Genomic DNA, 43987 nt, shown 5'->3' with positions numbered 1-43987 from the left:
GAGCCACCCTGGCACGTTCACGGGTTCTGTCGCGACAGAAAAGCAAGGAACATAAGGTGAACGGAATGACCATCAGAGCCGCATTTTCCCCCTCACCCTAACCCTCTCCCCAAAGAGGAGAGGGGACCGATCGTGCTCGCATTTTTGTGGGGATTCCTCAGCCCACAGGGAGAGGGGACTATTTAGTGCGGCCTGAACGTTTTGTAGCCTGGCTCAGACGCTTGCGCCGCCATCCGTGGCCGCGGGGATTGTAAAGGGGAACGCGGTCCTTTACCCGGTCACGTGTTTGGAGATTCCATTTCGCCATGAACGTAAAGTGAACGGAACCCTCCTCCATAGCCGCCTGGCCTCCTCACCCTGCGATGATCTCGCTTTTTGCGACTGACTTATAAACCATAGGCGCTGAGATCCGGCCCCTGCGGAACAATCCCATTTGGATTGAGCGCCTTGATGGAATAGTAGCCCTGCTTGATGTGATCAATATTCACCGTTTCCCGGATGCCCGGAACCGCCAGCATTGTCCGCAGATAGCGGTCCAGATGCGGGTATTCCGCAAGCTTACGCCGATTACATTTGAACACCCCATGGTAGGCGGCATCAAAGCGCACCAGGGTCACAAACAGACGGATATCAGCTTCGGTTAGCTGTCCACCGCAGAGAAATTCCCGCGTTGCAAGACGCGTTTCCAGCGTATCGAGCATGGAGAACACATCACTGACTGCCTCTTCATAACTGACCTGGGTGGTGGCAAAACCGGCGCGGTACACACCGTTATTCAGCGTTGGATAAATCGCGGCGTTGAGCTGATCAATCTCTTCGCGCAGGGCGGCGGGGTAGAGATCAATACTGCCACGCGCCAGTTCGCCAAAGCCGCTGTTGAGCATCCGCACGATATCAGCGGACTCGTTATTCACGATGGTATGGGTTTTCTTATCCCACAGCACCGGGACCGTCGCGCGACCGGTAAACGTTGGATCGGCTTTGGTATAAAGCTGATGCAGCCACTCGACGTTATTGATCGTGTCGCGGTCGGTGCCAGGGTAATCGCCGAAATGCCAGCCTTCCTCCAGCAGCCAGGGTTCAACCACCGAGACACTGATAACCTCTTCCAGCCCTTTCAGCTTCCGGGCAATCAGCGTACGCGAGGCCCACGGGCAAATCAGCGCGACATAGAGATGGTAGCGTCCCGGTTCGGCGATAAAACCGCCTTCGCCCGTGATACCGGGCGCCCCGTCAGGCGTCACCCAGTGGCGAAAACTGGAAGTCTGGCGCACAAACCCGCCTTTTTCATCGGTGGCCTGCACCGGGTGCCAGTCCGCCGTCCATTTTCCGTCAATCAGCATGTGTACTCCTTTAGCCTTTAAAAGGGGTCGGTTTGAGCGCGTATTTTCCATCACCGGTCAGCGCCAGAGCAAGCAGACCCACTATCCAGAATGCCGGGAATTCCCAGCCGCCGTTCGGGTTAGTGAAGAAAAAGCCAGCCGGGCCGTGAACGGTGAAGATAGCGCCCAACAGAATCGGAATCAGCACGATGGCAACGATACGGCTATAGATACCGAGGATCAGCGCAATCGCCCCCACCAGTTCAACCGCCATGGTGAGATAGGCCAGCCCGCCAGGCAGACCGAGGGAGGCAAAAAACTTCGCGGTACCCGCCGGGGTAAAAACAAAGAATTTCAGGCTAAAGTGCGCCAGAAACAGAATACCCAGCGCCAGGCGCAACAGCAGAGATGCATAGGGAGCAGTACGTGAATCAGTCATGGTTGTGTCCTCTCGAATAGGTTGATGAAAGGACTATAGGGTGTTTCCAGCCTAATGATTATTGGGTCAAAAAGAGGATATTTATTTCCATAATGGAAACAATCATGGCTACGACAGCGAGGCGTATGTTGCCGCCAGAAAATCGATTAACACGCGGGCTTTCTGCGCCAGATAGCGGGCCGGGGGATAGACCGCATAGAGCGCCAGCGGCGGCGCCTCAAAAGGAGCCAGAATGGGCACCACACGCTGCGCATTCAATGCTTTTTCAGCGATAAACATCGGCACTCTGGCAATCCCCAACCCGGCGCAGGCGGCCTCCATACAGGCTTCCGCATTGGAGAATTTGATTCGCCCGCGAACCGGCTGCAAATGCATTTGCTGTTGGGTATCGCGAAACGGCCAGTGCCAGGGATCGCGAAAATTGGTATCAACAATCAGGGCGTGCTGTTCCAGCTCTGACCAGTGTACCGGTTCGCCGTGGCGTTCAAGGTAGCTTTGGGCGGCGACGACCACACTGCGAATCGGGCATAAACGGCGGGCAATCAGGCTGCTGTCACTCAGGCTGCCGATACGCAGGGCCAGATCAAAGCCTTCATCCACCACGTTGACGAGCCTGTCGGAAAAACTGACATCCAGTTCGATATCCGGGTAGCGGCGGGCGAATTCCACCAGATGTGGCGCCAGTTGTGAGACGCCAAACGTGACAGGGGCCGAAATGCGCAGCAGCCCGGAAGGAGCGTTGGCGCTATTGCGAACGGCATCATTAAGCGCGTCGTAATCGACCAGAAGCTGACGGATTCGTTCGTAGTAGGCCAGGCCCACCTCGGTGGGGGTCAGTGAGCGGGTGCTGCGGCGCAGCAGGTTAACGCCCAGTTCGCTCTCCAGCCGGGAGATCAATTTCGATGCCTGACCATGGCTGGTACCACACCGTTGCGCCGCCGCCGTAAAACTGCCTGTTTCCATCACCGCGACAAACATACGGTCGCAATCCAGCCGCTCCATTCGTTCTACTCGCTTCTCATCAGCAAAAAAATACCATAGCAAAACCCAGGGGGGACCGCTTACGTTTTCACCTGGTCACAGCGCGTGTTTCTTGTCTTTTCGTTACAACGTCACGTCATCAAAAGCCTTGATAAGCCACTGTTTGAACTGTTGCACATCGCGGCGGCTGGCTTTATCCGCGCTGGTGACAAAATAGTAATTGCCGCCGGGAAGCGCCCCCGGCAGGGCAATATGCAGTAGCCCTTGTGCCAGCGGGTACTGGATTAGCAGTTCGCTTGCCAGTAACACGCCCTGTCCGGCAATCGCCGCCTGAATGGCGTGTGTCTCATCATCAAAACGGATCCCCGTCTGCACGGCTAAATCCGCCGGGCCAAAAGTCTCTTTCCAGTGGTGCCAGTCCGGTTCCGGCGTTGGCACATGGCGGTTTTCGATGTGAAACAGCGTAAGTCCGGCCAGATCCTGCGGGCTTTGCAGCTTTATAGCTGGGCTTGCGACCAGCACAAAACGATCCCGCCAGAGTAGCGTGCTTTCCAGCGACGCGTCCGCCTGCATGCTGTAGCGAATGGCGCAGTCGGCCATCGCGCCGCGCACATCCACCAGGCTGGTGCTGCTGTGAAAGCGCAGCTCCAGATCCGGGAGCTGGCGGTGCAAAAGCGGCAGGCGCGGCACCAGCCAGTTGGTCAGGAAATTCGAGGTGGTGCTGAGTGTCAGCGCATCGGGCGGGGCACCGGCCTCGATAAGCGTGACGGCCTCGCGCAGGGTGGTGAACATATTCTCCGAGGCGCGAAAAAGGATCTCGCCGCTGGCGGTGAGCGTTACCGCACGGGCGGAACGGGTAAACAAGCGTTGGCCGAGGGTCTCTTCCAGTTGACGAATCTGGTGACTGATAGCCGTGGAGGTGACGCCAATTTCCTCGGCGGCCAGTTTAAAACTGGCGTGGCGGGCAACGGCATCAAAAGCGCGGATCGCGCCAAGCGGTGGCAGACGACGTAATTTCATGGATGAATTTAACTCATCTTTTGCTGAAAACTATGACTTTGATTACGTCAATTAATAAGGCGTAGCCTGTATGAAGAGCAAGTAATCCATGAGGATTATTCATTATTATTCAATGAACAGGAAGCCTGATGACGCACATTAATCTGACGACAACACCGCAAACATCGCGTTCTCTTCCTTTGCTGGTACCGGGCATTGCCCAGGCGCTGATTGCGCTGGATTACGCCATTGTTTACGTGGCGCTGCCCACGCTGGCGCAGGATTTAGCGCTCACGGCTGGCGAAATGCAATGGGTTGTTTCCCTCTACGGGCTCATTTTTGCCGGGCTGCTGCTGCTGGGGGGAAGCCTCTGCGATCGTCTGGGGGCCCGGCGGATATTTACCATCGGGATGGGGCTGTTTTTATTCGCGTCCGTCATCGGTGGGCTGGCGCAGAGCGCCGCGCTGCTGTTAACCGCTCGTGCGGGTCAGGGCGTTGCGGCGGCACTCCTGCAACCGGCGGTACTGGCGCTGATGGCGCAGCGTTTTCAGGGCGAAGCCCATCGCCGGGCGCTGGCTATCTGGAGTGCGATTGGCGCGCTCGGGCTGGTGGCAGGCGTAATGCTGGGTGGGCTGCTGGCCGAGTTAAACTGGCGGGCTATCTTCTTTATCAATCTGCCACCAGGGCTGCTGGCGCTCTGGCGGGTTAGCCGGGACTTCCCGCTGTTGAGAACCGAAGGAGAGAAACAGCCCGGAGGGTTTGGGGCGCTGGCAGGCTGTGCCACCGCCGGGGCGGTCGTCTGGGCGCTGATGCGCTACGCCGAAACCGGGCAGCCTGATTTTCTGGCAAACCGTCTGGCGCTGGGTATGCTGGTGCTGTTTATCGTACATGAGCGCTTTGCCGCCAGGCCGCTGTTGTCGGAACGGCTTCGCACGTTACCGGGGCTGCAAAGCGGCTGGCTCAGTAGCGCCTGCTATATGGCAAGCGTCGGTAGTCAGTTCTATGCCATGACGCTGCTCTGGCAGCAGACACTGGCGCTGGGGGCGGTGGTGACCGGGCTGTTGTTTACCCCGCTGGCAGTGTTGATTGTGGCTGGCAACGGTCTCTATACCCGCCTGAGCGTACGCTTTTCCAGCGCGGGGGTGTTAACCGTTGGGTTTGCCGCTGCGGGGCTGGGGCTGTGGCTGCTGTCGACGACACTCACTGTGCCGTTTTCGCTTGCCTTTATGCTCGGTATTGCGCTGAGTGGCCTGGGTCACGGGCTGATTTATCCGGCGATGTTTGCCATCGGGCTGACGGCCACGCCTGTGGCGCTACAGGGGCGGGCCAGTGCGCTGATGGTCACCAGTCAGTACACCGCCGGGGCGATGATGCTGGCAATTATTACCGTGCTGTTGGGGGCGCATCCGTCACTGGAGGCGTGGCGTCTGGTGTTCCAGTGGCTGAGTGGGGCCGCGCTGGTGGGAATGTGTGTGGCATTTTGCGCTCGTCGGTCGGCGTAACCGGTGACTAACCTGTTCTTCGCCTGTCACACAAGGCAGGCGAAAATTCGCTAACCCATTAAACCCAATATTCTCGCCCGGTTCACCGCCTGAATACGTCCGCTCACCGCCAGCTTTTCATACAACTGTTTAAGGTGCCACTTGACGGTCTCAACCGAGATGCCAAGCGTGCGGGCGATGCCTTTGTTGGAGTGTCCTTCGGCGATGAGCCGTAAGGTCTGCTGCTCGCGTTCGGTCAACCGTAGCCCCTGCGTCGCGGCTTCGTGTGTCGCCAGGGGGGGAATCCCCCCGGACATCAGCATCGCCCCGGCGCTGGCGATGACGGCGGTCAATGCCGTATCGAGCTGGAACTGTTCACGCAACCGGCTGAGCAGGGCCAGTAACGCCGATCCGCCATCAAGCAGCGTGCGCTGCATGTTTTGCGCGACGGCGCGCGGGAGTGCCGGAACGCACGCCGCCATAGCCTGTTTTTCGTCACCGGCTTGCCAGAACGCCACGGCCTGCTGGATGCGCAAGCGCGTTGCCGCCAGCCATTCACCACAGCGCTCCTGCTCATTTATCACGGGAGTCAGCATCGCCGCCGCCGTCAGCGCATCGCCTTCGGCCAGTAACAGGCGGCTTTCGCAGATCTCCCGGTGCCAGCCGACAACCCTATTTTCCACCGCCCTCGGCTCGCTCGCCAGTTGCTGGAGTAGGGCGAACTGCCTGCGGGCGTTATCTTTCTTGCCGGTATTCAGGTGGAGGGTGATTTCTTCGGCAAGTAGTGCAATGCGCGCACGCCACCAGCCGCGATCTCTACACAGTTGCCCGGCATGGCGTAAGAGTGTCATGGCCTCATCAGGTTGCGCATTCAACTGCGCCTGACGCGCAAGCACCACGTAGCACAGGCTAAGACCATCCGACGGGCAAAAATCATCAATCATGCCCAGACGCAGGTTCAGCAAACTGTTGACCCGTTCGCTGTCGCCGCGCTCCCAGGCGATTTCGGCCAGCAGCGGGGCCAGCGTGGCGCCACTACTGGAATTTTGTCCGGTATGGTGCTCCGCATGGTGCAACGCCTGGATGGCCTGGCGTTCGGCTTCCTGCAGATCCCCCTGACGCAACTGACCGAGTGCCAGCACAAAGACCCGGTAGACCTCAACAAACAGGTTGCGGTTGGTGGCCTGGTTGCCGGAAACGTGCTGCTGCACCTCCAGCGCTCGCTGCGGGTGGGCAAGGGCGAGATGGCAATAACTGAGGATATTGCAGACCAGCCCATCCACCCAGATATCCCCACAGGGAACCTCATTCAGCAACGGTTCAACCAGCGGCAGACTGCCGGAAATATTATCGGCGAAGGCCTCACAAATGGCGCGCACCACGCGCTGCTTTACCCACGTTGACCGTGGAAGATGCTCTGCGCGTGTCATCACCATCGCCTCAATGGCATCAAGCAACTGGCGGGCGTCGGTAAAGCGGCAATGGTGCGCCAGCGCCCAGGCCAGATTAAGCTGTAGTTCAATACGCGAAGGATCGGGCGTGGCAGGCAGATGGTGGATCCAGCGCACCATCGTGTCGATATCGCCTTCTTCCGCCAGTGATTGTGCCCCGGCTTCTGCGTGTCGGGCGAGCGACTTCCCGGCCGCCAGCGCATGGCGTATCGCTTCTGCCCAGAGCTGCTGGGCGGCGAACCAGTTACCCGCGCGCTCGTGAAGCTGGCGGATGTCGATGGTGGCATCCTGTTGCAGGCGATGGGAGAGGGCATCGCGCATCAGCGGGTGGTAGCGAAACCAGAATCCCGCCTCATCCAGGGCGCTAAGAAACAGATTGTGTTGCTCAATCCAGGTGAGCATCTCTTTGCCGTTATTTAACCCCGTCACCGCATCACACAACGCCGGATGCAGACGATTCAGCAGCGAGGTCAGCATCAGGAAGTGGAGCACGCTGGCAGGCAGCGGTGCGAAAATGACCTCTTCAAGATAGCGACTGATTGAGCGCGAACCACCACTGAGTACCCCCCCAATGCCGGGCATTGCGTCATGCCTGCGCGGAGAGAGGGCGGCAATTTTCATCCCTGCGACCCAGCCTTCTGTCAGTGTCATCAGTTGCGGGATATCGCGCGTTTTAACCGGTGGCGTTACTGACCGGGCGAAGTAGGCCTGGGCTTCGGCATCGTTAAAGCGCAATTCACTGTCTTCGATTTCCGTGTACTGCTCCCAAAGCCGCAGGCGGCTGAGCACCAGAGGCAGGCGGTTGCGACTGCCGATAACCAGATGTAACGACGCCGGGGCATGGTGGAGCAGCCAGGTTAGCCCATCATGGATTTCGCGGCTTCGGATGCTCTGGTAATCATCGAGAATCAGATAAAGCGGGTGCGAACAGCGATGAAGCTGATTGACCAGTTCTGCCAGAAACAGTGAAAAATCGCCAGGATGCGCCCCTTCCGGGTATCGCTGGAAGGTATCGCTCCAGCCCGGATAGAGCGGGCTCAGCGCTGCCAGCAGGTAGCGCATAAAGAGTAATGGCGTGCTGTCTTCTTCTTCCAGACTGAGCCAGGCCAGCGCATCGCCCTGTGCCTGACGGTGTTGGTACCACTGGGAAAGCAGCGTGGTTTTGCCAAACCCGGCAGCCGCGCAGACCAGCGTCAGGCTACCGGAGGCGGCGTTGTCCAGTCGCGTTAGAAGACGGTCGCGTTGCAGCACGACGCCAGGGGTACGCGGCGGCGTGAGTTTTGTGAGGATCAGCGGGAGGTTGCGTGTAAATCGGAAAGGTTCTTCGTCAACGTTCTCTATGGGCAGGTGACCTGTGGGGGACAAAAATGCCATACAACCGCAACCTCGTTCTGTTCTCTTTCCCCCGAGTGTACTCAAGGAGGCAGGGCGGAACCAGCGTCACACCCGGGCGACTCGTCACTTCGCGTGCTCACCCCCCCATCAGAGGGGGTAGGCCACGCCTCGGGCGGGCGGTAGTGTAAGCCCAGTCTGCTGCCGTGGCTAAGGCAGTGTTTTTTGTCAGGATGAGGTGAAGAAAGTATGGCTATCGAAAATAAAGTCGCGCTGGTAACCGGTGCCGGTCAAGGGATTGGGCGAGGCATTGCGTTGCGTCTGGCTAAAGACGGCGCAGCAATCATGCTGGTGGATATGAAGGCAGAAGCGCTGGAAGCCGTCGCCGCTGAGGTCAGAGCCTTAGGGCGCAAAGCCGCGACGTTCGTGGCCGATATCTCCGATCGTGAACAGGTCTATGCGGCTATCGCCCAGACGGAACGCGAACTGGGTGGTTTTGACATCATCGTTAACAACGCCGGTATCGCGCAGGTACAACCGCTCTCCGATGTCACCCCGGAAGAGGTGGATCGCATTATGCGGATTAACGTGCAGGGTACCCTGTGGGGGATTCAGGCCGCGGCGAAAAAATTCGAAGAACGTAAGCAGAAAGGCAAAATTATTAACGCCTGTTCTATTGCCGGCCATGACGGTTTTGCGATGTTAGGCATTTACTCGGCGACCAAATTCGCCGTCCGTGCGCTGACGCAGGCGGCGGCAAAAGAGTATGCCAGCCGTGGTATTACGGTGAACGCTTACTGTCCGGGGATTGTGGGCACCGGGATGTGGACTGAAATCGACCAGCGTTTCGCGGCGATCACAGGCGCACCGGTGGGTGAAACGTATAAGAAATATGTCGAAGGGATTGCGCTGGGACGCGCGGAAACCCCGGATGATGTGGCAAGCCTGGTCTCTTACCTGGCAGGCCCGGATTCTGACTATGTCACCGGCCAGTCGATTCTGATTGATGGCGGTATTGTTTACCGTTAAGCCTGTTTTGATATGTAAAAAGGGCAGCAGGCTGCCCTTTTTTATGCGTGCGCCAAATCAGTTAAAGCGCGCGGTAATCGCCGCAACTCGTTCGCCAAATTTAGTCGCTGCGGCAAGGTCGCCAGACGGGATTTTATCCGCGCCCGCATCGGACGGAGACTGCACCAGCAGGCCCACAGAACCGCCCAGGTTGTTCAGATCTTCACGCGACGCGGCCAGCGTATTCGCCGGCGGCAAGCCAAGGCTCACCCACACACCGCCGTGCTGAGACGCCAGGGTTTGCAGGTACTGCAACGTCACCTGTTTGTCACCGTTCAGGCTGGCGCTGTTACTGAAACCCGCAAAAATTTTATCCTGCCAGCTACGGGTAAACCACGCTTTAGAGGTGGCATCAGCGAACTTTTTAAATTGCCACGGTACGCCGCCCATGTACGTCGGCGCGCCAAAAATAATCGCCTTCGCGTCGTTTAACTTTTGCCAGTCGCTTTCTGTGATTTCGCCATTTTCATTAATAGCAATCAGCTCAGCACTGGCACCGGCAGCAACATTTTCCGCAACCAGGGAGGTGTGGCCGTAGCCAGAAAAATAGACAACAACGATACTCATAGGTAGTCCCTCAATGGTGAATGATTATTCTTTATTACCAGACAGACTGTATTTCCCGGCGCCAAGAAACATAATGCACAGGCCGCCGAGGAAATAGAGTGCTTCACTTTCAAGTCCCCATGCCCCGACTTTGGTCAGGGTAAAGAATTTATCTGTACCCACCAGCAATGTTGCCACCACAATGTTAAAGGCATAAATAAAAGCGGCAGGGCGGGTTAACCAGCCAATAATGATCAGCACGGGCGCAACAATTTCGCCGATATAAACACCCTGGGCGATAAATCCGGGTAACCCCTTTGCTTCAAGCATCGCGGAAATCCAGTCTACGCCGTGGTTCACTTTGGCAACGCCATGAAAAAGCATTAAAATGCCGAACGTTAACCGAAGCAGTAATCGGCCAAAATCAGGATGCCTGGTGTACCGGGTAAACGCTTCATCAAATTTATTCAACACGATGTCATCTCTTATTTTATTGCACCACGGATTGCCGCGTTATTGCGCGAAAGGTGGTCAAATATTCGCAGGTTTATTTTTTCGACACAGCGGGTGAGCAAGGTATGTATAAATACTTTGTCATTCAGAGTGCCTTAGTATCCAATAGATACCTGAAGCGATTTATACACATTATCCTGGGGTCATGAAAGAAGGCACCTGAAGGCCACTAAGTTTCCCTGAGGAAACCTTGTAAGAGAAACTATCGTTATGAATAAACTGCAATTACCTTACGATGTTTACGACGATCGCTGCCCGACGCGTGATGTGCTCTCAAGGCTGGCCGATAAATGGGCGTTGCTGGTTCTGGGCTGTCTGGAAAAAGAGCCGCAGCATTTTAACAGTTTGCGACGACATATTCGCGGGATTACGCAGAAAATGTTGACGCAGACGCTGCGAAAGCTGGAGCGTGACGGGCTCGTCTCGCGGAAAATTTTCCCCACGGTGCCTGTCACGGTGGAATACAGTTTGTCGCCGTTAGGCAAAACGCTGACGCACACCATGTCGTTTCTGACACTGTGGGTAGAAGACAATATGGACGCCATGCTGGCGGCCCAGGCGGCCTTTGATAAGGCCAATCCCGCCAGCTAGCAGGACATCCACAGCCTGGACGTATTGCGTGAATAATGTGACACAGTGAACACACCTGTCAGACAGGCGTTAAAAAACGACACTCCCGCCTGAGGAGTGTCGTCAGTTTATTGGGGCCGGGCAGTGTCGAGGGTAAGGACGTCACCGCTGCGCACTTTAGCCAGTGCGCTGACTTGCTGATACAGCACGGGGATCCCGGCTTCCCTGGCGATAATCGCGCTATGAGAGTGCGGGCTACCCTGCAGCAGGGCAATCCCGGCGATGTTTTTCTTTTCCAGTTGCAGCATGACGGACGGGTAGAGATCGCTTGCAATAAGAATACTCGGGCGCAGCGGCGTCGGGATGTTTTCCAGCGCCTGTGCCAGATGAAGATGTGTGCGATGCAGTAAATCTTCTATATCGATATAGCGTGCCTGCAAATAGGCATCATCCAGATGGCGATACTGGCTGCTAAGTTCCATCAGCATCTTGTGCCACGCCCATTCCGCCGTGCATTTTCGCTGGCGTAGCATCTCCCAGGCGCTATCCATCAGTTCCTGATCGTCAAGCAGGGTCTGGTGACCGGCAAAAATGGCGGCGATCTCGGGGGAAAACTTCTCTTCCGCCAGGCGAATCAGGTCGCTCAGATCGTCCAGCGTGTCCTTAACGGCACTGTGCAGACGAGCCATTTCCTCTTCCGGTGTTCGCACGGTGGCCTGGGCCAGCGGCAGCTCGACAGGGGTATAGCGCAACGCCTGGCCTTTAATCTGGACTGGAATATCTGGCGTTACCGCAGGTTGCTGCGCCGTGAGCGTTTCCCCGAAATTTTCCTGTGCCAGCCGTTCAAAGGCCGCCAGCGCCAGCGCTGCCTGCGGGCCACGGGCAATCAGGCGCAGGGTGTCGTGGCAGCGTACCTGCAGGAGGGCGATTTGATTGATGCTGTCCGGCCTGACGCATTTTCCCTCTTTTTCCAGCAACAGCCGGGCGTCAAAACCGGCCAGCGCAGCCACCAGGCGAGATGCCGGGCGAACGTGCAGGCCGTTAGGGTTGTTCACGGTCACTGCGACGGTGAGCGCCTCTTCGTGTGTCTCATCGTCTGTTTGTGGTTGTGGGGGCGCTTTCTGCCGGGCGTCGAGACCAAGCTGAACGCGTTTTGCCTCAAGAGCGTTTTGCGCATCGGCAATCACCTTGTCAATGTCAGACCCCGTGGCGGCGCTAACCGTGGCGGCCAGGGTACCTTCCACCAGAGGCGCGGCGCACAGACGCACTTTTGCGGCAATGTCCGGGTCAAGCAGTTCCAGGGCGGTTTCCGCGCTTAACAGGGCGCTACCGATATCCATCATCACCAGCACATGATCGGTGTCGGCCACCGACTCAATGGCCTCCATGACTTTAATCGGATCGGTGCCGATCGGATTATCAGGATCGTCAATTCCAGCGGCGATGGCTAACTTGCAGCCATCTCCCGTTAACATCTGCCGGGCCAGTTCCCCGACACCCTGGCCCAGTTGGGCACTATGAGAAACAATCACCAGGTTAACCATCGCCGTTTCCTTCTTTTACGCTTTCGCGGCTGCCGCCAGCATCTGAACCATAAACATCACCGAGGTTGCGCCTGGGTCCTGATGACCAATACTGCGTTCGCCCAGATAGCTGGCGCGGCCTTTACGGGCCTGCATGGTGATGGTCGACTGAACTGCCTTTTCAGCCACCTGGCTTGCGGCATCCAGAGCCGCGGGAATGGACAGGTTTTGCGCGATGGCCTGCTCCAGCGATTCCGCGACGGGCAGCCAGACGTCACACATGGTTTTGTCGCCGGGCTCTGCTTTACCACGGCTGATTACCCCTTCGGCGCCTTCACGGATCATCTGATGCAGCTCAACAAGCGTCAGGCTTTGATGGGCCTGGGTCGCCTGCGCGGCGCGCAGAAAAAAGGTGCCAAACAATGGACCGCTGGCCCCGCCGACGTTAGAGAGCAGCACCATACCGGTGTTTTTGAGAATAAAGCCGATGTCTTTGTCTGCAATGGCGGGCAGTTTTTCCACCACTTTGCTAAAGCCGCGATGCATGTTCAGGCCGTGGTCCGCATCACCTATGGCCCTGTCCAGGCCGGTGAGAAAATCACTCTCTTTGGTGAAGACCTCGCCGCAGCGGTAGAGCCAGTCAACAATTTGGTTTCTGTTCAGCGACATAAAAAATTCCTTAGTTACCCCAGGTCATGGCCGGTGTGTGAACTGGTGCATCCCACAAAGCGAGGATTTCGTCGTCGGCTTTCAGCAAGGTAATGGAGAAGCCGCCCATGTCCAGTGATGTACACCAGCTACCGACCAGATTACGTTCGATGACAATACCGGCTTCCTGGCAGCGAGTTTCCAGCCGGTTGTAAACGCCGTACAGCTCAGACAGCGGCGTTGCGCCCAGGTTGTTGACCATCGCAATAACGCGATCGCCGCGCTGTAGGGCCTGTTTGCTCTGTTTGACTTCCTGCCAGCTTCCGCTGGTGTGATCCCATTCGCGCAGGGTGCGGCTGTAGTTGCCATTTTCCAGTAGCACGTTAAACATCTCGTCGACGGTGGCATCAAGCGAGCTAAACGGGCGGCGGTCGATCCCCGGTTCGCCGTGGATACCCACGCCAAATTCCATCTCGTTGTCCGCAAGCGTAAACGAAGGCTGACCGGCCGCAGGAACCGTACAGGCGCTTAAGGCGATACCAATGGAGTGCCCCTGATTGTTGAGCTTACGGCCCAACTGCGCGCAGGCATCCAGTGAATCTCCGCGCTCGGCGGCGGCGCCGACCAGTTTTTCAATCAAGACGGTATTTGCCACCCCACGGCGTCCGGCGGTATAGAGACTGTCTTTCACCGCCACGTCGTCATCCACCACCACGGTTGTGACCTTCACGCCGCTGTCGTGCAGCAGCTCAGCGGCGGTTTCGAAATTGAGGATATCGCCCGTGTAGTTTTTGATGATTAACAGCACGCCTTCGCCACCATCAATGTTCATGGCGCATTCGAACATTTTATCCGGCGTGGGGGAGGTGAAAATCTCCCCAGGGCAGGCACCGCTTAACATACCTTTGCCGATATAGCCGCAGTGCATCGGCTCATGACCGCTGCCGCCGCCGGATAACAGCGCCACTTTCCCGGCGACCGGGGCATCGGCGCGGGTCATATACACCGGGTCCTGGTGCAGCGTCAGCTCAGGGTGCGCTTTTGCCAGGCCAGCTAATTGTTCGCTTAATACATCTTCCACACGGTTAATCAGTTTTTTCATTATTCATACTCCGCAGGAGGTGAGCCAGGCCATCCGCAGCGCGCAGGCCTGATGTTGTAGGGCATCAGCGGCGGATACCCGTCGTGCGGGTTTCCCTGGCCGATGTGCTGATTCTCCTCTGGCGAGCGAAAAAGAAAACGCCAAAAAAATGGGTTTCATAGTGAAACGCCCTTGCCAGGAAATGTTTCATAACGGAACGCTTTTGCCGGAGAAAGGGGGAAAATGCGAGCAATGCCCGCCTTTTTTACCCCGGTTCCAATGCAGAATATATTTTGTGTAAAAAATCAGCGAACCAGGACAGCGAACATTGCCAGCCACTCAGTGCCGCAGCCAACGCGAGGCGGATCGCATCGTGGGTCAGCGTTATTGACGCAGGTTCCATAATGGAACGTTTACGTTGATTTCTTTTTTCGGCTGTAGCGACAATAACGCTCGTTACCCGACTCAGACGGAACCGCGCATGCCACAGCATCAAACGACAGAACAGGATGTCGCCTCCTTCATCGCCCACTCCTGGCAGCGCTGCGAAAAGATCATGCAGCGTGACACCTGGGGCACGCCGCACCAGGCACAGGGGCTGACGTTTGAGACGATCAGCCGCCGTAAAACCGGGCTGCTGACGATTGGTCAGGCGGCGCTGGAGGATGCTCTGGAATATATGGAAGGGCGGCCCTGCGCGCTGTTTATCCTTGATGAGTCTGCCTGTATTTTGAGTCGCTGTGGCCATCCCGACACGCTTAACGCGCTGTCCCGGCTCGGCTTCCTGCCGGGCAGCTACTGTGCGGAAAGTATTATTGGCAGTTGTGCGCTGTCGCTGGCGGCGATAATGGGCCAGCCGGTAAAGACGCTGGGCAACCAGCATTTCAAACAGGCGCTGTTCCCGTGGGCCTTTTGCTCAACGCCGGTATTTGACAACCATGGTCGTCTGTCCGGGTCTATTGCGCTGTGCTGCCGGGCGGAACATGCCTCCCCGGCGGATCTGTCGCTGACGCTGGCAACGGCCAGAGAAATTGGCAACTCGCTTCTGACGGACAATTTGCTGGCGGAATCTAACCGCCATCTGAATCAGATGTACGGCCTGCTGGAGAGTATGGATGACGGGGTGATGGCCTGGAATGAGCAGGGGGTGCTGCAATTTCTCAACGTGCAGGCGGCGCGCATGCTGTATCTCGACGTACAGGTCAGCCAGGGGAAAAACATTAGCGATCTGGTGACATTGCCCGCGCTGCTTCGCCGGGCGATTAAACATGCCCAGGCGGTTAATCACGCAGAGGTGACGTTCGAAAGCCAGCACCAGTTTATTGATGCGGTGGTGACCCTCAAACCCATCGTCGAAGAGCAGGGGAATAGCTTTATTTTGCTGCTACACCCGGTCGAGCAGATGCGGCAGTTAATGACCAGCCAGTTGGGTAAAGTCAGCCATACCTTCGAGCAGATGCCCGCCGACGATCCGCAAACCCGCCGACTGATCCAGGCCGGTCGTCAGGCGGCGCGCGGGGCGTTTCCTGTTCTGCTGTACGGGGAAGAGGGGGTGGGTAAGGAGCTGATGTCGCAGGCCATTCACAACGAGAGCGAACGCGCCGGGGGGCCGTATATCGCCGTTAACTGCCAGTTGTATGCCGACAGTGCGCTGGGGCTGGATTTTATGGGCAGCGCGGCGACGGAAAATGAGAAAGGGCGCCTCAGCCGCCTGGAACTGGCCAATGGCGGTACGCTGTTTCTGGAAAAAATCGAGTATCTGGCCCCCGAGCTGCAATCAACGCTATTGCAGGTGATCAAGCAGGGGGTGCTTACCCGGCTTGAGGCCCGACGTCTGGTACCGGTGGATATCAAAGTCATTGCTGCTACCACGGTCGATTTGGGGAATCTGGTGGAGCAAAACCGCTTTAGCCGTCAGCTTTATTATGCTTTGCGCGCCTTTGAGGTCGTCATCCCGCCCCTGCGGGAACGTCGCGACAGTATTCCTGCCCTGGTACAAAGCCGTCTGCGCGGGCTGGAGCGACGATTTTCCTCGCGGCTTAGGGTAGATGACGATGCGCTGGCCCGGCTGGTGGCCTACTCCTGGCCGGGGAATGATTTCGAGCTCAACAGCATTATTGAAAATATCGCGATCAGCAGCGAACAGGGCCATATTCGCCTGAGCCATCTGCCGGAGTGGTTGTTTAACGAAGGGAGTGCACCGCAGGAACCGGGCGCCAGACTATCCGCAAACCTGACGTTTTCCGCCGTTGAAAAAGAGGCGATTATCCAGGCCGCCAGAGTGACCAACGGGCGAATACAGGAGATGTCGCAATTGCTCAATATTGGTCGTACCACCCTGTGGCGCAAGATGAAGCAGTACGACATTGATGCCAGCCAGTTTAAGCGCACGCACCTGCGCTAAGGACTATTCGTGCGCTGTGCAGAACGCGGCCAGCGCGGCGGCAAGGGCGGGTGGGTTCTCCCACGACATATTGTGCCCGCAGTCGGCCAGTTCCACAGTGGCGATGCCCATGGCGCTCAGTTGCGTAAAATCATCATCCGGCAGGGATTCTGCGCCAAACAGCAGGCAGATGGGCTTATTGAGTTCAACAAACATTTCAAACCACTGATTGCCGGTAATCAGGCTGGATGCGCCACGCCAGACAGCCCAGGGGGCGGCGGCCGATAAACTTCCGGTCCAGGGGTTTTTATAGTTGTTCATCATGAGCGCATAGACATGAGTGATATAGGTCTCTTCATCGACCCGACAAATCTGGCGGCTAAAAAATCCCCCATCGGGGCGGAAGTTGGGCTCCGAGACTATCAGGCCACGTAAACCGCTAAGTTGGGTTGCGGCTTCAATGGCAATACTGCCCCCCATGCTATGTCCATACAGGAAGTAATCATCAAGCTGTAAATGGGCAATCAGTTCGCAGACAACAGCGGCTTGTTCGCTGATGGAGTAGCGAAATTCTTTTGGTTTCTCACTATAACCGTAACCTGGCAGGTCAATCAGGATGGCGCGTCGGCCCTGGAAGTTTTTATCGCAGACCACGCGGGGGTACTCGTAAGAGGAGGCGCAGCCAAGGCCGTGCACAAAGACCAGCGGCACACCGTCGCCGGGGAGATCTAACCAGCGGACAACGCAACCGGCCTGGGTAGAGAAAAATGCGTTCATCGGTTTTTCCTTGTGATGACGTTTTTTGCGCGCGCCGACAGCATCCACGCAATAGCATAAAACCGCTATCATTCCCCCCCATTTAGGTTATGTCAAAAATTATAAAACCCGCCATGTTTACTCACGGTCTACGGCCTGAAAGCAGGGGAGATCCTTTCCCCTGTCTGCGCGGGTTTAGAACGATGCGCGTTTATAGGGAGCGTATTGCGCTTGCCAGAAGGTTTTCTCGATTGCCGCATGCAGTTCGTCGTCGCTGGCCTGCGGGGCAACGCCATCCTGCTGAGCCGCACGCGCAGTGGCCAACGCAATGGCGCGCGAAATCTCACCAATATCTTCCACTGCCGGTAACAGGCCGCCGCGCTCCAGGGTGGCCTGCGGTGAATGGGCGGCCAGCGCCTGGCTTGCGGCCATTAACATGTTTTCCGTTACCCGCTTTGCGTTACCGGCGAGGATCCCAAGCCCCAGCCCTGGGAAAATGTAGGCGTTGTTGCACTGAGCAATCTCGTAGACCGCGCCATCGTAATGCACCGGTGCAAACGGGCTGCCGGTGGCAATCAGCGCCGCGCCCTGGGTCCATTCAATCAGGTCACGCGGCTGCGCTTCCGCCCGGGAGGTCGGGTTGGAGAGCGGCATAATGATCGGGCGCGGACAGTGGCTGTACATCTCTTTGACGATCTCTTCGCTGAACAGGCCCGGCTGACCGGAAACGCCGATCATGACCGTCGGGTGGGCGTTACGCACCACATCCAGCAGAGAGATATTGTTCTGCTCCACATCCCAGTGGGCGATAGCCTCGCGCGGGGTCACCAGTTTTTGCTGGAAATCGAGCAGGTTCGGCATGTCGTCCGTCAGCAGGCCAAAGCGGTCGACCATAAAGACGCGGCCGCGCGCCTGGGCTTCGCTTAAGCCTGTTGAGACCATATAAGCAATGATTTTTTCCGCAATGCCGCAGCCTGCGGAGCCACCGCCTAAAAAGACGATCCGCTGATCCTGTAAATTGACGCCTGCGGTACGTGAGGCGGCGATCAGGGTGCCCAGCGTAACGGCGGCGGTGCCCTGAATGTCATCATTGAAGCAGCACAGTTTATCCCGGTAGCGGTTGAGCAATTTCGTCGCGTTCTTCTGGGCGAAATCTTCGAACTGTAAGAGGACATCCGGCCAGCGGGCTTTGACCGCATCGATGAACATGTCCATAAATTCCATGTACTGATCATCGGTAATACGCGGGTGCCGCCAGCCCATATAGAGCGGGTCGTCCAGGCGTTGGGCATTGTTGGTGCCGACGTCAAGCATGATAGGCAGGGTAGTGGCCGGGTTGATGCCGCCGCAGGCGGTATAGAGGGAGAGTTTGCCAATGGGAATCCCCATTCCGCCCACGCCCTGGTCTCCGAGGCCCAGAATGCGCTCACCGTCTGTCACCACAATGACGCGGATATCGTTACGTGAAAATTGTTGCAGCATTTCATCAATCTGGTGGCGGTTCGGCCAGGAGATAAACAGGCCACGGGCCCGGCGATAGATGTCGGAGAAATGCTCGCAGGCTTCGCCCACTGTCGGGGTATAAATGATCGGCAGCATTTCGCTTAAATGCGTGCGCACCAGGTTATAAAATAATGTCTCGTTGGTGTCCTGAATATTGCGCAAATAAATATGTTTTGAAATATCACGTTTGAAATCGCAAAACTGCGCCCATGCCCGGTCGGTTTGTTCTTTAATAGTTTCTACCGTGTCAGGGAGCAATCCATTTAAATTGAGTGCCTGGCGCTCTTCCTGGGTAAACGCCAGGCCTTTATTTAATAATGGGGTTTCCAGCAATACTGCGCCAGTATAAGGCGTGTACAGCATCTCTTTTTTTAACATGTTACGACTCCTGAATAAACACATACCTTGCCTGCAAAAACGGCAACGTATTGCCGCTATTAATGAGGTCGCCTGGTGTTGATGAAGTTACGCCATGCCATTCTAATCGCACATGGCGCTGACTTTGGGTTTGTTTAATTTATTAAAGCTTTAATTAGTTAAATAACATCTGTTGATACTTGATTTATGAAACCAAATATATCATGAACCCTTCGGTTATAACGCCCAGCGCCGTCCCTAATAATATGGACGATGACGCCGATTCGACATAAGTATCACTGCGCAGGGCAAACATCCCGGCGGCAATAGCCGAAGGGGTGGCACCAATAATCACGACTTGCTGCATCAGCGTATGATTCAGGCCGAACGCTAAGCCGGCAACGGCCATCATGATCGGCTGAATTAAATTTTTAATACCAATATTGGTACAGGTCTGAATGTTGAAAGAAGGGCGCTCGCCGTAAAACAGCAGACCGAGTGCGAAGAGCGATAAGCCACCGGCGATTTTGCCTACCATCTCAATCGGCGAGCTGAGCAGATGCGGCAACTTCACGCCCGCCAGGCTCAGCAGAATACCGGTTACCGGGATCCAGACGATAGGGTTACGCGCCGCTTTCCACAGATTTTGCAACACCATTTTCACCGGGTTCAGATCTTCGGTGTGGTTTTTATCGCCCATACGGATAAGGACAATGGTCAGCGGGATCATAAATACGCTGGTCACCACGTTGCCAATCAGCACGCCTAAAAAGCCTTCCGGGCCGATTAATACCGCCAGTACCGGTGCGCCAAAATAGGCCATATCCGGGAAGGCGCAGACCAGTGATTGTATGGCACTGGTCTTAATATCGTGACGAAACACAAAACGGGACACAAGCAGGGTAAATAAATAAGACCCCATCAAACCAATAACCAGCACTGCCATAAATGACAGATTCTGTATTTTCTCCGGGTCAGTATTTAATGCGCCAATAAAAAGATGAAAAGGCAGAGCGAAACGGATAACCACAGATGCCATAACATTGGCATCTTCACGCTTGGTATAGCCTAATTTTCCGCTCAACCAACCTAATACCATGATGAAAACTAAAGGGAACAAAGATTGAAGTAAAATTGATTGCATAAATTATCCTGTGCCAATGTTTTATTATAAGGGTACTGACAGTGGATAATTTAGCGGTCTCTTCTGTAATAGTGAGTGACGGTAGTCACACTCACTCCGCTTTAAATAATTACAGAATGCTTACTTTAGTTTAATTAGTGAGGGGAGAGGATGTGTTAATAATATTGCTTTGGCGGAAAATCGCAAGCCGGAAAATACCGGCCTGCGTAAGATAATTATTTCATTGCACAGTTAGCGCATTGTTTATTCTGGATCTGCTGGAAAAAGTCATTGCCTTTATCATCAACCAGAATGAAGGCCGGGAAGTCTTCCACCTCGATTTTCCAGATAGCCTCCATTCCCAGCTCCGGGTAGGCCACACACTCAAGGCTTTTAATACTCTGCTGCGCCAGTACCGCCGCCGGGCCGCCAATGCTGCCGAGGTAAAAGCCGCCGTGTTTATGGCAGGCATCGGTCACCTGCTGGCTGCGGTTGCCTTTTGCCAGCATCACCATGCTTGCACCCTGCGCCTGCAACTGATCGACATAAGAGTCCATACGTCCGGCAGTGGTCGGGCCGAGGGAGCCGGAGGCATAGCCTTCCGGTGTTTTCGCCGGGCCTGCGTAATAAATCGGATGATCTTTCACATACTGCGGCAGTTCTTCGCCACGGTCGATAATCTCCTGTAATTTCGCATGGGCGATGTCGCGGGCGACGATGATCGTGCCGGAGAGGGACAGGCGGGTGGAGACCGGGTGCTGTGACAGTTGTTTAAGAATGTCAGCCATCGGTTGATTGAGGTCGACTTTTACCGCATCGCCTTCGCCCGCTTCGCGCAGTGCCTGCGGAATGAATCTGCCCGGATTCGACTCCAGTTTTTCAATCCAGATACCGTCGCGGTTAATTTTGGCTTTGATATTGCGATCTGCTGAACAGGAGACGCCCATGCCCACCGGGCAGGAGGCGCCGTGGCGTGGCAGGCGAATCACCCGGATATCATGAGCGAAGTATTTCCCGCCGAACTGCGCGCCAAGGCCAAGATTTTGCGCCTCGATCATCAACTCTGCTTCCAGTTGCGTATCGCGGAACGCCTGACCATGTTCATTGCCTTCGGTCGGCAGTTCGTCATAGTAATGGGTGGAGGCGAGCTTGACCGTTTTCAGGGTGGATTCCGCAGACGTTCCGCCAATCACGAAGGCGATATGGTACGGCGGGCAGGCGGCAGTACCGAGGGTACGCATTTTTTCCACCAGATATTTTTTCAGCTTCGCCGGGGTGATCAGCGCTTTGGTTTCCTGGTAAAGGTAGGTTTTGTTCGCCGAACCACCGCCTTTCGCCATACACAGGAACTTGTACTCGTCGCCATCGACGCTGTAGAGATCAATCTGTGCGGGCAGATTGGTGCCGGTATTCACCTCTTTGTACATATCCAGCGCCGCGTTTTGCGAGTAGCGCAGGTTATCTTCGGTATAGGTGTTATAGACGCCGCGCGTCAGCGCCGCTTCATCACCACCGCCGGTCCACACGCGCTGGCCTTTTTTACCCATAATGATCGCCGTGCCGGTATCCTGGCAGGTCGGCAACACGCCTTTGGCGGCAATCTCAGAGTTACGCAGGAATTGCAGCGCCACGTACTTGTCGTTTTCGCTGGCATCCGGGTCGGTCAGAATAGTGGCTACCTGCTGCTGGTGCGCCTGACGCAGCATAAAGGCGGCGTCGTGGAAGGCCTGTTGCGCCAGCACGGTGAGTGCCTGCGGCTCAACTTTCAGTATCTGCTGCCCCTCAAACTCGGTAACAGAAACATGCTCGCGGCTGAGGAGATAATATTCCGTATCGTCATGCGCCAGCGGAAAGGGATCCTGATAGTAAAACGGTTTCGTCGACATAGCTCTCTCGCTTTTTGTAAGGTTAGAGCCGCATACATCCATGCGGCAGCGACAAAAAAACGCCGCCGGAGCGTGTCCGGCGGCGAGGAATCAGAACATCATGGAAATCCACGGATAACCAATCAGCAGCAGGGCGGCCAGGAAGATGGCACCGAAAATGGTCCCCAGACGCCAGTAGTCTTTGGTGGGCAGGTAGCCGCTACCGTAGTAAATCGGGCTCGGGCCGGTACCGTAAGGGGTGATGATCCCCATCACACCCAGCGAGGTGACCATCACCAGCACGAACACTTGCATGTTCATCCCCGGAATGGTTGACGCGATGGTCAACATGGCCGGCAGCAGAGCGGTGGTGTGCGCCGTGGTACTGGCGAACAGGTAGTGCAGCAGATAAAACGCCAGCAGCAGAACAATGGTCGCCACGCCCGGTGAGACATTGCCCATCAGCGAACCGCCTTCTTTACCCAGCCATGCGATAAACCCGGTGGAGGAGAGGCCATCTGCCAGCGCCACCAGAGTGGCAAACCAGACGAAGGTGTTCCATGCGGCTTTGTTGCTGGTGATGTCGTTCCACTCCAGCACGCCGGTCCATAACATCAGCACGATAATAAGCAGTGCGGCGAGGGCCGGTTCCAGCCAGTTGGCGGCAAAGATCCACATCCCCAACGCGGAGCAGACAAACACCAGCAGCAGGATTTCGTTGCGCGACAGTTTGCCCAGTTTTTCCAGCTCACGACTGGCCCACAGCGGCACTTCATCGTTCACTTTTACTTCCGGCGGGTAGAACCAGTAGGCCAGCAGCGGCATGGTCAAAATCAGCAGAATACCCAGCGGCAGGAAGGCCAGGAACCAGGTCCCCCAGGAGATGTCGAGCCCGGTAATGCTTTTCACCAGTGCCAGTGAAAGCAGGTTTGGCGCCAGCGCGGACAGGAACATGGAGCTGGTAATACAGGCGGCGGTGATCGCCACCCACATCAGATAGGAGCCAATTTTACGTGCGCTCGGATCGTTGGGTTTTGAGCCGTACAGCGGCGGCAGGTTGGCGATAATCGGGAAAATGGTGCCGCCACTGCGCGCGGTATTCGACGGTGTGAACGGTGCCAGCAACAGATCGGCGAAGGTAATGGCGTAGCCGAGTGTCAGGCTGCGACGGCCCAGATATTTCACCAGAATCAGCGCCAGGCGGCGGCCAAAGCGGGTCTTATCGTAACCGGCGGCAAACATAAAGGCGCCGAAGATAAGCCACACGGTGGAGTTACTAAAACCGCTGACCGCCCACTTAAAGGACTGTGCGGCGAGTTTGAATTTTGGATCCACCAGTTGTTCCGGGCTGAACAGCAGCCACTGGCTGCACAGCGCAATCACGACAACACCGGTCATACCGATAACCGCGCCCGGCAGGGGCTCAAAGATAAGCCCGACGATCACACCCACGAAGATGGCGAAATAGTGCCATGCGAACGGCGGCAGACCTTGCGGAACAGGTACGAACAGCAGGAGTACTGCGACAATAACCGGTAGCGCCAGCATCAATAGCTTGCTCTGGTTACCACTCTTTTTACTACTCACCTGCGACGGTGCTAAAGCGGATGATTTCTCGTTCATAATAGCGTTCTAAGGTTGATAAGGATTCTGTTTTCACGCCAGACAATGGGAATTTAATGACTTTAGTTACAAAACTTTTTTTACTTATTAAATTCAACTCTGGCACGTTAAATAAATGGGTGTTTCCCGCAATAAGCTTTGCGAGGAATTAAAAATTGGGTCTGTTTCTATAATGCTTCTTTCGCTTTTTCGACAATTGATCGCGATCAAGAAAATTATCTAATGGTGTTATTGTATGCCGCCAATATAAAAAATAGCGGCATTTTGTGGTTTTTGCTGAATCGATACACTTTTTGTCAAATTTTGTGGATATTAATTAAGATTTTTACCCGCATATTTTTTTTAAGATATTGATTTAATTGTATTTAATTTCTTTTATTTCAGCCTGTAGTACTTACTTGTTAGTAACTTGTAAGTTATATTTGTTAGCGCAAATGTTAATTCTATTTTATTTAAATAATAACACCTTTGAGTTAGCGATGTTATTGAGTGTATTAAATAGTTTTTTAACTAAAGTAAGCAATTAAGAAACTAAAGAAATTATTATATTAAAGACATGTATTCGGCAAAAACGACAACGAAAATAATGTCCGATAAGAATTCTCAAATTTCACTTTTAAAGTTTGGAGTTTATTTATGAGCCATTACTCGCAAATTCTCACCCCCTTTACACTACCGAATGGTACCGAGCTTAAAAATCGTCTGCTGATGGCACCTATGACCACCTGCACAGGCTATTTTGACGGTACGGTCAGCAGCGAGCTTATCGAGTACTACCGTGAGCGTGCCGGGGCTATCGGGGCGGTGATTGTTGAATGCTGCTTTGTTGACAGCCTGGGCCTCGCATTCCCTGGCGCCATCGGGATTGATAACGATGCAAAAGTGGCGGGGCTGGCGAAAATTGCTGACGCCATTAAATCCAAAGGATCGAAAGCTATCCTGCAGATTTACCACGGCGGCCGCATGGTCGACCCGAAACTGATCGGTGGTCGCACGCCGGTTGGCCCAAGCGCGCTGGCTGCACCGCGTGACGGCGCGGCTACCCCGGTCGCCCTGACGACTCAGGAAGTGGAAGAGATGGTCGCGAAGTTCGGTGACGCCGTACGCCGCGCCATTCTCGCGGGTTTTGATGGCGTCGAGTTACACGGCGCGAACACCTATCTCATTCAGCAGTTCTATTCGCCAAACTCCAACCAGCGTGATGACGAGTGGGGCGGTAGCCGCGACAACCGCGCGAAATTCCCGCTGGCGGTGCTGGAGATCACTCACAAAATGGTCCGCCAGTATGCGGATGACGCCTTTATCATCGGTTACCGCTTCTCGCCGGAAGAGATGGAAGTGCCAGGTATCCGCTTTGATGACACCATGTACCTGCTGGAAAAACTGGCCGCGCGTGGCCTGGATTATCTGCACTTCTCCGTTGGTGCAACGCTGCGTCCTTCCATTGTTGAGACCACCGATCCTACACCGCTGATTGAAAAATATGTCGCCCTGCGTTCCGAAACCCTGGCCCAGGTGCCGGTGATGGGAGTGGGCGGCGTGGTGAACGCGGCTGACGCACAGGACGCGGTTGACCACGGCTATGACCTGATTGCCGTAGGGCGCGCCTGCATTGCTTATCCGGACTGGACGGATCGCATCATGCGGGGTGAAACGCTGGAGCTGTTCATCGACAGCACCCAGCGCGAAGCGTTGACCATCCCGGAACCGCTGTGGCGCTTTTCGCTGGTGGAGGCGATGATCCGCGACATGAGCATGGCGGACAAAAAATTCAAACCGGGCGTGTACACCGAAACCGTACAGGATGATACCCGCGAGCTGGTGCTCAATATCAGCCTTGAAACCGACCGTATCGCGGATATCGAACTGCTGTCAGGTACGGGCGATGATGTGGATTTTGTCACCAGTTTTGATGAGATTCGTTCACGCATTCTGACCGCCAACAGCCCGCATGTGGATGCGATTTCCGGGGCAACCAGCCAGAGCGAATCGGTGAAAAAAGCCGTCTCCAAAGCGATGGTGAAATCGGGTAAAGCGCTGGCGCAGGAAGAGGGCGCGGACGACATCACGCCGAAAAATTATGATGTGGTGGTGGTCGGCAGCGGCGGTGCCGGACTGGCGGCTGCAATCCAGGCGCATGACGAAGGTGCACGCGTGCTGATCGTGGAGAAAATGCCAACCTTTGGCGGTAACACCATTAAAGCCTCCGCCGGGATGAATGCCGCAGAAACCCGCTTCCAGCGTGTGAAAGGCATTCAGGACAGCAAAGAGCTTTTCTATCAGGAGACGCTGAAAGGCGGCCAAAACCGCAACAACCCTGAGCTGCTGCGTTGCTTCGTGGAACACGCGCCGCAGGCCATCGAATGGCTGGCGAATCGCGGCATTATGCTTAACGACATCACCACCACTGGTGGTATGAGCATTGACCGCACCCACCGTCCGAAAGACGGTTCAGCGGTCGGCGGTTATCTGATTAGCGGTCTGGTTCGTAATGTGACGAAGCGCGGTATCGACGTGATGCTCGACACCTCGGTTGAAGAGATCCTCTGCGAGCAGGGTAAAGTGAGCGCGGTACGTCTGATCAATGACGAAAACGAAACCCTGACCATCGCGGTGAAAAGTGTGATTGTCGCCACTGGCGGCTTTAGCGCCAATAGCGAGATGGTGGTGAAATATCGTCCGGATCTTGACGGTTTTGTCACCACCAACCACAAAGGGGCGACCGGTGCCGGTATTGCACTGCTTGAACATATCGGCGCAGGCACGGTGGACATGGGTGAAATTCAGATCCACCCGACGGTGGAACAGAACACCTCGTACCTGATTTCCGAATCGATTCGCGGCGGCGGGGCGATCCTCGTTAACCAGCAGGGCAACCGCTTCTTTAATGAAATGGAAACCCGCGACAAAGTCTCCGCGCAGATCATTGCCTTGCCGGAACACTACGCTTACATCGTGTTTGATGAACACGTTCGGGCGAAAAACAAAGCGGCAGATGAGTATATCGCCCGCGGCTTTGTCACCAGCGCCAGCTCACCGCGTCAGTTAGCGGAGAAACTGGGGATGGATTATCATGCTTTCCTGGCGACGCTGGAGCGCTACAACGGCTTTGTTGAACAGCAACATGACAGCGATTTTGGTCGTACCACCGCACTGCGTAACCCGATTAATGAAGGGCCGTTCCATGCAATCCGCATTGCACCGGGGGTTCACCATACGATGGGCGGTGTAACCATTAATACTGAGACAGCGGTGCTGAATAAAGCGCAGCAGGTCATTCCGGGGGCGTTCGCCGCAGGCGAAGTGGCCGGGGGGATCCACGGTAGCAACCGCATCGGCGGTAATGCGGTTGCTGACATCATTATTTTTGGCTCACTGGCCGGGCACCATGCGGCAAACTGGGCGAAAGCGCAGGCCTGATGATAAGCCCCGGCAGAAACCGGGGCATTTTTTAGGAGTGAATATGGAACAGCAAGAAGGTGTCTGGTCATACTCCGCCGTCCTGATGGGATCGCCGATCCTGCTCAAACTGTTCAGCCACAACCCCTCGCTTGCCGCCGATACCTTTCGCCTGATCAAACGCTATGAAGATCTGTTTACGGTCAACCGCACGCCTTCACAAGTGATGGATATCAATCTGGCCGCCGGGCAGCATCCGGTGGCGGTTAGCCGTCCGGTCTTTGCATTAATTGCCTGCGCGAAGGCGGCAAGCCTGGTCAAGGGCGGCTGCTTTAATCTGGCGATTGGCCCGCTGGTCAAGCGCTGGCGGATTGGTTTTCGCCACGACAACGCCGTACCGCCCGCTGAGGAACTGGCTGCATTGCTGGCGCTGACCGACCCACAAAACGTGTTGCTGGACGAGGCCGCAGGCACGGTTTATCTGGCACGTCCGGGTATGGAGATCGATCTGGGGGCGATTGCCAAGGGCTATATTGCTGACCGGGTACGCGATTTCCTGCGTCGCGAAGGGGTCACGCAGGCGTTGATTAATCTTGGCGGGAATGTGCATACGCTCGGCGCGCCGCAGGGCGGGTGGGGTATCGGATTGAAAAAGCCGTTTTCGACGGCGGATGCGCTGGTGGGGGTTATCGATGTGCAAGATAAATCGGTGGTCACGTCGGGAACCTACGAGCGCTACTTTGAGGTAGACGGCAAACGTTATCATCACATCCTTAACCCGGCGACGGGATACCCGCTCGACAACGAACTCGACAGTGTGACGGTGATTTCAACCGACTCACTCGATGGCGATATCTGGACCACGCTGCTTTATGGGATGGGGGTGGAACAAGGATGCCAGGCGCTGCGCAACAAGCCGGAGATCGAGGCAATCTTTGTCACAAAAGACCGGCGGGTGGTGGCCTCATCCACGCGTAATGTCCGTTTTACGCTAATGGATGATAGCTACACCTTTACTGACAGTACTGCTTAAGCAATCCGTACTGCTCTTCCAGCAGGCGATAACGATAGACCGGGCGCCCTGTTACCCCATAGTGGATGGTGGTAAATAAAATGCCGATCTGCGCAAGCCACATCAAATACTTACGGCAGGAGACGCGGGAAATATTGACCGCGCTCGCCAGCTCATCGGTCGAAAACTCGATATCCGGGTGGGCATCAATCCACTGACAAATGGTCCGCAGTGTCTGCGGAGTAAGCCCTTTTGGTAAGCGTCGGGTATCGGCAACCTCCTGCGGCCCGCCATGGAGCAGCCTGTCCACATCCGCCTGTTCGTAATACTGCTGCGCGCTCATCAGTTTCTTCTTTTCCTGCCAGTGGGTCAGGGCTTCTTCAAAACGCGGAAACTGGAACGGTTTGATTAAATAATCCACCACGCCGTAGTGCATCGAAGTCTGAATGGTCGCGGCATCGGAGGCGGAGGAGATCATGATGACGTCGATTTTCCGTCCGCTGGCGCGGATGATCGGGAGCAGTGACAGGCCATTATCGTGCTGCATATAGACATCAAGCAGGATCAAATCGATATCCAGCGCCGGGTCGTTAATCATATTTTCGGCCTGACGCAGGGTGGAAGCGACACCGCAGCAGGTAAAGCCAGATAGCCGCGTGGTATAGACGCGGTTCAGCTCCGCCACCATGGCGTCGTCATCGACAATTAATACATTAATCACACGCTCTTCCTCTCACTGTCCCAGGGGAGTTGTACAAAAAATTGAGTAAATACGCCAGGTTCCGACTCCACCGTAATGCTGCCACCGAGATTTTCGCACTGCTGGCGGGCGAGGAACAGCCCGACGCCCCGGTTTTCGCCTTTGGTTGAGTAACCTTTGTGGAAAATAGCATCGATATGTTCCGGGGAGATACCGGGGCCATCGTCGCTGACCTCGGCGCTTAACCAGCCGTTTTGATAGTGCAGCAACAGGCCAATTTCGCCGTCGGATTGATCGGTCATGGCGTCGAGGGCGTTTTCAATAAGATTACCCAGAATGGTTACCAGCGCCGTCACCTGCTGCTGGTTGGGGTTATCCGGCACCAGGGATTCATTCGCCAGGGTCAGGATAACCCCGGCTTCTCTGGCACGATTGATTTTACCCAGCAGAAAACCTGCTACGACGGGCGTCTGTATCTGATGCTGCAGGGTGCCGATGTCGTTCTGATAACCTTCTGCCGTCTGTAACACATACTCTTCGAGCGTGTCATAACGCTTCATGTTGAGCAGGCCGAGGATCACGTGCAGCTTGTTCATAAACTCATGGGAGTGGGCGCGGAGAGCATCCACATAATTGACCATCCCGTCGAGACGTTGCAGTAGCTGACTGATTTCGGTTTTATCCCTGAATGTGCTGACCGCGCCAATGACTCCGTCCTGGCCGCGCACGGGCACACTGTTGCACAGCAGCAAATGCCCGTTGCAGCCGATCTCCTGATCGGACAGCGGCTGTCCGCTTTGCAACACGGTTTGCAGGTCGGCAAACAGCGGCGTGTGGCGAATATCGCGGGTGCCGTGATTATTGGTGCTGAGCAACATCTGGCGCGCGGCCTGGTTGGCGAGGGTGATATTGCCCTCGCGATCAACGGCAATAACCCCCTCTTTGAGCGATTGCAGCATGGCCTGGCGCTGTTCAAACAGGGTGGAGATTTCATAAGGTTCCAGGCCAAAAAGAATACGCTTGAGCACCCGGACCAGCGCCCAGATGCCAAGCGAGCCGACCATGGCGCTAAAGAGCATGGTGAGCAGCAATCCCCAGCGGCTGTGGCTTATCTGTTTATCCACTTTACTGAGCGAGATACCGATGGCGACCACGCCGATTTGCTGGTGTCGGGCATCAAATACCGGTGTAAAAACGCGCAGCGCCTCGGCGAGGACGCCGTGGTTGACCGAGACATTCTCCCGGCCATGCAGGGCGGGGATCAGATCATCACCAATAAAGTGTTTGCCAACTTCACTGGCCTCGCGATGTGATAAACGGATGCCGTCCATATCGGTCACGACGACAAACAGCAGATCGTTTCTGCGTTGTACCGCCTGGGCAAGGTCCTGCACCGTTTGGCTCCCGACAGGCATCGAGAGCGCGCGTTTGATCTCCGGTTCATCGGCAAGGGTGCGTGCAACGGCCATCGCAGTGTCCTTCACCCCTTCCCGGGTGACATTGGCGATCTGGACAAAATAGAGCGCGTAAACCACCAGTAACACCGAGCCAATAACGCTGCACAGCATCAGCGTAACCAGGGTACTGAGTTTCATGGTGCGTTTGCGCGAAGCAGGATGTGGATGCCTTCCGTTCACTGCGGCCTCAAAATCATTCACAGAAAGAGGGTAATTATCGCCGAAGGGGCGCATATCTCAAAGCGGCTAACGGCTTGTCACCTTTGAATTTATCCCCTCAGTTACGTGACACGTCTCGCAAGGCAATTATATGAATCGCTTTATAGTAGGGCAGGATAAATAAAAAGGAGGTAATGATGAGCACTTTGTTAACGGTAGCGGCGAAAGCGCGACGTAATGACCGGACAACGGAGATAGACAGACTCTCAACAGACGATGTCCTGCAACTCATTCATCAGGAAGATGTCGCTGCTCACGACGCGGTAGCGCACTGTTTGCCTGATGTAGCGAGAGTGGTTGAGCATGCCGTGGCGGCATTCAGTCGCGGCGGGCGAGTTGTCATTATCGGGGCCGGTGCCTCTGGCGAACTGGCGCAGCAGGCGATTAATGATTTTGCCCCGGACAGCCAGACACAGGTGCGTTGCATTGCGGTTAATGACACGCATGCCGACGACTACGACGGCGGGATCGGTGCCCTACAGGCGATAAATTTTAACCACAATGATGTGCTGCTGGCGCTCACGCTAAGCGGTAAAACGCCGTGGGTATGGGGCGCGCTGCGCCAGGCCAACGAGACCGGCGCAATGGTGGCGGTACTTACTGCCGATCAACATAGCGAAGCCGCAAGCCTCGGGGATATCGTGATTGCGCCGCCAACGGGCGCGGAAGTGGTTGCGGGTTACGGGAATCCCAAAGCACGGCGCGCGCAGCAATCTATTCTGACCATGTTAACGACCACGCTTGCCATCCGCAGCGGCCGGGTATACAGCAACCTGCGGGTGGATATTCCGGCGACGGAAAATAAATGGCAGGAGCGCCAGATAGCGATCGTGATGGCGGCCAGTGATTGTTCACGCAAAGAGGCGAAAGCGGCGCTGGCAAGCTGCAATCAGCAGTGCAAAACCGCCATTCTGATGCTGCTCAGCGGCATGGATGCGTGGGATGCGAGCGAAGCACTACAGCGCAATAACGGCCATCTGCGCCTGGCGCTGAAAGAGAAGAGAGGGTGAGTTTCGGGCCACACGGCATAGGTCATGTAGCCTGCGTTGTGGAGTAAAACCGTGAAAAGCTGAGGCGCGTGGGTAAATCCACGCGCCTCAGAAGCGCAAGACCGGATGATAAAGAAACGGCTGCACGCTTCAATTCATTCAAGAAGAGACACGCGCGAATGCGTGTCATGATTCCAGCTAAAAAGCACCAGATGCCAGAGTCCCGGTGCTTTTCGGGAAGGGTCAATTAACCCCTTTATCCCAAGCGACGTCAGACGGTTACGCACATTCCACGACCGGGGAACACCGCCTTCACGCACGATTTCCTGCCAGGGCGCAATGGCATCATTCAGGTCAATACCTGCGGCGCACAGCGCCTCAGCATTCCTGAGATCAATAATTTTATCGCTGCTAACACTAACCCTGACGATTTCAAGGTTGTGACTTCTGTTACCGCTGTGCGACTGCATGGCCGCTTCTACCCCTTCTGGCGAGGAACTGAGGTACAGCGTGGGTTGATGGCTGTCTGAATACCTGCCTGGCGCTCTGGAACCCGATAACGCAAAATGCCGATATGCGGGATCAATGGCCCGGTAAAAAACCCCGTCGATATCCGTTAAATAATTTGTCAGATCCATACGTTCTCTCACTTCTCTTCTGAGAAATACCCTCTACTGCGGGCGCCCGCCACCCATCTGGTTTGCCTGCCAGCGCTGGATATGCCTGGAAAGCACAAAAAGCGGCAACGGTCGGTAAGTGCGAAATACTTATGGCAGCGTCAGATGAGCTTTATGTTCATCAAATAATGCAATTAAGTGGTCGGCAACGACTCTGACCCGTCGTGACCCGGCTAAGTCTGAATGCATCACCAGCCATAACGGCTGATCCACACCAGGATCGGGATTAACGCAATGCAGACCGTTTTTCCTTGCCATAAAGTGCGGCAAAACGCCTAAACCGAGACCCGCTAAAACGGCGGAGACCTGTGCCGCGAGCGTGTTTGCTTCCAGCCTGCATGGCCTGCCGCGAAGCATTCTCGTTATCCAGCGCGCCGCAGGCAGGTGTTGGTGTGATTCCGGCCAGCCTATATAGTGCGCATTTTGTAACGTGACTCCCGCGGGCCCGCCAGACACTTTTTTAAGATATGCCTCAGCGCCGTATACGCCAAATCCCACCGTTCCCAGACGTTTTAGCGTCAGATTTCCGCTCTCTGGCTTGACCATGCGTATCGCTAAATCGGCATCTCTGCGATGCAGATTAACTGACTGCACGCCGCTGAGCACTTCCACCCGCAGTTCAGGATAGTTGTTCATCAGCCCTTCCAGCGAGGGCAGGATGAAATGCGTAGCCAGGTTGTCCGATGTTGCCAGCCGGACAAGCCCTGCAACATTACCCTGTAGTTTAGCTTTCTCACCAAAAGCGAGCCCCGCGTATTCCAGCGCTTCCGCCTGCTCCAGTAGCGCTTCACCATCATCCGTTAACCGGTATCCGCTCTGATGTCGGCTGAAAAGCGGCATGGACAGCGACTGCTCAAGCCTGTCCAGCCTTCTTGAAATCGTAGCGATGCCCATTTCCAGAGCTTCTGCTGCGCCGCTCAACGTCCCCGCGCGGGCGATGGCCAGAAAAATGCGCGTATCGTCCCAGTTAAAATTGGCACTCATAGTTTTTCCGTTTATGGAAAACGGCTCTCCATTTTCAGGTCTGTTTTATCGATTTTAACAAGTTAATACTGTCGTTCCCATAAGGAGATAAACATGAAAAAACCAACATTAACGCCATCGCTCAACCTGTCTGCCATCCCCATTGCCGGGCCTCGATGCGCTGTTCAAGAAATGAAAGGCGCGGCTGCCTGAAATTACTTACCAAAAAACGCCTCAGTCACATTTCCACTTTTTTAAGAGTATTTATTTTATGAATGAAACGGCTGTACACGTAAGTTTCGTGCCGATGCGCACCTGGCTGGCAGTTACCGTACTTGGGATCAGTGCATTTTCAATCGTGACAAGCGAGCTTGCGCCGGTTGGTATGCTCAGTACCTTAGCAAAGGATTTGAATCAGACAGCATCCGGCGCGGGTCTTGTCGTGACCGCCTATGGCTGGGTTGGTGCGCTCGCCGCGCTGCTCTCTGGTGCGATACCCGCACGCATTTCCCGCAAAACTCTGCTTGTTGGCCTGATGCTCATTCTTGCTTTGTCCTGCATGGCTGCGACTTTTTCTTCTTCCATGAGCACATTTATGAGTGCGCGCATGGCCGGGGCACTTGCGCACGGTGCGTTCTGGGCACTGATTGGCATAGTGGGCGCGCAGCTTGTTCCGGCGCAAAAGCTTGGGCTTGCCACCTCAATCATTTTTGGCGGCGTCTCGGCAGCCAGTGTTCTGGGTGTCCCTTTGTCTAGTTTTATTGCAAGCATGGCCGGATGGCGTAATGCCTTTATGCTCATTTCGCTGCTGGCGCTGGTTGCCGCCTGTGCATTATTCTGGACGCTTCCCGCACTGGCGGCGCCTCAGCCACTAAGGCTGCGTCTTTACTGTGGGCTATTCAAAAACCCGGTGCTCATGTCCCTGTATTGTGCAACAGCCTGCATTATTTCGGCCCATTTCGCGGCCTTCACCTATCTGGAGCCACTGTTGATGAAGGTCCATGGCGTACCGGCGGCTTCCATATCGGGTTTGCTGCTGGTGTTCGGACTTTCTGGCCTGGCAGGGAATGTCATTGCCGGTAAACTGATTGACCGGCATCTTAAAACGCTTATTTTCACGTCACTTCTTTTGAGTGCCCTCGCACTCGGTATGCTTGGTATGAGTAGCGTCGCACCTCTTCCTTTCTGGTTAATGGGGATACTGCTTGCCTTGTGGGGAGCGGGTATTTCGATAGTATTCGTCGGGTTACAGACGTGGTTGCTTCATAGCGCCGGCGATGCCGCACAACCGGCGTCAGCCATTTACGTCGCAATTTTTAACGCAGCAATTGGAACTGGCGCGCTTGCGGGTGGCAAGGTGTTAGCCGTGACAGGTTTTCAGGGGCTGGCGTTACTGGCGGCAGGTATTATTGTGGGCAGTATGATGCTTGTACTGGTATTGAAAAAACCGTGAAGACGCACCAGGGAAAATTCGACGACTGATAAAAAACGCGGCGATGGCATAAGGGACGCAACAGACGATGCGCCCCTTACTTTAATAATTAGCTTTGACAGAAACGGAGCCGGTTGCCAAAGGGATCATGGACTTCCATAACTTCTCCCCAATCCTGCTTGATGATTTCCGGGCGACCGTAACCATAATGTTTGTCGTGTAGTTCCTTTCTGAACAACGCAATATAGATATCAGATGCAATAAATACAGCGCCCGCGTCTTGCTTACCGCAGATCTGACGCCCACTGGGTGCGAGTAGATGATGTTGCTTACATCATGATAAGTTGATTCAGGATGAGTAGGTCACCGAAGCCAAAACCTTTACGTAAAAAGGAATGTCAGATGGATTTAGAAACCGCACGTCTAACGCTTGAACCTTATAATGACTCACACTACGAAGGCTTAAGAAGAATGGATAGCGATACCCGTGTGATGCGTTATATCAACCATGGTATTGCTAAAACACCCGAAGAGACCTGGGAAGGTATCAGACGTGTCCAGGCCCGTTGGGAGCAATACGGGTACTCGTGGTGGGTAATTAAAGAAAAAGCGTCCGGGGAGATCGTTGGGGCCGCCTGCCTCCAGCACCTGGAAAATGTGGATGGCGCGCCATTAGAGATAGGCTGGCGACTCGTCCCGGAACATCATGGCAAAGGTTATGCGACAGAAGCCGCTAAAGCGATTATAGCTTTCGCGGTAGAGCGAACAGGCACAACGTATCTGGTGGCTGTTGCCGATCCTGACAATATCCCCTCGCATCGCGTTATGCAGCGCTTAGGCATGACGTATAAGGCAATAGAACAGCATTATGATGTGCCCTGCGTCGTTTATGAACTTACGCTTCAACGTTCTGAGTAAGGGTTATTAATCATTCTGGGGAGGCGGATATTATTTCGCTCCTCTTCATAGCAGACAAGGTTGCGCTGTCGACGGGCATGTGTGTGCCAGATGCAGATGCTATTGCTGGCACATCAACGCAAGCAGCGAATCTTTGAGATACCCCTCCAGCAGAGATGCACAAATGCGTGTTTCATATGACATCATGCCCGCCGGTGGATGAAGCAGCCAGGCGCTAAAAGGCGGGATCGTGTAGTGGCTTAAAAGGGGGATTAGCATTCCCTTTTCCATTTCGTTTTTGCAAACCGGAAATTGCAAAACACCGATGGCATGACCAGCTAATAACCAGGTGAGGACACTGCGCCAGTGGGTGGACTGAAATTTAACATCAACGGGAACGTTAATGGGTTGGGCATCAGCATTGATCAATGGAATGCGATGGCTGGCAAATACGCCAGAAACAGCAGCAAATGGATAACCAGCCAGCGCGTCCGGAGAGTCTGGATAACCCATTCTGGCCAGCAAAGCAGGGGAGGCGAGCAACACTCTGCGCACGCTACCTAGTGGACGGGCGACAAAAAAACCTTCTGAGACCTCTCCGAGCCTCAATGATAAATCCACCCCCTCCGTGACAGGATCGATAACGCGGTCGTTAAAAATGACATCGACCTGTAGCCCAGGATGTTCGTTCTGAAGCTGCAACAGTGCAGGCATCAGCAGACTTTCCCCGGCAGAATAGGGCGCCGCAATACGGATTTTGCCTTGCAGCCCCTCATTTTCTTCATTCACGGAAAGCGCGTGCTCTGCCGCCTGAATGGCCGCTTTGCTTCGCTCATAAAACAGATTACCGCTATGTGTCAGAGACATGTTCCGCGTATTGCGCCTTAGCAAACGCGTACCAAGGTGTGCTTCCAGTTTATCTATTCTTTCACTGACGGCGGGTTGGCCAATGCCGAGATCGCGGGCTGCAGCCGACATGCTGCCCCGCTCAACGACCCTGATGAATATGCGCATTGCTGAGAAGAGATCCATTTAGCAATTATATCGGTTTTACCGATAAATGTAATTCGACACAGGTATCTACTGTTCTTCTGCGAAATGATGAAAACTCAACGCTCAGGTAAGCGTTAAGCAAAATAGTAATCTATTTCATTGAATTATTGGTGGAAGGTAATTATGTCAGATATCAGGCTTTTCATGTTCCAGTCAGGAACGCAGCAGTGTAAATATCAGCATATAAGGATGAATCAGGGCGTGGGAGAGAATTATGAAATTCCTGTCCCCTGGTTCCTGCTGACACATCCGGATGGTTTTACTCTGATTGACGGTGGTCTGGCTGTAGAAGGATTGAAAGATCCTTTGGCCTATTGGGGAAGTGCGACAGAGCAATTTAAACCGGTGATGTCAGAAGAGCAGGGCTGCCTGGAACAGCTTAAAAGGATTGGCATCGCCCCGGAGGATATCCGTTATGTGGTACTGTCCCATTTACACTCCGATCATACGGGGGCGATTGGCCGTTTCCCACATGCCACTCATGTGGTTCAGCGGCGAGAGTATGAATATGCCTTTGCTCCTGACTGGTTTACATCTGGAGCCTACTGCCGACACGATTACGATCATCCTGAACTTGACTGGCTTTTCCTCGATGGCTTATCAGATGACAACTATGACCTTTACGGTGATGGCACGTTGCAGTGTATTTTCACACCAGGGCATTCACCGGGACATCAATCTTTTCTCATCAGATTACCCGGCGGTACATATTTTACGCTGGCGATTGATGCGGCTTACACCTTAGATCATTACCATGAAAGGGCGCTCCCTGGCCTGATGACATCCGCCACTGATGTCGCTCACTCTGTCCGCAAGCTGCGAAAGCTTACCGAGCGATATAACGCGATATTAATACCCGGTCATGACCCTGAGGAATGGAAAAAAATCAGGCTTGCTCCCGCCTGGTATAGTTGAATCATTGCTCGCTCTGTAGTAGTGCATTGAATTTGGCCACCTGAACAGATGTGATATGCTCATGTCGGAATAATACAGGTGCCCTGATGAAAAAAGGAATTTCAGTGCAGCGTTGAAACGTAAATTCTTTTAGCCGATTATTGCTCAGAACTACACCGTGGCTGAAACAGCCACTGCAACAATAACCCAGCGAGTCGGGCAATTACGGGGCGAGCGGTAGGGAATTAATATAAAGGTGTTTAAGCGCCTTTTAACGTCCCAGAGCCAAACCATAACTGTTTCATGTTTGGCTTAACGATTTGGTTATTTCAGAAGCGAACTGAGAGATTAATTCATTGCTGTGTTCGGATAGTAACGAAAAACGGGGGAGTTCGACGATAAGACGCTCTCTGGTTGGCTCGAAATAGTCGGGAGCATGCGGCCCTGTCTCTATACAGCATTGGGCGAATCCCCATAAGATGTCGAGTATTTCAACCGTAAGTAACTCATCGGCGCTATCAAGAACCTCTAATATAAATGGAAGGGCAATATATCCCGCTGGCGCCATAGAAACATGCTGATGACAGAGTCCGCACCAAAGCTTATGACTGGCGGTCATTGCTGCCTCGTGATCGTCAGATGCTAATTGTAATAATAGCTCAGGAACATCGTTTGCGGGTCCATATGCTGTACAGGATGAATTCCAGTTTATAGCATAGATTCTTTCCTCCAGTGATGCATTATTCATCGATAATTTCCTTTGTTCTGAATGAGTATAATCAACAGTTTTTCCGCATTAACGATAATGTAACCAAAACTCGTGCTATTAAAATAAATAGCCTTAAGCGCACCATTGCTATTATAGCCATTTGGCGGTTCTAAAATCAGCATCTAACTTGATAACTGTTTTGAGGAAAATCCACACCTCATACATGTTTACTTACGTTAATGTTCTTCATCTCACTTGGTGGATTAAGGATCTTAAGTCATTAATACAGGGACTGACAGCGTTAGCGTTTTTACCTGCCAGTACGCAACTGCAAAGCGCTATATCTCCAGGCCAAATAAGGATATCTTCTGATGCTCAGCCGTTTTATAACCCACGCAGTCTCTTTCTTTTTGCCATTGACAGGCTTCATCATAAGTTTACCGGGGCAGGCAGAATCTTTAACGGACAGGGCCGAATATCAACAGATAAGCGGGCTTATCAGGGAACCTCTCACGCTGTCTGTCACGTTAAATAACGGCCAGCCTGCAATACTTGATGCTTTTGTCACACGTCCGGTTAGCAAGAAGCCTTTGCCGGTTGTGTTAATCACCAATGGAACTACTGGTAAGGCCGAGTTTGACCGCTGGACGCTTAACCCAAACCGGTATTCCTCAACAGCAATCGCGTTTGCACGTCATGGATATGCTGCAGTGGTCGTCCTGCGGCAGGGGTATGGCCAGTCCAGTGGCGCTGCGGAATATGCAGGGCACTCGTGCATTCAGCCCTTTCATCTGCAGGCCGGAGAGCAGGACATCCAAAATATGGTTGCGGCGCTTAACGCTGTGCGCCGGAATTCATGGGCATCCGTTGATAATGCAATGCTGGTTGGTATGTCCGCCGGTGGATTTGCCGTTATCGCAACGGGTGCCACAAATCCGCCTGGCGTAAAGGCAGTGATCAATTTTGATGGCGGCAGAGGGGCCATCGACGGGAAATCTCTCTGTGATAAGACGGGGCTGATGAAATCGTATGCGCAATACGGAAAAGCAGCGAAGATCCCTTCGCTGTGGCTGTACGCAGAAAACGATCAGTCGTTTCCCCCGGATACAGGCAGAGAGATGTTTAATGCCTATCAGCAGGGTAAAAGCCCGGCCCGGTTCGTCGTCATGCCTCCTTATGGGAAGGATGGTCATGTCTTTATGGATTCTGCGCCGGAGAGTTTCTGGTGGAATACCGTTGCCACTTTTCTTGAGCAGTACCATCAGCCGTTTCAGGAGATAATCGGGCTTCCCGTCGTAAAGCTCATTGAACCGCCAGCCCTCAATGCTGCCGGAAAAAAAGCCTTTTCCGAGTATGAAACAACGCAGCGATATGAAAAAGCGTTTGCTACCGATCCGGACGGAGACTGGGGCGCTGCATACTGGGCCAGAAACAGTCAGGAAGCTGCCGCAACGGCGCTTAATATCTGTACAAAGGAACAACGGAAAGGGGCACCTCAATGCACTCTGTACGCTATCGACAATAATTACGCCGCAGAGATAAGACACTGAAATATGCTGAAAGAACCGCGGTCCTGGACCAGCGTGGCTGACACCAGTCTGTTTGCGTCATGCATAAAAATCAGGTTTCACTCTGAACTAACGCGATGGTGTCGTCTTTTTCCCGGCTGCCTCATCGAAGGCTTTTCGGGACGCCTCAATATCCTGCCATGTATCCCTGATCCAGTCGGTGAATGCGGCGAGGGGTTTTAGCATCGAATGACCACGGTCAGTGAGCTGATATTCCACCCTGGGTGGAAGCTCCGGGTAATAATAACGGTTAACGAGACCATCTCGTTCCAGGTTGCGTAGCGTCAACGTCAGCATACGCTGTGAGATATCGGGAATGCCGCGTCGGATGGCGCTAAATCGCAGGGGGATATCAGGCGAAAGCAACAGCAGCGAAATAACAAGAATGGTCCATTTATCACCCAGCCTTTCCAGCACACTTCCCGGGGCACACGGCGTCAGTTTCGGTCCGTCGGGTGTTTCAATGATCGGCCTGCCATTAATCTCACGCGCCATAACTTTTTCTCCGCTGAAGGCTCCTGATAGTTACTTCTGTGTAACCAGGGACCAAAAATGTGCCGTCTTGTGGAGGAAATCATAATAGTTCCATACTGTGACCTTCAATAGTTACTATCGAGAACTTTCATGAACAAAACAGCAGAATTTCTTGTATTTGGTGCCACCGGACAACAGGGCGGAGCGGTGGCGCATGCGCTACGGGCGGCGGGCCGTGAAGTCAGGGCCTTTGTGCGTGATCCGCATAGCGAAAAGGCGCAGGCATTGATGGCGGCAGGCATCACGCTTGCCGTCGGTAATCTTTTTGACAGGGCTTCCATTGAGCGGGCAATGGTGGGCATCATGGGGGTTTTCAGTGTTCAGACCAGCTCTCCGCAGGGAGAGATAAGTGATGAGCAGGAGATCATTCAGGGAAAAGCCATTGCAGACAGCGCCCTGGCGGCCGGAGTCAGCCATCTTGTTTATTCTTCGTCCGGCGCGGCGGGGAAAGGCCCTACAGGTATGGGGCATTTCGACAGCAAGTCGGAAATAGAAAATTATGTCCGCTCTTTGCCACTTTGCTGGACGATCACGCGTCCGGCCAGCTTTATTGAAATGCTGATGCTGCCCGGTATGGGGTTGAACACCGGGAATTTCTCCTTCTTCATGCAGCGTAACCAGCCGATGCAAATGATCACGCTGGACGATCTCGGGCGTATCAATGCCCGCATTCTGTGTAACCCGCAACTGTTCGCCGGAAAAGTGCTGGAAATCTCCAGCCAGACGCTGACAGGGGAGGATCTGGAGCGTGCTTTCTCAAACGCCGCAGGTTTCAACATCCACTATCAGCGCTTTCCCGACGCACTATTAACACAAAACAGCTTCCTTCGTCGGCTTACCGAACTGGTAGACAATAGCATTGTTGCGGGCGTTGCTGATATTCCGGCACTGGAAAAGATGTTCGGTGAAATGATGAAATTGGATCAATGGCTTGCGGGACCAGGAAAACAACACTTTCAGGCCGCACTTAACGCCCCACAGGCTGAAATCGCGCTACGATAAACCTTTATCGACAACGCTCTGGCTCACCGGCCACGTTATTCCAGCGCGGCCTTTGCTAACGGCACATCCGACGTCGCGCCCCCCGCCATCTGAGCCGGGACGGCGCGAAAGGAATTCATTGAGATTGCATAGCCATAAGTTTGCCGGAAACGCACCGCGAACAGCAATCAGAAACGGTATGTCACCTTCAGGCTTCCGGTGGGCGATGTTTTTCGCTGAACAATGGGGCTATTACGTGCATCCCCCGTTAATTGCGTAAAGCCCGCTTCGGTAATCACGCTCCAGTCCTGATTAATCTTATACGTCCAGTCAATAGTCGTGGACCAGGCATAAATGCCGGAACCGGCATCATATCGCGTAAAGCCCGATGCGGCCGACTGCGATGCGCTTACCCCGTAGTATGTCTGCATATACTTGCTCGTCCCCCAACTGCCGGTTAGCGCCAGCGTCACGGCATTGCCCGATGACTTATAGAGCGGGCTGACAATGCCGAAATGCAAGGCCGTACCATTGTCTCGCTCAGAAAGGGGCACCTCAGCCTGCAATTGCACATTAAGCCAGTCGGTCACCTCATACCCCAGCGTCGGCACACCGATAGCTGAACCTTTGATATCGCCCATACCGCGCAAATAGTCGCTGCCGCCGTTTATCGAGTCGCTGTCCACGTCACGATCTTTACGGCCTGCACGGTAGCTCAGCGCTGCGCTGTAATTAAATTTGCCGATGTTGTTGCCGTAACCGAGACCGCGCGTGGTGCTGACGAAGAAGCCATTTGCCATAGCGTAATCAACTACCAGGGCAGTGGTGACACGACTTTTATCCGAACCCGAATAGTAGGGCGCAACATCCACGCCTCCACCCAGGGTCAATTCGTTGCTCTGTTTCTGTTCCGCCGCCAGTACCGGGGTGGTCAGTAATGCCAGGACAACACCCGGCACCATTTTTTTCAGGCTGCGGCACGGAAATGAACAGGGGGACTCAGGATGCAGGTTTCTGTTTTTCATTAAAGAAGTCCTTGTGGATTCAACTGATTACAAGACAAACGGTTGTTAATCGCCAGAATGCTCAGTGTGAATGCTTACCCTAAAGTTCTCATGAGCCAAAAATGAAGAAATGCTGAAGCAAGTGCCAGTGCTGCAAACCTGATGGATTTCCTGCTACCGTCTTTTCTTCAGACGATCTTCATTCACTGTTGATACAGTAACCATTGTGAAAATTCTCCTAATCGAAGACGACCTGGATCTGGGCAACGGTGTGCGTATCGCCCTTGCAGATCAAGGGTTTGATGTCATATGGGTTCGCCGCAAAGAGGATGCGCTGCATCAGATCGATGCCTGCGTGCCGGAACTCGTGTTGCTTGACCTTGGGCTGCCCGACGGTGATGGCATGAGCCTGATGACGTACATGCGTCAGCAGCTCAAAGGGATCCCCGTCATCATCCTCACTGCGCGAGGCACGCTGCAGGATCGCCTGAGCGGGCTGGATGCCGGTGCAGACGACTATCTCGTCAAACCTTTTGTTCTGGCCGAATTGTTGGCCAGGGTGAGGGCGCTTGCGCGCCGCAGTTACGGTTTTCAAAATGAGGTGATAGAGATTCGGGGGGTAACGCTTCATGTGCCTACCCGACGCGTGACAGTGAGCGAACGTCATATTGAATTGACGGCCAGTGAATACGCGCTGCTTGAAATTTTAATGTTGCGCACCGATCGCGTGCTGACACGCAGGTTTCTGGAAGAGAGGGTATTCGGCTCAAAAGAAAATATGAGCAACGCGCTCGATGTGCATATGGGCAATTTGCGTCGCAAAATTGGCGAAGGCTATGTGCGAACGGTGAGGGGCGTAGGGTATGTCATTGATACCGTGTCGATCCAGAAAGGGGAAGGTTGATGCGAAATTTCTGGCGACAACTGAGAACCCCAACGCTCGTGCGGCGAATTATGGTCGCTCAGATGCTCCTGCTTACACTGCTTTGGTCTCTATTTCTGACCTTCGTTTTGTGGGAGGACTTGCGCAGCCCCTCGATACTCACGGGCAGTAAGACCTACGACGCCGTTTTTACCCTGGTTCAGAGTATGGACGAGCGACCGCAGGAGCGCACCGTCGTGCTTGACGCGTTCAGCAAGGCGTTGCGGGAAGGTTATGGCGGCGGTGAAGATCCTGAGCTCTCAATCAGCCTGATTGTTCGCAAGAATAAAGCACTCATTTATTCATCGGCTGGCGCGCCGACAGGGGTGATAAATACCCGGTTTGGGGAGATTCAGCGTATTCAGAGCGAAGGGCGCGTCTGGAGTGGCCGTACGCTCAGGTCAGACAACGCTGACGTGGAGGTAACGCTTGTTACCCCTGCCGCAGGCTGGAATTTCTTTTTTTATCTGAACTCGCGTGGCTACTACATATTGCCGCTGCTGGTGTGCATTCCTTTTCTTTTGTTTCCAGCGTGGTTATCCATCCGTATTGCAATGCGCCCGTGGAACAAAGTGGTTAATGAAGTTTCCTTACGACCGTCAGACGATCTCTCGCCCTTAAAAGAAGTGCCAAAGCACAAGGAGCTTCGCCGGATGGTTGACGCGATCAATGTCTTTCTTGCCAGGGTGCGGGAAAGCACGGAACGGGAACGGGTATTTATTGCCGATGCCGCTCACGAGTTACGTACGCCGCTCGCGGCGATGCGTATCAATGTTGAAGCGTTGCAGTCCTATGTCAGCAGCGACAGGCAACAGGAGTTGCTGGCAGGGATTATTCGCAGCAATAGCCGTGCGGCGCGTCTCGTTAATCAATTGCTATTGCTGATGCACAGTGAAGCGCGCATTGACACGGTAATGGCGCCTGTGCCGCTGACGACGCTCATACAAGAGCGTATGGCGGCGTTGTCACCGCTGGCTGCTGAACGCGGGATTGAGCTTGAGTTTTACTCCCAT

38 protein-coding genes (1 of these 38 only partly in view) are annotated in these 43987 nt (G+C 54.5%); 14 read left to right on the top strand and 24 right to left on the bottom strand.

The annotated features are described in order from the left end of the window. Positions 1 to 386: 386 nt before the first annotated feature. From ABU190_RS06755 to ABU190_RS06740, 4 genes are all read right to left on the bottom strand, one after another. Positions 387 to 1343 (bottom strand): glutathione S-transferase family protein, encoded by a 957-nt coding sequence (locus ABU190_RS06755; protein ID WP_354690800.1) that lies wholly within the window; start codon positions 1341 to 1343, stop codon positions 387 to 389. Positions 1344 to 1353: 10 nt separating this feature from the next. After that, positions 1354 to 1761, bottom strand: a complete 408-nt coding sequence (locus tag ABU190_RS06750; RefSeq protein ID WP_039079357.1) for a DoxX family protein — start codon at positions 1759 to 1761, stop codon at positions 1354 to 1356. 108 nt (positions 1762 to 1869) lie between these two features. Further along, positions 1870 to 2763 (bottom strand): LysR family transcriptional regulator, encoded by an 894-nt coding sequence (locus tag ABU190_RS06745; RefSeq protein ID WP_108701462.1) that lies wholly within the window; start codon positions 2761 to 2763, stop codon positions 1870 to 1872. Positions 2764 to 2865: 102 nt separating this feature from the next. Beyond that, the gene (locus ABU190_RS06740; RefSeq protein WP_079496636.1) at positions 2866 to 3762 is read right to left on the bottom strand and encodes a LysR substrate-binding domain-containing protein; all 897 of its coding nucleotides are present in this window, start codon (positions 3760 to 3762) and stop codon (positions 2866 to 2868) included. 128 nt (positions 3763 to 3890) lie between these two features. Between ABU190_RS06740 and ABU190_RS06735 the strand changes: the two genes are divergently transcribed. Further along, positions 3891 to 5243 carry an MFS transporter gene (locus tag ABU190_RS06735; RefSeq protein ID WP_354690799.1) on the top strand — a complete coding sequence of 451 codons (1353 nt, stop codon included), beginning with the start codon at positions 3891 to 3893 and terminating at the stop codon, positions 5241 to 5243. Between the two features lie 50 nt (positions 5244 to 5293). Here the strand turns inward: ABU190_RS06735 and ABU190_RS06730 are convergent, their stop codons facing one another. Then, a complete protein-coding gene (locus ABU190_RS06730) occupies positions 5294 to 8047 on the bottom strand; it encodes a LuxR C-terminal-related transcriptional regulator (protein WP_354690798.1) in 2754 nt (917 codons plus the stop codon). Positions 8048 to 8254: 207 nt separating this feature from the next. Between ABU190_RS06730 and ABU190_RS06725 the strand changes: the two genes are divergently transcribed. Then, positions 8255 to 9034, top strand: a complete 780-nt coding sequence (locus ABU190_RS06725; RefSeq protein WP_039079352.1) for an acetoin reductase — start codon at positions 8255 to 8257, stop codon at positions 9032 to 9034. Between the two features lie 57 nt (positions 9035 to 9091). Here ABU190_RS06725 and ABU190_RS06720 read toward each other — a convergent pair whose 3' ends face one another. Together ABU190_RS06720 and ABU190_RS06715 are read right to left on the bottom strand one after the other, a co-directional pair. Next, a complete protein-coding gene (locus tag ABU190_RS06720; RefSeq protein WP_354690797.1) occupies positions 9092 to 9640 on the bottom strand; it encodes a flavodoxin family protein in 549 nt (182 codons plus the stop codon). 24 nt (positions 9641 to 9664) lie between these two features. Beyond that, entirely contained in the window at positions 9665 to 10093 is a 429-nt protein-coding gene (locus ABU190_RS06715; protein WP_039079350.1) for a DoxX family protein, read from the bottom strand. A 249-nt stretch (positions 10094 to 10342) separates the two neighbouring features. On the opposite strand from ABU190_RS06715, the gene ABU190_RS06710 reads away from it, so the two are divergent. Beyond that, positions 10343 to 10723 carry a helix-turn-helix domain-containing protein gene (locus ABU190_RS06710; RefSeq protein ID WP_354690796.1) on the top strand — a complete coding sequence of 127 codons (381 nt, stop codon included), beginning with the start codon at positions 10343 to 10345 and terminating at the stop codon, positions 10721 to 10723. A gap of 107 nt (positions 10724 to 10830) precedes the next feature. On the opposite strand, the gene dhaM is transcribed toward ABU190_RS06710, so the two are convergent. From dhaM to dhaK, 3 genes are read right to left on the bottom strand one after another with little or no spacing between them, the layout of a single operon-like run. After that, positions 10831 to 12246, bottom strand: a complete 1416-nt coding sequence (gene dhaM / locus ABU190_RS06705) for a dihydroxyacetone kinase phosphoryl donor subunit DhaM (protein WP_354690795.1) — start codon at positions 12244 to 12246, stop codon at positions 10831 to 10833. Positions 12247 to 12261: 15 nt separating this feature from the next. Continuing rightward, a complete protein-coding gene (gene dhaL / locus ABU190_RS06700) occupies positions 12262 to 12894 on the bottom strand; it encodes a dihydroxyacetone kinase subunit DhaL (RefSeq protein WP_039079347.1) in 633 nt (210 codons plus the stop codon). Between the two features lie 10 nt (positions 12895 to 12904). Beyond that, the gene (gene dhaK, locus ABU190_RS06695; RefSeq protein WP_354690794.1) at positions 12905 to 13975 is read right to left on the bottom strand and encodes a dihydroxyacetone kinase subunit DhaK; all 1071 of its coding nucleotides are present in this window, start codon (positions 13973 to 13975) and stop codon (positions 12905 to 12907) included. 460 nt (positions 13976 to 14435) lie between these two features. Between dhaK and dhaR the strand changes: the two genes are divergently transcribed. Next, positions 14436 to 16358, top strand: a complete 1923-nt coding sequence (dhaR, locus tag ABU190_RS06690; RefSeq protein ID WP_354690793.1) for a dihydroxyacetone kinase operon transcriptional regulator DhaR — start codon at positions 14436 to 14438, stop codon at positions 16356 to 16358. Positions 16359 to 16361: 3 nt separating this feature from the next. Here dhaR and ABU190_RS06685 read toward each other — a convergent pair whose 3' ends face one another. The 5 genes from ABU190_RS06685 to ABU190_RS06665 all read right to left on the bottom strand — a co-directional run bounded on the left by ABU190_RS06685 (position 16362) and on the right by ABU190_RS06665 (position 23564). Continuing rightward, positions 16362 to 17114, bottom strand: coding sequence for an alpha/beta hydrolase (locus ABU190_RS06685; protein WP_354690792.1), 753 nt, complete (start codon positions 17112 to 17114; stop codon positions 16362 to 16364). Between the two features lie 174 nt (positions 17115 to 17288). Then, positions 17289 to 18974: an NAD-dependent malic enzyme gene (locus ABU190_RS06680; RefSeq protein WP_354690791.1), complete on the bottom strand. Its 1686-nt coding sequence runs from the start codon at positions 18972 to 18974 to the stop codon at positions 17289 to 17291. Between the two features lie 184 nt (positions 18975 to 19158). Further along, complete coding sequence (locus ABU190_RS06675; RefSeq protein ID WP_047370704.1) at positions 19159 to 20097, bottom strand: AEC family transporter; 939 nt, start codon at positions 20095 to 20097, stop codon at positions 19159 to 19161. A 215-nt stretch (positions 20098 to 20312) separates the two neighbouring features. Continuing rightward, the gene (gene fumA, locus ABU190_RS06670; protein ID WP_354690790.1) at positions 20313 to 21962 is read right to left on the bottom strand and encodes a class I fumarate hydratase FumA; all 1650 of its coding nucleotides are present in this window, start codon (positions 21960 to 21962) and stop codon (positions 20313 to 20315) included. Between the two features lie 90 nt (positions 21963 to 22052). After that, positions 22053 to 23564 (bottom strand): anion permease, encoded by a 1512-nt coding sequence (locus ABU190_RS06665; RefSeq protein WP_271849443.1) that lies wholly within the window; start codon positions 23562 to 23564, stop codon positions 22053 to 22055. 636 nt (positions 23565 to 24200) lie between these two features. Here ABU190_RS06665 and ABU190_RS06660 point away from each other — a divergent pair. Both ABU190_RS06660 and ABU190_RS06655 read left to right on the top strand, forming a co-directional pair. Next, the gene (locus tag ABU190_RS06660; RefSeq protein WP_354690789.1) at positions 24201 to 26984 is read left to right on the top strand and encodes a flavocytochrome c; all 2784 of its coding nucleotides are present in this window, start codon (positions 24201 to 24203) and stop codon (positions 26982 to 26984) included. Between the two features lie 43 nt (positions 26985 to 27027). Then, complete coding sequence (locus ABU190_RS06655; RefSeq protein ID WP_079496627.1) at positions 27028 to 27996, top strand: FAD:protein FMN transferase; 969 nt, start codon at positions 27028 to 27030, stop codon at positions 27994 to 27996. On the opposite strand, the gene dcuR is transcribed toward ABU190_RS06655, so the two are convergent. Further along, complete coding sequence (gene dcuR, locus ABU190_RS06650) at positions 27977 to 28696, bottom strand: two-component system response regulator DcuR (RefSeq protein WP_354690788.1); 720 nt, start codon at positions 28694 to 28696, stop codon at positions 27977 to 27979. The genes ABU190_RS06655 and dcuR overlap by 20 nt on opposite strands. Continuing rightward, the gene (locus tag ABU190_RS06645) at positions 28693 to 30270 is read right to left on the bottom strand and encodes a sensor histidine kinase (protein WP_107224363.1); all 1578 of its coding nucleotides are present in this window, start codon (positions 30268 to 30270) and stop codon (positions 28693 to 28695) included. The genes dcuR and ABU190_RS06645 overlap by 4 nt, the downstream gene beginning before the upstream one ends. A 218-nt stretch (positions 30271 to 30488) precedes the next feature. On the opposite strand from ABU190_RS06645, the gene ABU190_RS06640 reads away from it, so the two are divergent. Beyond that, entirely contained in the window at positions 30489 to 31361 is an 873-nt protein-coding gene (locus ABU190_RS06640; RefSeq protein ID WP_354690819.1) for an N-acetylmuramic acid 6-phosphate etherase, read from the top strand. Between the two features lie 134 nt (positions 31362 to 31495). Here the strand turns inward: ABU190_RS06640 and ABU190_RS06635 are convergent, their stop codons facing one another. Together ABU190_RS06635 and ABU190_RS06630 are read right to left on the bottom strand one after the other, a co-directional pair. Continuing rightward, positions 31496 to 31978 (bottom strand): RES domain-containing protein, encoded by a 483-nt coding sequence (locus tag ABU190_RS06635; protein ID WP_169039497.1) that lies wholly within the window; start codon positions 31976 to 31978, stop codon positions 31496 to 31498. A gap of 129 nt (positions 31979 to 32107) precedes the next feature. Continuing rightward, the gene (locus ABU190_RS06630) at positions 32108 to 33001 is read right to left on the bottom strand and encodes a LysR family transcriptional regulator (RefSeq protein WP_354690787.1); all 894 of its coding nucleotides are present in this window, start codon (positions 32999 to 33001) and stop codon (positions 32108 to 32110) included. Between the two features lie 250 nt (positions 33002 to 33251). On the opposite strand from ABU190_RS06630, the gene ABU190_RS06625 reads away from it, so the two are divergent. Beyond that, positions 33252 to 34433, top strand: a complete 1182-nt coding sequence (locus tag ABU190_RS06625) for an MFS transporter (protein ID WP_354690786.1) — start codon at positions 33252 to 33254, stop codon at positions 34431 to 34433. A gap of 88 nt (positions 34434 to 34521) precedes the next feature. Here the strand turns inward: ABU190_RS06625 and ABU190_RS06620 are convergent, their stop codons facing one another. Then, positions 34522 to 34674 (bottom strand): glyoxalase superfamily protein, encoded by a 153-nt coding sequence (locus tag ABU190_RS06620; protein WP_354690818.1) that lies wholly within the window; start codon positions 34672 to 34674, stop codon positions 34522 to 34524. Positions 34675 to 34814: 140 nt separating this feature from the next. On the opposite strand from ABU190_RS06620, the gene ABU190_RS06615 reads away from it, so the two are divergent. After that, entirely contained in the window at positions 34815 to 35330 is a 516-nt protein-coding gene (locus ABU190_RS06615) for a GNAT family N-acetyltransferase (RefSeq protein WP_354690785.1), read from the top strand. A gap of 99 nt (positions 35331 to 35429) precedes the next feature. Here ABU190_RS06615 and ABU190_RS06610 read toward each other — a convergent pair whose 3' ends face one another. Next, positions 35430 to 36323 carry a LysR family transcriptional regulator gene (locus ABU190_RS06610; RefSeq protein ID WP_354690784.1) on the bottom strand — a complete coding sequence of 298 codons (894 nt, stop codon included), beginning with the start codon at positions 36321 to 36323 and terminating at the stop codon, positions 35430 to 35432. Positions 36324 to 36482: 159 nt separating this feature from the next. On the opposite strand from ABU190_RS06610, the gene attM reads away from it, so the two are divergent. Then, positions 36483 to 37277: an N-acyl homoserine lactonase AttM gene (attM, locus tag ABU190_RS06605; RefSeq protein WP_354690817.1), complete on the top strand. Its 795-nt coding sequence runs from the start codon at positions 36483 to 36485 to the stop codon at positions 37275 to 37277. Between the two features lie 280 nt (positions 37278 to 37557). Here the strand turns inward: attM and ABU190_RS06600 are convergent, their stop codons facing one another. Continuing rightward, on the bottom strand, positions 37558 to 38004 hold the full coding sequence (locus tag ABU190_RS06600; protein WP_354690783.1) for a hypothetical protein: 447 nt from the start codon (positions 38002 to 38004) through the stop codon (positions 37558 to 37560). A 332-nt stretch (positions 38005 to 38336) separates the two neighbouring features. Between ABU190_RS06600 and ABU190_RS06595 the strand changes: the two genes are divergently transcribed. Further along, a complete protein-coding gene (locus ABU190_RS06595; RefSeq protein WP_354690782.1) occupies positions 38337 to 39515 on the top strand; it encodes a CocE/NonD family hydrolase in 1179 nt (392 codons plus the stop codon). Positions 39516 to 39602: 87 nt separating this feature from the next. Here the strand turns inward: ABU190_RS06595 and ABU190_RS06590 are convergent, their stop codons facing one another. Beyond that, on the bottom strand, positions 39603 to 40028 hold the full coding sequence (locus ABU190_RS06590) for a helix-turn-helix domain-containing protein (protein ID WP_354690781.1): 426 nt from the start codon (positions 40026 to 40028) through the stop codon (positions 39603 to 39605). A 129-nt stretch (positions 40029 to 40157) separates the two neighbouring features. Here ABU190_RS06590 and ABU190_RS06585 point away from each other — a divergent pair, with 129 nt between their 5' ends. Then, the gene (locus tag ABU190_RS06585; RefSeq protein WP_354690780.1) at positions 40158 to 41069 is read left to right on the top strand and encodes an NmrA/HSCARG family protein; all 912 of its coding nucleotides are present in this window, start codon (positions 40158 to 40160) and stop codon (positions 41067 to 41069) included. A gap of 167 nt (positions 41070 to 41236) precedes the next feature. Here the strand turns inward: ABU190_RS06585 and ABU190_RS06580 are convergent, their stop codons facing one another. Further along, the gene (locus tag ABU190_RS06580) at positions 41237 to 42073 is read right to left on the bottom strand and encodes a MipA/OmpV family protein (RefSeq protein ID WP_354690779.1); all 837 of its coding nucleotides are present in this window, start codon (positions 42071 to 42073) and stop codon (positions 41237 to 41239) included. A 205-nt stretch (positions 42074 to 42278) separates the two neighbouring features. Here ABU190_RS06580 and ABU190_RS06575 point away from each other — a divergent pair, with 205 nt between their 5' ends. Both ABU190_RS06575 and ABU190_RS06570 read left to right on the top strand, forming a co-directional pair. Beyond that, on the top strand, positions 42279 to 42956 hold the full coding sequence (locus ABU190_RS06575) for a response regulator transcription factor (protein ID WP_354690778.1): 678 nt from the start codon (positions 42279 to 42281) through the stop codon (positions 42954 to 42956). After that, a protein-coding gene (locus ABU190_RS06570) for a HAMP domain-containing sensor histidine kinase (RefSeq protein WP_354690777.1) crosses the window boundary here: on the top strand, positions 42956 to 43987 show its 5' portion. 357 nt of this gene lie beyond the right edge of the window; the window shows 1032 of its 1389 coding nt (coding positions 1-1032); its start codon is at positions 42956 to 42958; its stop codon lies beyond the right edge, outside the window. The genes ABU190_RS06575 and ABU190_RS06570 overlap by 1 nt, the downstream gene beginning before the upstream one ends.

Origin of the sequence: Phytobacter sp. RSE-02 (assembly GCF_040578655.1) — a bacterium.
Classification (GTDB): domain Bacteria; phylum Pseudomonadota; class Gammaproteobacteria; order Enterobacterales; family Enterobacteriaceae; genus Phytobacter; species Phytobacter diazotrophicus.
Note: the sequence above shows the minus strand (reverse complement) of the source record. Positions and strands in the feature narration are given on the sequence as shown.

Bases quoted from the DNA above. Each gene is read 5' to 3' on its own strand.
- ABU190_RS06755 (WP_354690800.1), bottom strand. From the start codon at position 1,343: ATGCTGATTGACGGAAAATGGACGGCGGACTGGCACCCGGTGCAGGCC.
- ABU190_RS06750 (WP_039079357.1), bottom strand. From the start codon at position 1,761: ATGACTGATTCACGTACTGCTCCCTATGCATCTCTGCTGTTGCGCCTG.
- ABU190_RS06745 (WP_108701462.1), bottom strand. From the start codon at position 2,763: ATGGAGCGGCTGGATTGCGACCGTATGTTTGTCGCGGTGATGGAAACA.
- ABU190_RS06740 (WP_079496636.1), bottom strand. From the start codon at position 3,762: ATGAAATTACGTCGTCTGCCACCGCTTGGCGCGATCCGCGCTTTTGAT.
- ABU190_RS06735 (WP_354690799.1), top strand. From the start codon at position 3,891: ATGACGCACATTAATCTGACGACAACACCGCAAACATCGCGTTCTCTT.
- ABU190_RS06730 (WP_354690798.1), bottom strand. From the start codon at position 8,047: ATGGCATTTTTGTCCCCCACAGGTCACCTGCCCATAGAGAACGTTGAC.
- ABU190_RS06725 (WP_039079352.1), top strand. From the start codon at position 8,255: ATGGCTATCGAAAATAAAGTCGCGCTGGTAACCGGTGCCGGTCAAGGG.
- ABU190_RS06720 (WP_354690797.1), bottom strand. From the start codon at position 9,640: ATGAGTATCGTTGTTGTCTATTTTTCTGGCTACGGCCACACCTCCCTG.
- ABU190_RS06710 (WP_354690796.1), top strand. From the start codon at position 10,343: ATGAATAAACTGCAATTACCTTACGATGTTTACGACGATCGCTGCCCG.
- dhaM (WP_354690795.1), bottom strand. From the start codon at position 12,246: ATGGTTAACCTGGTGATTGTTTCTCATAGTGCCCAACTGGGCCAGGGT.
- dhaL (WP_039079347.1), bottom strand. From the start codon at position 12,894: ATGTCGCTGAACAGAAACCAAATTGTTGACTGGCTCTACCGCTGCGGC.
- dhaK (WP_354690794.1), bottom strand. From the start codon at position 13,975: ATGAAAAAACTGATTAACCGTGTGGAAGATGTATTAAGCGAACAATTA.
- dhaR (WP_354690793.1), top strand. From the start codon at position 14,436: ATGCCACAGCATCAAACGACAGAACAGGATGTCGCCTCCTTCATCGCC.
- ABU190_RS06685 (WP_354690792.1), bottom strand. From the start codon at position 17,114: ATGAACGCATTTTTCTCTACCCAGGCCGGTTGCGTTGTCCGCTGGTTA.
- ABU190_RS06680 (WP_354690791.1), bottom strand. From the start codon at position 18,974: ATGTTAAAAAAAGAGATGCTGTACACGCCTTATACTGGCGCAGTATTG.
- ABU190_RS06675 (WP_047370704.1), bottom strand. From the start codon at position 20,097: ATGCAATCAATTTTACTTCAATCTTTGTTCCCTTTAGTTTTCATCATG.
- fumA (WP_354690790.1), bottom strand. From the start codon at position 21,962: ATGTCGACGAAACCGTTTTACTATCAGGATCCCTTTCCGCTGGCGCAT.
- ABU190_RS06665 (WP_271849443.1), bottom strand. From the start codon at position 23,564: ATGAACGAGAAATCATCCGCTTTAGCACCGTCGCAGGTGAGTAGTAAA.
- ABU190_RS06660 (WP_354690789.1), top strand. From the start codon at position 24,201: ATGAGCCATTACTCGCAAATTCTCACCCCCTTTACACTACCGAATGGT.
- ABU190_RS06655 (WP_079496627.1), top strand. From the start codon at position 27,028: ATGGAACAGCAAGAAGGTGTCTGGTCATACTCCGCCGTCCTGATGGGA.
- ABU190_RS06645 (WP_107224363.1), bottom strand. From the start codon at position 30,270: ATGAAACTCAGTACCCTGGTTACGCTGATGCTGTGCAGCGTTATTGGC.
- ABU190_RS06640 (WP_354690819.1), top strand. From the start codon at position 30,489: ATGAGCACTTTGTTAACGGTAGCGGCGAAAGCGCGACGTAATGACCGG.
- ABU190_RS06635 (WP_169039497.1), bottom strand. From the start codon at position 31,978: ATGGATCTGACAAATTATTTAACGGATATCGACGGGGTTTTTTACCGG.
- ABU190_RS06630 (WP_354690787.1), bottom strand. From the start codon at position 33,001: ATGAGTGCCAATTTTAACTGGGACGATACGCGCATTTTTCTGGCCATC.
- ABU190_RS06625 (WP_354690786.1), top strand. From the start codon at position 33,252: ATGAATGAAACGGCTGTACACGTAAGTTTCGTGCCGATGCGCACCTGG.
- ABU190_RS06615 (WP_354690785.1), top strand. From the start codon at position 34,815: ATGGATTTAGAAACCGCACGTCTAACGCTTGAACCTTATAATGACTCA.
- ABU190_RS06610 (WP_354690784.1), bottom strand. From the start codon at position 36,323: ATGCGCATATTCATCAGGGTCGTTGAGCGGGGCAGCATGTCGGCTGCA.
- ABU190_RS06600 (WP_354690783.1), bottom strand. From the start codon at position 38,004: ATGAATAATGCATCACTGGAGGAAAGAATCTATGCTATAAACTGGAAT.
- ABU190_RS06595 (WP_354690782.1), top strand. From the start codon at position 38,337: ATGCTCAGCCGTTTTATAACCCACGCAGTCTCTTTCTTTTTGCCATTG.
- ABU190_RS06590 (WP_354690781.1), bottom strand. From the start codon at position 40,028: ATGGCGCGTGAGATTAATGGCAGGCCGATCATTGAAACACCCGACGGA.
- ABU190_RS06585 (WP_354690780.1), top strand. From the start codon at position 40,158: ATGAACAAAACAGCAGAATTTCTTGTATTTGGTGCCACCGGACAACAG.
- ABU190_RS06580 (WP_354690779.1), bottom strand. From the start codon at position 42,073: ATGAAAAACAGAAACCTGCATCCTGAGTCCCCCTGTTCATTTCCGTGC.